Below are 56,050 nucleotides of genomic sequence, written 5' to 3' on the forward strand. Positions count from 1 at the left end.
CGGCGTGGCGCATGCGGTCGATCTGCTCGTTGATCGAGCTTTCCTTCTCGATATAGGTGTCGCTGCGCGGGACGTAGGCTTCCGGCTGGTAGTAGTCGTAGTAGGAGACGAAGTACTCCACCGAGTTTTCCGGGAAGAACGACTTCATCTCCGCATAGAGCTGCGCGGCGAGGGTCTTGTTGGGCGCGAGCACCAGGGAGGGGCGCTGCAGCTCGGCGATGATCTGCGCGGCGGTGAAGGTCTTGCCGGAGCCGGTGACGCCGAGCAGCACCTGGTCGCGCTCGCCCTCGACCAGGCCGCCGGTCAGCTCCTTGATCGCCTGGGGCTGGTCGCCGGCCGGCACGAAGTCGGAATTGATCTTGAACGGCGTGGCGGCGGAGGGGCTGGCGAGCAGGTCCAGTGGCTTGGCCGGTGCGGGGGTCAGGGTGGTATCGGACATGTCTCTTTATATGCGCTCTGCCCGGCCTGAGGCCAGGGGCGAAGCGGGGGCGTTGCTGACACCTGTCTGTCAGGAGAGTCGGGAGACTGGCAGGAGAACCGGGGTGGCGTCTTGACGTTCCGAGGCCGTTTCTCTATATTCAACCAAATGGTTGAATATTCTGATCAAGCCCTGGACCGCACTTTCTCCGCCCTGGCCGACCCGACCCGGCGCGCCATTCTCGGCCGCCTGATGTCCGGCGAGGCGCGGGTGACGGAGATCGCCGAGCCTTTCGAGATGTCGTTGAACGCGGTCTCCAAGCATGTCGCGGTTCTGGAACGGGCCGGGCTGGTGAAGCGTGATGTGCAGGGCCGCGTCCACCAGCTTTCGTTCGAGGGCGCGCCGATCCTGGAGGCGGCGCGCTGGATGGAAGAAACCCGCCGCTTCTGGGAAGCCCGGCTCGATGCCCTGGAAGCCTTTCTGGAGAAGCAGAACCCCGAAGAGAGTTCCCCCCAAGTCAGCAATCCCCGAAGCAATCCCCCCGGAAAAAAGGACTGATGATCATGAGCGACGTACTCGCCAGCGACAGCGTGGCTCCGGCCGCGGCTTTCGGTTCCGCCCCCACGGTGCGGATCACCCGCATCTATGCCGCCTCTCCCCAGGCGGTCTTCGATGCCTGGACCAATCCGGAGCAGCTCAGCCAATGGCTCTGCCCTTACGATCTGACCGTGGCCCAGGTGGACATGGATCTGCGGGTCGGCGGCACTTACAGCGTCCTCATGCAGGGCGAGGAGAAGCACGAGCATCACGGCGTTTTCGAATCCATCGAAGCGCCGTCGCGCCTCGTCATGTCCTGGGCCGGCGGCGGCCTGAAAGGAATCGAGAGCCGGCTGACCATCGCCATTGAGGCGGCGCAAACCCCGGACGGCCGGCAGGCTGCGCGCATGACCCTGATCCACGAGCGCTTCCCCGACGCCGAGACCTCCCAGAACTATGAGGGTGGCTGGAACAGCGCTTTCGACAAGCTGGAAAGGGCGCTGGACGCGTAACGCCTGTTACCCGAGCGCCGACCCGATGATGAAACAGGAGACGAACCCATGAGTGAAGCAGCCCTCAGCAGGCCCGTGGTGCGCCTGACCCGCAAACTGGCGGCCAGCCCTGAGCTGGTCTTCGATGCCTGGACCGACCCGGCGATGGTGAGCCAGTGGCTGATCCCCGGCGAGATGGTGATGGCCGCCATCGAGATCGACTTGAGGGTCGGCGGCCGTTTCGATTTCGTCATGAAGGGCGATGAACCGCATCCCCATGCCGGCGTCTACAAGGTGATCGACCGTCCGAAGAAACTGGCGTTCACCTGGTCGTCCTCGGCGACCAATCACCAGGAAACGCTGGTCACCGTCGAGATCAAACCGCTGGGCCAGGGCTCGGAGCTGACTCTGACCCACGAGGGTTTCGCCGACGATGCCATGGCCGGCCTGCACAACGGCGGCTGGACCGCCTGCTTCGAAAAGCTGGTGCCTTTCGTCGAGGACTGAAACGGCAGCACGAAAATCATCCCCCTCCCGACCTCCCCCCATCAAGGGGGGAGGGGGAACTAACTCGCCGCATAGACACACTCCCTCCCCCTCGATGGGGGTAATTATATACTTGACTGAACAATTCTGAGATCCTATCAGTTTCGCGGAAGGCAATGCGCGTATTCCGCGAAAGCTGGTAGGATGGCGCATGGATTGGTCACATTTTGGTCATTTCGACCGGATAGCGGATGCGGTAGATGCATTCCTTGGGGCTGAGAAGTCCCTTACAGGCACGGCGAAATGGCATGATGGCACTGGCGACGGCGATTGGCGGACATCGTACGTGGTTCTAGCGGAGGGCGAGCATGTGGGGGCCGCGCTTGACCTAACAGCCTACCCTCACATCCCCACGGATCGGGAAGACTGTCGGTTCACGATCACCTTAAACTGTCCGCAACCCATTTGGCGTATAGACTTTGAGCCTCCTGATAAAGGGCACACAAACCCGCTCGACCGGAGCCGGTTTCTGGGCGAAGGACTAGTGTATGGGCCGCACTACCATTCGTGGCCGGATAATCGGCACATTGCCACAAAGGCTATGTTGCCAAAGGAGTTAGGTTGCGCACGCACGCTGCCACCCCAGATTAGGCGATGGGAGCAAGCATTTCGCTGGTTTTGCGGGGAAACAGGCATTACGCTCCCGTCGGGGGCAATGCTTGAACTGCCGAAAAGGAGTAGGCTGGTTTGAGCCAGATCGATTACATCAACGAAGCCTTGCGATCCTTTTTGCGGTGTGTGCAGCAAGAGGGGCGTATCGCCGTGCCTACGCTTTGCCTCTATCCGTCAAACTCGACTGTCACTGTGTATGTGACGGGCGGCGAGCGTGAAGTGGTGGTTTCTGACGGCGGCGGTGCCATGCACGAGATTGCCGCGCACGGGTTGCCTGCAACCAATCAAGCGGGGCGGATTCTTAGCACCCACTGTCGGAGTAACGGCCTCAAGCACGACGGAAAGAGGATCTATTCAGACGCTATCCCTTTAGCCGCAATCAGTAGCGCAATTGCATTGGTCGCCAACGCATCGTCACTGGCCGCGCATGATGCTCTATCTAAAATTCGTGTTCGCCAACGCCGTGATTTGCGCGAGGCTCTAAAGTCGGTGCTTGAGAAGCGCTATTCGAAAGATCAAATCAAACACGAAGTGCCGATCATGGGTGAGAGTGCAAAGCAGTACAAATTTGATACCGTCATTGAGCTTGGTGGAGATCGCAGGCTGATTGTAGATACGGTTGTTCCCGAAGCATCATCTATCAATGCTCGCATTGTCTCTCACATAGATGTTTCTAAAAGGGATGATCCGACCGTCATGCAACGGATTGTCTATGACCAAGGGGAAGAGTGGAGCGGAGCAAACCTTAAATTGCTGCAGATGGCCGCGACGCTCGTGCCGTTTGAAATGGTTGGACCAAATCTTGATAGACTGAGAGTCTCATGACGGAACGGACCGAAAGAGACGCGACAAGAGATCCGAAGTTTGAAAAGGTGGTTCAGCACTTCCTGAAAACACCACCCAAACCCCACAAGCCCAAGAAGGGCAAACCCAAAAAGAAAACCCCGGCCGAATGAGCCGGGGTTTCTGGTTAAGGAGTATAGAATGCGAGAGACAATCATCCACTGGGTTGCAAAAATGCTTCGGCTGACAATACGCATTGATGGCCGGGCATTTGGTAGGTTGCCGCGCTCCACCAGCGTCACCGATTGCACGCATTCCACTTCTTGAGAAGTTCCTTGTCTCCACCAAGAAGATTTCGCCACACGCCGGTTTCGGCTTGTATGACGATCAGGCGATCATTGGCACTAAGCTTCTCATTGACATAGTCGAAGACTTTCTCGGCACTCGCGCTAGGGTCGGTACTCAATTAGGGATTCCCCTACGTCTGCAGTTGTGATTCTTTGATCCAGGTTTCCCAAGGCAGGGAGGATTGGATGGCACGGCTTTACTGGCTTTCGGACGAGGAATGGGCTCGGATCGAGCCTTATCTGCCGCGCGGTCGGCGCGGGGCTCATCGGGTGGATGACCGTCGGGTGATTTCCGGTATCGTCCATATGCTCAAGGTCGGAGCGCGCTGGCGCGACTGTCCGTCGGAATACGGCCCCTACACGACGATCTACAACCGCTTCAATCGCTGGAGCAAGCAAGGGGTTTGGGAGGATATTTTCTACGCCCTGACGGGTAAAAGTGTTGTCGTATCGACCACAGCGGTCGATTCCACCCACATCAAGGCGCACCGCTCGGCGGCGGGGGCAAAAGGGGGGACTTCGAGCACGCAATCGGTCGATCGCGCGGCGGACGGACGACTAAAATTCATGCCATAACCGATGCACTGGGGCGCCCTATTGCCCTCTCGATCACGCCCGGACAGACCCATGATCTGGTCGGCGCGGCCATGCTTCTCGAGCGCATACCAACCCCTAAACGGCTCCTGGCCGATCGCGCCTATGACGCCGCAAAGCTGCGGGACTGGTTGATCGAACGAGGCTGCCAGCCGGTCATCCCTCCAAACCCAACCCGCAAGCATCCTCAATCGTACGACAAAGTCGCCTACCGAGACCGCAACCGCGTGGAGCGGATGTTCTGTCGGCTCAAGGATTTCAGAAGGATAGCAACCCGCTACGACAAGCGCGCCGATATCTTCCTCGCCGCCATCTGTCTGGCCGCATCTATCACTTGGTGGCTCAATTGAGTCTCGACCCTAGAGCAAACAAACCAGACAGTTTCAAGGATGCGCTGACGCAACTTGTATTTCTGCTCCAGGTGCTTATCCATCTGTGCGTGAGTTGGCGTACTCCCGTTCAAGTCATAAGAAATGAAGTATGCGGGCATTTCCAATCCCCCGTTTATGCAAAAGCGGGAAAAGTCTGACTCTAATACAACCAGAGAGTCAATTGAGTTTTATCGTATTTCTCGCCAATCGCGAGCCAACAAGCGAAGCGTCACCTCCTTGAAGGTAAGGCGCTTGGTTGCGTCCTTACCGGCAGTCAATCCGCCGATAGGTGAGGCGCTTCCCCTCGATACCCTTGAGGGCTTTCACGGTGCGTTCCATGTCCTCAACGCCAAGCGCGGTACGTTCGTTATAGCGGAAGTCGAACTCGGCCAGATAGCGCTTGAGGTGCGTAGAGCTAACATGGTGGTAGGTGCCGTTGATGCCGCGCTTAAGCAGGGAGAAATAGCCCTCGACCGTGTTGGTGTGGGCGTCGCCGCGAACATACTCGTTGATGCTGTGATTGACGCTCTCATAGCGAGCGTACTCGGGTCCGATAAGGCGATACTGGCCCGCGTCGTCGCTCATCAGGGTTGAGGCGCGGTCGATCTGCTCAAAGAGGATGGGGCCGAGGCTCTTAGCGTTCACGCTCTTAACGTGATAGGAGCGAACACGCCCGCCGCGTTCGACCAGTGCGAAGGCAGTCTCTTTGCCCATGCTGCCGATGTTCTTCGGGTTGCGCTTGGAGACGTGCTTGTTCTTCTCCTTGCCGCCGATCAGGGTTTCGTCGGCCTCGACAACCTTGTCAGGTCCGCCCTTGGGGCCTTCGTCTTTAGCGGGGCGCATGGCCTCACGGATACGGTGCGCCATGAACCAAGCGGTCTTGTAGGTGACGCCAAGCATGCGGTGTAGCTGATGGGCGCTCATGCCCTTCTTCGACGAGCAAAGCAGATGCGTTGCCATGAGCCACTTGTGCAGTTTCACATGGGAGCGCTCATAGAGCGTGCCGACGCGGACCGTGAACTTCTTGCGGCACTCGCGGCAGTGATACCAGCCCTTGCCCATGGAGCCCTTGGCCGGGAGAGCCTTGACCGTATCGACTTGGCCGCAGAAGGGGCAGAACGGGCCATCCGGCCAGCGCTGCGCCTCAAGGTATTCGCGGGCTGCGTCCTCGTCGTGAAAGATGGGGTTCGAAATGTCGGTCACTGGCTCTCTCCTTCCCTTTATAGGTGGGGAGTCTGCCTTGTTCAGTCAAGTATATAATCACCCTCGATGGGGGAGGGTCGGGGTTGGGGGTGACACCCTCTCCACTGCAAGCTGCCGGCGCGGAGTCGTGCTGTCGCTGGGACAGCATGAGGGCGTCTTTCTGACTGTGGGATTTCCTCATGTTGAGGACGCCTGAAAGGCCGTCTCGAATCACGTGGAAGTCCCTGCCCGCCTCACGGGTGTCATTCAATTCAGTAGGGGCCAGAGGACTCCTCGGCCGTCACAACAACGGTGCGAAGAGCAGCAGGGCGGCACCGATGCCGATGCCGAGCAGGGCCAGCAGGCAAAGGCGTGAAAGCCAGCGGCGCAAACGGCTGCCGCGGTCGAGCGGACCGGGCTTGTGCTGCGTCATCAGGGTGGGGTCGAAGAGCATGGTAACAGGGTGCCTTTCCTAAAGAGTTCCCCCGGAGGCTATGCCTCCTTCCAAAATCCCCTTGGGCGCTGCGCGCCCTTCCAAAATCCCCCTGGGCGCAACGCGCCTTTCCAAAATCCCCCTGGAGGCTGAGCCTCCTTCATCTTCCCCCAACGTACGGTCGTTTCCGGCAATCGGCTCCAAAACCTCCAGCGCCTCCGCCGTGACCGCGTAGCGCAGCGGTCCCCCCGGCGTCACGGCATCGAAGGGATAGCAGGTCACCAGGGTCAGCAGGTGGCGGTCCTCGCCGGACCGGGCGATCACCTCCTGCCGAACATCCAGGATCGCGTGGTCGCGGACTTCATAGTCCTGCCAGGTCCCAGCGCGGTCCTGCAGGCGAAAGCGGTTGCCTTCCTCCAGATAACGCAGGAAGGCGAAATGGGTGTCGCGGTGGCCGCCCAGAATGCTGTGGTTCAGGGCTTCGGTCCCCTCGACCCGGCCGGGGCCGAAGGCGAGGCTGCGGCCCGAGGCGCCGGCGAGAACAAAGAGATCGATTTCCAGATCCGGCACCTGCAGACGGGCGACCGGCCAGGTGTCGGCCCAGGGCCAGGGTTTCGCGCGCTCCGCCCCAGCCAGGGTCGCTGCCCAGGCCCGGTCGAGCAGGTGCTGGGCGAGCCAAGCCTTGCCCTTGATCAGCCCGGCCCCGCCGAGCTGCCAGAGGCCGAGGCCGATCAGCAGCAGGGCGAGGGCGAACAGGGCCCGGTTCGTGGTCAGGACTTTAGACAAATTGCACCCCGCCAGGCGCCCCGCCGGACAGCGTGGCCCTGCGGCTGCGATAGCGGATCAGGGCCAAGAGCCCGAGGCCCAGCAGCAGGTAGGCCAGACCGATGATCAGCATGCGCTCGGCCGGGGTTGCCCCCTGGGGCAGAAGCACGGTCTGGCCATCGGCCTCGATCGCCTGCAGCAGGGGGGCCGGCAGGGCCTGCTGACGCAGCAGGGGGCCTTCGGTCGCCGGCTCGGCTTCACCCGGCTGCTCGCCGAAGACCTTGCCGGCATCCCAGCCCGCCGGCAGGTTGCGTTCGATCTCCTCGCTTTGCAGGGGCTCGTCCCGGGGCCGCGCGATTTCATCGTCGATGGCGACCAGGCTTGTGTAGCGGGTGACCATGTCGTGTTCCAGGGCCAGGGCCAATGCCTCGGCGCGGACGGCGGCGCGGTCGATGCCGCCGCCGGATTGATAGAGCTGGTCTTCGATGTCCACCAGCTTGGCGCGGGCCCAGAGGCTGGCGGTGCCCGCCGCGGGCTGTAGGCCGGAGAGGTCCAGGCGCTGCTGCCAGGGGCCCTCGTTTCCTGTGCCGGTGATCAGCATCTGGCCATTCAGCTCGTCAAGGCGAATGCCGGCGAGACGTGCCGAGAAGGTGACCGGTTCGCCCTTGTAAAGATCGGGCAGCGGGGTGGGATAGGCCTCGACCCGCTTGCCCGCCGCATTGGGCCAGCCGACGCGGATATCGGTCAACGCCGGGTTCTCCAGCTTGGCGAAGAGCGCCTCCATGCGCGCGGTAACCTCCGTCAGATCGCCGATGTGGGTGAAGCTGCCGCGCCCCAGTTCCGCCGACTTGCGCATGAAGTAGCTGTTGGGGGCGGAGCCGATGCCGATGGTGAACAGCCGGCTTTCGCCCAGTCGCTCGGCCAGCAGCCGGAAGAGTTCCGCCTCGTTGCTGACGGCGCCGTCGGTCAGGAAGACGATCTGGCTGATGGTGCCGTCGCCCGCGCCGCCGGTCAGGGCGAGATCCAGGGCCGGGGCCATCTCGGTGCCGCCGTCTGCCTCCAGAGTGCTGACATAGTGAAAGGCCTGGGCCACGTTGCCGACGGAGGCGGTAACCGGACGGCGGTAGAGGGCGTGGGTCTCGCTGTTGAACTGGATGACGTTGAAGCGGTCCTCCGGGTTCAACCGCTTCAGGGCGGTGATCACAGCAGTCTTCGCCTGATCGAGGGATTCGCCGAACATGGAACCGGAGGTGTCGATGATGAAGACCAGTTCGCGGGGAAAGGGGCCGGGCTGCGGCTCCTCGGCGATATCTCGCCCGCCGGCCTTGCTCGGCGGCACCATCATCACCAGCAGATGGGTGTCGTCGCCGACCTGCTCGCCGAAGACGGCGGCCTGCGGCACGGCGCTTGCCACCGGCGCCCACTCCAGAACGAAGTCGCGGTCCGCGGGAACGCTGCCGTCGCGAAGGGTGATTTTCTGCAAGGTCCCGTCTGCGGTTTCGATCACCACGGGATGATAGAGGCTGCGCAGGCTGCGCAGATCCATGCCCGCATCGAGGCTGACGGTGAGGGACAGGGGGTTCAGCTTCTCGGTTGTGGCCACGGGGCCGAAAAGGTCGCGTGTTTCAGCCGGATTTTCCCTGTCGACGGCGGGTTGCAGGGGCTGGTTTGACGGGGCCTCTACGACCGCCGGCGGTGCCGGGCTGTAGCGGGGCGCAACGACCATGGGAAAGCGCAGGGAGAAGACGCCGTTCTCGAAAGCAACGGCGTCCTGGTAGCCGATCTCCACCGTGATCTTCTCGCCCGGGCCGATGTTGGCGACGGAGGTGACGAAAACGTTGGGCCGCTCGCCGCTGACTAGGCTGGCGCGCTGGCCGTTTTCAGCGGCGGCCTTGTAGGCGCGCTCGGCTTCCGCCTTTTCCATGATCTTGCCGGCGACCCGGCGCTCGCCGATGGTCAGGGTCAGGCGGTCGACGGCGGAACGCTCCGGCAGGGGAAAGACATAGATCCCCTCCATCCACTGCTTGGTCGGGTTGTGGAAGACCTGGCGGACGGTCACGCGGTTCACCATGCCGTTGACGGCCATGGAGACATCGCTGCTGAGGGTCGGGGCCTCCAGGCCGCTGCCCTGCTCGGCGGAGCGGAAGAACAGCCCGCTCGGCATCGTTTCGCCGGCCTCGGCACCCTGGGCCGAAGACAGGCGCCCGGCGGCCAGGCTCAGGGCCATCACCAGCGCCGTCATCACCAGGGCGCCGCCGATGATCAAGACGGCCTGCAGGCAGGCTTTCACCATCTGCGGCGGGATCAGGCTGGATGGCCGGTAGGGCAGCATTTCGTGACGCATTCTTCTCGTCCCCCCAAGGACTCTCGGTTCTTTTAAGGACCGGCAACATCGGGCGGGGCCCGGGCGCCGGTCTTCCATGACCGGGATTAGGCACCCGGACCGTGGCGAGAGCCGACCGAGATTGCGGCGATTCCATGGTCGCTTGTGGCCGATTAAGGCGCGGGTTCAGGGACGGGGGAGGGGTTTCGGTGCGGATTCATGCAACCCGGCTTCCACGGATTGCCGGTTGCCAGCGCAACGGGGCGGGGATTAAGTTGCCCGCTGGATCGTTGTCAGGACGATGCCTTTCACCAAGCCGGGAGAAAATCGATGTCCGTGATCGCGGAGCGTTTGTCGCGAATCAAACCCTCGCCCACCATTGCCGTCTCGACCAAGGCGCGTGAACTGAAAGCTGCCGGCCGAGACGTGATCGGCCTGGGCGCCGGCGAGCCGGACTTCGATACCCCCGACAACATCAAGGACGCCGCTATCAAGGCGATCCAGGACGGCGACACCAAGTACACCGCCGTCGACGGTACCCCGGCCCTGAAGGAGGCGATTTCCGCCAAGTTCAAGCGCGAGAACGGCCTGGACTATTCGCCGGCGGAGATCACCGTGGGCACCGGCGGCAAGCAGGTGCTCTACAACGCCTTTCAGGCGACGGTGAACGCCGGCGACGAAGTCATCATCCCGGCGCCTTACTGGGTGTCGTACCCGGATATGGTGCTGCTGGCCGAGGGGGAGCCGGTCTTCGTTTCCTGCGGCGCCAACCAAAACTTCAAGCTGCAGCCGGAGGCCCTGGAAGAGGCGATCACGCCCAAGACCCGCTGGCTGATCCTCAACAGCCCCTCCAACCCCACCGGTGCGGCCTATACCCGCGCGGAGATGAAGGCGCTGACCGACGTGCTGATGCGTCATCCCCATGTCTGGGTGCTGACCGACGACATGTACGAGCACCTGGTCTACGACGATTTCGAATTCGTGACCCCGGCCCAGGTCGAACCCGGCCTGAAGGACCGCACCCTGACCATGAACGGCGTTTCCAAGGCCTACGCCATGACCGGCTGGCGCATCGGCTATGCCGGCGGGCCCGAGGCGCTGATCAAGGCCATGGCCAAGGTGCAGTCGCAGTCGACCTCCAATCCCTCTTCGGTCAGCCAGGCTGCCGCGGTGGAGGCACTCAACGGGCCGCAGGACTTCATCGGCGAGCGCGCCGAGGTGTTCAAGCAGCGCCGCGATCTCGTGGTCGCTATGCTGAACGATTGCCCCGGTCTGCACTGTGCGAAACCGGAGGGGGCCTTTTACGTCTATCCCTCCTGTGCCGGCTGCATCGGCAAGAAGACCCCCGACGGCAAGAAGATCGAGACCGACGAGGACTTCGTGACCTATCTGCTCGAATCCGTCGGTGTGGCCGCGGTGCAGGGCGAGGCCTTCGGCTTGACCCCGCATTTCCGCGTTTCCTACGCCACCTCGACCGAGGCTCTGGAAGAGGCCTGCAAGCGCATCAAGAAGGCCTGCGAAGCTTTGACCGACTGATGCTGACGCCTTGATGCCCTAGCGCGCCATGCCGCTCGACGCGCTGCTCGACAGTCATGACGGTCTCGGCCTGGCGGATCTGATCCGCCGGGGCGAGATCGCGGCGCCCGAACTGCTGGAGGCGGTGATCGCGCGGATCGAGGCGCGCGACCATCAGGTGAACGCCGTGGTGCACCGCCTCTTTGACCAGGCGCGCAAGGATCTGGGCGGGGGTACGCCCGGCGGCCCCTTCGCCGGGCTGCCGTTTCTGCTGAAGGATCTCTATACCTTCCGCCGCGGCATGCCCTGCGGCAACGGCAGCCGCTGGTTTGCCGACTACGTGTCGCCCTTCGACGATGCCATGGTGGCGCGCTGGCGTGCTGCCGGCCTGGTAACCGTCGGCAAGTCCAGCACCTCCGAATTCGGCCTCAACGTTTCCACCGAAACGCTGCAGCACGGCGCCACGCGCAATCCCTGGAACCCGGCATACTCGGCCGGCGGGTCGAGCGGCGGGGCGGCCGCCGCGGTGGCCGCCGGCATGCTGCCCCTGGCTCATGCCAGTGACGGCGGCGGCTCGATCCGCATTCCGGCCTCCTGCTGCGGTCTCTTCGGTCTGAAGCCCAGCCGCGGCCGCAATCTGACCAGCGATGCCTGGGCCGGGCTCACCGCCTTTCATGCCGTCAGCCGCACGGTGCGGGATTCGGCGGCGCTGCTGGATGCCGTCTGCGGACCGCCCGTGGATCACCCCTACAGCCTGCCCAAACCGGAACAGCCCTTTCTGAGCGCGCTCGACGGGAAAGCGCCGCGGCTGCGCATCGCCTGGACGACCAAAACGCCGGATTGGGTACCGCTGCACCCGGAATGCCGGGCGGCGGTGGAGCGGGCGGCGGCGATTGCCGAGGAGCTCGGTCACGAGGTTGTCGAAGCGGGCCCCGCCATCGACTATCAGGCCTTGGGTCAGGCGATGGTCGTCATTGTCGCGGCCAACATGGCCGATGCCCTGGCGCCCGGTAATCTGCTGCGGCCGAAGGGTGCGACCCGGGCCGATGTCGAGGTCATGACCTGGGCCTTCGCCGAACGCGGCGCCAAGATCGCGGCGGTGCAGTACCTGCGCGCGCAGCGCACGATCCGGCTGATCGGCGACCGGCTCCATGCCTTTCTTGCCGACTACGACATCCTGATGACGCCGACCATGGCGCAGCCGCCCATGAAGCTGGGCGCGCTCGACACCAACAGCGATGACTTTGATGGCTTCAACAGCGCCGTCCAGCCTTACGTCGCCTTCACCCAGATGTTCAACATGTCGGGTCAGCCGGCGGCTTCCCTGCCGCTGCATTGGACCGAAGAGGGGCTGCCCATCGGCGTCCAGATCGCGGCTCCGCTGGGCGAGGAGGCGCGGCTGTTTTCCCTCGCCGGTCAGTTCGAGGAAGCTTGTCCGTGGTTTGACAGGAGGCCTCCGGTCTAAGCTGTCCCAAGCCTCCCCTTCTCATTTGGAGAACACGGGCATTTAGGGAACACGGGGCGGCGATGCTGCGGGAGATGTCATGTACAAGCTTTACTGGGCGCCCGATACGGGCGCCTTCGCGCCGGAGGTGGTGCTCGCCCTGGCAGGGGCGCCTGTCGAACTGCTGCCGGTCGATTACCACGGCAAGGAGCAACAGGGCGCAGCCTACCGGAAACTGAACCCCATGGGTCAGATCCCCCTGCTGATCCTGCCGGATGGCACGGTAATGACCGAGTCGGCGGCCATGGTGCTGCATCTTGTCGACGCCTTCCCGGAGGCCGGTCTGGCGCCGCCGCCGGGCAGCCCGGAACGCGCCGTTTTCGACCGCTGGCTGGTCTTCATGGCGGTGAACCTCTACACCGCCGACCTGCGGCTCTACTATGCCGAGCGCTACTCGACCGACCCGGCAGCGGTATCCGGCATCAAGGCGGCGGCGACGCGTGATCTCGACCGGCAGTTCGCGATCATCGAAGAGGCCTTGGCGGCCGGCCCCTTTCTTCAGGGCGCCAAGCGCAGCGCCGCCGATCTCTATCTGCTGATGTTGTCGGACTGGTATCCGGCGGCGCGCGACCTGCCGGCCATCGCGCGGTTGCGGGCGGCGCTGCTGGACGACCCGGTCGTTTTCGAGGTGCGCAGCCGCTACCGCAAAGACTGAAGCGGCTACGCAATTATAATTAAAATGATTATAATTAAAAATGCTTATAAGATGTTGATTTGACTATTCTATTCTCTTTACCTTTTCCTAAGCGACTCTGGGGATTATCGGCAAATCCAATCTGCCGGAACGTATAAGCCGGCGGCTGATAAAACGATCAGAGAGAGAAACGATGCCTGCCTTGGTCGCCGCGAAAAACATCAAGCTGACAACGAAGACGATGGTCTTGACCATCGCGCTTATTATTGTAGCCGCTGCCGCCTGTGCCGCTGCAGCCGTCTTCGCCATTCAGGCGGAGATCCGCAACCAAGTGGTCGAGCGCCAGTCCGCAAGCCTGCGCATTGCCGCTGACATTTTCGCCGACCAGCACCCGCAGTTGCAGGTGACGCGCAAGGGCGCGCTGGTGGAGCGCATCACCATCGACGTGATCCCGGAATTCACCGACCATGCGATGATCGACCGGATTGGCGATCTTACGGGCGAGACCGCCACTGTCTTTGTCTGGGACAACGAATCCCAGGATTTCTGGCGCCGCACCACCAACATCAAGAAAGACGACGGCAGCCGGGCCATCGGGACGCCGCTGGGTCAGAAGGGCGCGGTCTATCCCATTTTGACCAAGGGCCAGACCTTCCGGGGCGAGGCGGTCATTCTCGGCAAGGCCTACTATACGATCTATGAGCCGATCTTTTCGTCGGACGGCAAGGTCATCGGCATCCTCTATGCGGGTGTGTTGAAGAGCAACATCAATGCGGTGCTGGATGCACTCACCACCAAGCTTGCGATCACCTCGGCCGTGACCATCCTGGTGACGGCCCTGATCGCCTTCTTCGCCTTCAGCCGTCTGTTGCGGCCGCTGCCGCGCCTGGCGGGCCTGATGGACCGCCTGGCCCGTGAGGACACCGATGTCGAGGTGGCCTACCAGGGTCAGGGCGACGAGATCGGCGACATGGCGCGTGCCGTTCAGGTCTTTAAGGAAAACGCCCTGGAGAAGCGCCGGCTGGAACAGGAGCGCAAGCAGCAGGAAGAACGTGCGGCCGGGGAAAAGCGCGCAGCGATGAACGAGCTGGCGGGTGAGTTCGAGGCGTCGGTGGCGGGCAAGGTGTCCAGCGTGCTCGATGCCGCCTCTCACATCGACGACTCGACCAAGCAGGTTCGCGAACTGGCCGGCGAGACCAGCGACAAGAGCACCCAGGTGAGCACCGCGGCCGAGGGCGCGAGCGGCAACGTGGACAGCGTGGCGGCGGCGGCGGAGGAGATGTCGGCCTCGATCTCGGAGATCGCGCGGCGGGCCAGCGAGTCGGCGAAGGTTGCCGCCGACGCTGTGCAGCAGGCGGACTCCACCAATGAGACGGTGCAGTCTCTCGATACCGCGGCGCAGAAGATCGGCGACGTGGTGAAGCTGATCAACGAGATCGCCGAACAGACCAACCTGCTGGCGCTCAACGCCACCATCGAGGCGGCGCGCGCCGGCGAGGCCGGCAAGGGCTTCGCCGTGGTGGCCAACGAGGTCAAGGCTTTGGCTTCTCAGACCACCAAGGCCACCGAGGAAATCTCTGAGCAGATCAATGCCATGCAGCAGGCGACGACGGAAGCGGTGTCGGCCATCGCCAGCATCCGCGGCGTGATCGGCCAGGTCAACGAGTCGACCACCGCCATCGCTTCGGCGGTGGAGGAGCAGAATGCGGCGACGCAGGAGATCGGGCGCAACGTCGAATCGGCGGCTACTGACACCTCAAAGGTGTCGAGCACGATCACCGAGGTGCGCGCCGCCTCCGAACAGACGATGTCGGCGGTCCAGCAGGCGGTGGCGGCGATCGAGGGGCTGAACGGCGATGCCAACGACCTGAAGCAGCAGGTCGGCGCTTTCCTGGAGAAGGTCCGCAACAGCGCCTGATCCTGCGGGCACCAAGCCGGCGATATCAAAGTCCTGGCGTGACGGTGGAGGGGCGGTCCATTTGGGCCGCCCCTTCGCTCTTACGGTTCAAGCTTCAGGCCGCGAGGCGCTGGTCGAGGCCGGCGGCGGGCTCCAGGCCGAGCATCAGGTTCATGTTCTGCACCGCCGCGCCGGAAGCGCCCTTGCCGAGGTTGTCGAGCACCGCCACCAGCAAGGCCTGATCCCCGGCGCTGTTGCCGAAGACGTAGAGGCGCATGGCGTTGGTGCCGTTCAGGCCTTCCGGGTCCAGATCCTCGCGGGCCGCGGTTTCCGCCGCACCGGCGACGGAAACGAAGTCCTGGCCGGCATAGTGGGCCGTCAGCCGTTCGCGCAGGGCGTCCGGGGTCGGTTTGCCGGGCAGGGCCCAGAGCTGCAGCGGCACCTGTACCAGCATGCCCTGGTGGTAGTTGCCGACCGCCGGCAGGAACAGCGGTGTCTCGTCGAGACCGCCGTGGACCTGCATCTCCGGCAGGTGCTTGTGGGCAAGACGCAGAGCGTAGGCGCGATAGGCATTGCTCAGCCGGTCCGGCGCCGCCGGGTCCTCATAACGCCGGATCAAGCCCTTGCCGCCGCCGCTGTAGCCGGAGACGGCGTTCACCGTGACCGGGAAGTCGCGGGGCAAAAGCCCGCCGGATACCAGGGGACGCAGCAGGGCGATGGCGCCGGTCGAATAGCAGCCGGGGTTACTGACCCGCTTGGCGGCGGCGACCTTGGCCGTCTGTTCGGCATCCATTTCCGGGAAGCCGTAGACCCAGTCCGGATCGGTGCGGTGCGCCGTGCTGGCGTCGATGACCCGGGTGTCCGGGTTGTCGATCAGGGTGACGGCCTCCCGCGCTGCGGCGTCGGGCAGGCAGAGGATCGCCAGATCGGCGGCGTTCAGGGCGCGGGCCCGGGCGGCGCTGTCCTTGCGTTCTTCATCGGCCAGGCGGATCAGGCGGACGTCGGCGCGCGCCTCAAGGCGCGCCCGGATCTGAAGTCCCGTGGTGCCTGCTTCGCCATCGATGAAGACTTGCGCCGTCATTGTCCTCTTGTCCTTTTCCTCTTTGTCTCTGCGGCTACATCCACTCAGAATCTGCGCAGCCATAAAGGCGCCCGCTCGACCAGGAGCGGCGCCCCGCTGCTTACTTCTTACAGAGACAGCCTAACATCGGCTTTACGCCGTTCCAAGCCGCTGAATCTGCTCACTCTGCATCTTCTCCGGCCTGCTACCCCCTGTTTTTGGTTGCCAGCGGCAGCCGATCTTTGAAACCATAGGGCTTCAAAAGCGGTCGCAAACGACCCACTGCTCAACCACTAGAGCAGATCCGGGTTTGATGGAATCGTGTTAGCGATCCATCCAACCCGGTGAATCTGCTCTAACTAATTGATGGCGATCGGATTCACATATTTTGGCGCAACCACGAAGTGGTTCCGTCAAAATATGACCCGATCTAGAACAGTTCGCCCCAGGCTTGCCATGGGGAAACTCATGGGCCGACCCGCCGGGGGCGACGGGGAGGAAACCATGACGTCCGGATCGGTACCGTCGGCGCGCTGCGCCGCTCTCGTGGGACCCTATACCAGCGGCAAGACCACGCTGCTGGAAGCCATTCTTCATCAGGCCGGCGCCATTCACCGGAAGGGATCGGTGATAGACGGCAACTCCGTCGGCGATTCCTCACCCGAGGCCCGTGCCCGTCAGGTGACGACCGAACCCAATTTCGCACACTGCGAATATCTCGGCGAACGCTGGTCCTTTATCGACTGTCCCGGCTCCATCGAGTTGATGCAGGACAGTCACTCGGCGTTGATGGGCGTCGACATCGCGATCGTCGTGGCGCCGCCGGAACCGGAGCGCAGCCTGACCCTCGCGCCGATATTCAAGTTCCTCGACGACTATCAGATTCCCCATGTTCTTTTCGTCAACAAGATGGACAAGGCGGCGGCGCGTGTCCGCGACATGCTGGAAGCCCTGCAGGCGGTTTCGAGCAGACCCCTGGTGCTGCGCCAGGTGCCGATCCGTGACGGCGAGCAGGTGACCGGGTTCGTCGACTTGGTGAGCGAGCGGGCCTGGCGCTACAACATCAACAAGCAGTCCGAGCTGATTGAAATGCCGGAGCAGGTGAAGGACCGCGAGACCGCGGCCCGCCAGGAGATGCTCGAATCCCTGGCCGATTTCGATGACGGCCTGCTGGAACAGTTGCTGGAAGACAAGGTTCCGCCTTCCGATGATATCTATGAGCAGCTGGGCAAGGACCTGGCCGGCGATCTGATCGTGCCGGTGCTTTTCGGCTCCGCCGAGCTTGGTCAGGGCATTACGAGATTGCTGAAGGCGCTGCGCCACGAAGGCCCGGACCCCGCCGCAACTGCGGCGCGCCTGGGCGTGCCGGCGGGTGAGGGCCTGGCGGCCAGCGTGATCCGCAGCATCCACCAGTCGCATACCGGCAAGATGTCGATTGCCCGCATCTGGCGCGGTGCGATCAAGGACGGCGATACCCTGGGAGACGAACGGGTCTCCGGTCTTTACCGGCTCATGGGCGGCGAGAATCAGAAGGCTGAGCGCGCCGGGGTCGGCGATCTTGTGGCGCTGGGCCGTATGGAGTCCCTGGCGGCCGGCGACCTCTTGACGGAACAGGGCCGCAACCCGGATGCCGGCCTGATCTGGCCGGAGACGCCGCGGCCGGTTTTCGCGCTCGCCGTCTCTCCCCACAACCGCCAGGACGAGGTAAAGCTGACCGCCTCGATCGGCAAACTGGTGGAGGAAGACCCCTCCCTGGTGCTGGAGCACAACGCCGATACCCATCAGATGCTGCTGCGTGGCCAGGGAGACATTCACCTGAAGCTGGCCATCGAGCGGCTGAAAAACCGCTACAACGTGGAAGTCGATGCCGAGCGGCCGCAGACCTCCTACAAAGAGACCATCCGCAAGGCAACCAAGCAGCATTCCCGTTTCAAGCGCCAGACCGGCGGCCACGGCCAGTTCGGCGACGTCCATATCGAAATCCAGCCCCTGCCGCGCGGCGAGGGCTTTCAGTTCGTCGACAAGGTGGTCGGCGGCTCGGTCCCGCGTCAGTACATCGGCGCCGTCGAGCACGGCACCAAGGAGTACCTCGACCGTGGTCCTCTGGGTTTTCCGGTGGTCGATGTGGCCGTCACCCTGGTTGACGGCCAGCATCACTCGGTGGACTCCTCGGATCAGGCCTTCAAGACCGTCGGCCGTATGGCCATGGCCGAGGGCATGCCGAACTGCGCCCCGGTCTTGTTGGAGCCGATCTACGAAGTGACGATCTCCGTGCCCAACGAATTCACCAACAAGGTGCATTCGCTGGTCAGTACCCGGCGCGGACAGATCCTGGGCTTTGAAATGCGGGCGGGCTGGAAGGGCTGGGACGACCTGAAGTGTCACCTGCCGGAAGCGGAGCTGCAGGATCTCATCATCGAACTGCGGTCCCTGACCGTCGGTGTCGGCAGTTTCGACTGGCGTTTCGATCACCTGCAGGAACTGACCGGCCGCCTGGCCGACCAGGTCATCTCCGAACGCCGCGGCGGCGAGGCCTGAGGGCGGGTCTTGCTGTGCGTCAGGGGTGGGTATCAGGGGCGTTTCCAGGTAGGAAACGCCCTCTCTTGATGCCCTGTCACATATCTGGAATAATTCCAGGAATCCTTGTAAATCCTATGAAAATACCTATATTTTCAGAGTGAAAAGACAAAAAACGCCGTTAGGCGGTTTGACGGAGAGAAGGACAGAAAGATGCAGATCAACACCGGTATTCCCGCAGATGACCGTAAAGCCATTGCCGACGGGCTGTCGCACCTTCTGGCCGATACCTACACGCTCTACCTGAAGACCCACAGCTTCCATTGGAATGTCACCGGGCCGATGTTTCAGACGCTGCACACCATGTTCGAGGAAGAGTACACGGAGCTTTGGGCGGCCCTGGACGAGGTTGCCGAGCGTATTCGTGCCCTCGGTGAACCGGCGCCCGGCAGCTACGTCGCCTTTGCCAAGCTCACCTCTATCGAAGAGGAGCCGGGGGTGCCGGAGGCCAAGGACATGATCCGCCAGCTTGTCGCCGGTCATGAGGCGGTGGCAAAGACGGCGCGGTCGATTTTCCCGACCGCTGAAACAGGCAATGATGAGGTGACGGCCGACCTGTTGACCCAGCGGATGACGGTGCATGAAAAGACCGCCTGGATGCTGCGGTCGCTGCTCGACTGACCGCCTCAGTGGATCTAGGCCGGCACCGCAACCGACGCCGTGCCGGCCGATCTTTCAACGGGGTTTTCAGAAGTGGCCGGCGGCGGCAGACAGACGCTGATCTTGGTGCCCTGGCCGGGCTGACTTTCCAGAACAAAACGGCCGCCGTGCATTTCGACGAGAGACTTGGCGATGGGCAGGCCGAGGCCGGCGCCGCCGAATTGGCGTGCGTAGCTGGATTCTACCTGACCGAAGGGCGACAGCACCTTTTTGACGTCATCCGCAGCGATACCGATGCCGGTGTCGGTCACGGTGATCATCAGATGCCCGAACTTGTCCTCGCCGACCCAAAGGCCGACCTGGCCACCTGATTTGGTGAACTTCAAAGCGTTTGACAGCAGATTGAGCAACACCTGTTTGATGCGCCGCTCATCGCCGAATGCGACAGGCAGATCCGGCGCAACATCGATCGACAAAGTGATTCCCTCGGCCAGGGCCTGACCTTCCAGAAGTCTTTTGCAGCTCTCGGCCAGGGCGACGGGATCGAAGACCGAGGTGTTGAGTGTCAGCTCCCCGGCTTCGACCTTTGACATGTCCAATACGTCGTCGACGATGTTCAGCAGCAGGCGCCCGGACGACCAGATGTTGTCGGCATATTCGCGTCGCGTCGCCTCGTCGTTGGTGCCGGGCATCTGCACTTTTAGGATTTCCGAGAAGCCAAGGATTGCGTTCAAGGGCGTGCGCAGTTCATGGCTCATAGTCGCCAGAAACTCCGACTTCATGCGGTTTGACTCCTCGGCCCGCGCTGCGGTTCGCGCCAATTCCAGGGTCTTGCGGTATTGCCGCTCGGTGCGTTTCTCGCTGCGCCAGACCGCAAAGATCAGCAACAGGTAGAGCGAGAGAAAGGTGCTGCCGACAGTGGCCTGCAACAACACCTGACGCCGGTGGGTGACCGCGAGCAGGTCGGTCACATCATGGTAGACCTCGAAAACACCCTCGATGGCGCCGGAGGCGCTGGTGATCGGCAGATAGCTCTCCATGATATCGCGGTGCGACAGCTCTCTCTCGAAGGCATTCAGGCTGTCACGATGGATCAGATTGTTCACGGGCCGGCCGATGCGCGCCGCCGTGAAGTCCTGGTTGCCGCGTTTGTCCGCCCCGATGTGTTGCGGGTTGGTGGAGAAAACCGTCAGGCCGTCCAGGTCGTAGATTTTGATCTTGACGATGGAGAGGTCACGCATATGCGTGAGCACTTTCCGGCGGATCGCCTGGGTCTCGGGATGTTGGCGGATCGCGTCGGGGGTCAGGATATGGGCCGTGGTCAGGAAGCCGGCATGGGCGTCCCAGATGGTGTTTGAAAAGACCCGCGCTACCGCTTCGTTGCTCCGCGCTGCGAACTCGTAGAGATCGTTGGCTGCGATCTCCTTGTAGAGATTGATCAGCAAAACGCTCGCCGCAATGACGATCAGCCCGGCGAAAAGGGCAAAGCGCTTGGTCAGGGGCAGGGACTGTTCGGCCATCTTCGGAGGAGCTTCGATCAAACCAATTGAATGCCTTTGCGGGCGGCGGCCGCTACTTGCGGATTCCATAGCAGAAAGGCTCTTTCGAATTGATTAACCTTCTTCCTATATTGCGTTGCGATCATACTCTTCCTGGCAGAATCGCTGGGGTTGTGGCGCATCCGGCGGGCTCGCATTTAGTTGACTTGTTCAACCAGGGTCCGCGGGCTACCTCCTTTAAAGGGACCACCGGCCGTTGAAGTGAGGATCTATGCTCGTTCGGATCAAACGCGGATGGGAGCTGCCTGAATCCCAGGCAACGCCCGAGGATGTCTTTCTCAAGCGTCGGAGCCTGCTGAAGGCCGCCGCGGCAGGACCGCTGCTGCTGGGCGCCGGCGGCCTGCTGGCGGCCTGTGACGAGGGGCCGAACCAGGTGGCTGAGGCCTCGGAAAACGCTGAGGCTGCCGACCCCTCGGCGGGCCTCTACCCGGTGGAGCGCAACGCCCGCTACACCCTCGACCGGCCGCTGACCGACGAGAAACTCGCCACGACCTACAACAATTATTACGAATTCGGCTCCTCCAAGAATATCTGGCAGAAGGCGCAGGCATTGCCGCTGCGCCCCTGGACGGTGGCCATCGACGGCATGGTCGAGGCGCCGATGGAAATCGGCATCGACGACCTGCTCGCCAAGATGCCGCTGGAAGAGCGGCTCTACCGCCATCGCTGTGTCGAAGCCTGGTCCATGGCAGTGCCCTACAGTGGCTTTCCGATGAAGGCGCTGGTCGACCTCGCCCGGCCGCTGTCCTCGGCCAAATATGTGAAGATGGTGACCTTCGAGGATCGCGACGTCGCCTCCGGCCAGAACGCCGCCTGGTATCCCTGGCCCTATATCGAAGGGCTGACCCTGGCGGAAGCCGTCCACGAGCTGAGCTTCATCGCCACCGGCCTCTACGGCAAGCCGATCCCCAAGCAGAATGGCGCGCCGCTGCGCCTGGCCGTGCCCTGGAAGTATGGTTTCAAGCACATCAAGGGCATCGTCCGCTTCGAGTTCACCGACCAGCGCCCGGTTTCCTTCTGGGAGGAGATCCAGGGCGGCGAGTACGGTTTCTGGGCCAATGTGAACCCGGAGGTGCCCCATCCGCGCTGGAGCCAGGCAACCGAACGGGTTCTGGGCAGCGACGAGCGGGTGCCGACCCTGCTCTACAACGGCTATGGCGAGTTCGTCGCCGACCTCTACAAGGACCTGGACCCGGTCCAGGACCGCCTGTTCATCTGAGGCAGTCTGAAGCTGCCATAACGCAGCCGAAAAGGTGGGGCGCGACCGGTTTGCGCCCCCTTTTTTGTGGAATCACTCCCGAAAAGAAAAAAGCCGGGCCTCTAGGGCCCGGCAAGTTGAACAGGGAGGCTTCACGTCTGGGAGACGTAGGACCTTGAAGTGCAAGGCGGGAACCCTGCGGTAAGGCCCTTCTCCGAGCGGGGGGCGCTCGGAACTGAGTGCCGGCGGGGGGCCGGAAACTCGGAGGATGCTGCGTCGCAACATCCGATGATTTAAAAATAGGGATTTGAGGTTATTTTACTACATACATATGGACAGTGGTGATATGCGGGTGCTGCATAGCTAGACAACCATTTGAAATTATTGAAATAAATGATGAATTTTTTGCGTCGGTGCAGGGCGATTTCGCTGCGCTGCAACGTCTCGGGAAAGGTTCTAAAACTTAGACTCTGCAACTTTGCGTAGCAGAAAATCCCGGAACACGGAGATCCGCTTAGACCGCTTCATCTCCTCCGCGTAGACGAAGTAGGCGTCGAACTGCGGTCCGGTCAGCTCCGGCAGAATTTCCACAAGATCGGCGTTGTTGTAGCTCATGTATTCCGGCAGGGCGCCGATGCCGGCCCCTGATTGGACCGCCTTCATGACGCCGTAGACGTTATTCACCGTCATCGTCGGGCGGCGCAGCTGGCCTTCCTTGAAGCCGACCCGCAGCAGCCAGTTCACATCGGGCACCGGCGGTCGTACGTCCTCGCCGTAGACCACGATACGGTGATTGTCCAACTCCTCGGCGGTTTGGGGCACGCCGTGCTTCTTGATGTAGGTGGCCGCCGCATAGATATGCATATGCACGGTCATCAGGTGCCGCTGGATCAAGTCGGCCTGGCGCGGCGGCGAGAAGCGGATCGCCAGATCGGCCTCCCGCATGGAGAGGTCGACCTCCCGGTCGAGCAGCAGCAGGTGGCACTCGATCTCCGGGTAGACCTCGATGAACTCGTGCATGCGCGGCGCCAGCCACTGCGAGCCGAAGGCGACGGTGGTGGTGATCTTCAACGGTCCCTTGGGGCGGTCCTTGCTTTCGGTGAGCTGCGCCTCGGTCATGGCCAGCTTGCCGAAGACCTCGTGGGCCGTGCGGTACAGCAGTTCGCCCTGCTCGGTGAGGATCAGGCCGCGGGCATGGCGATGGAAAAGCGGCACCTTCAGACTGTCTTCGAGAGCCGAGATCTGGCGGCTCACCGCCGACTGGCTGAGGTTCAGCAACTCGCCGGCATGGGTAAAGCTGCCCGCCTCCGCCACCGCGTGGAAGATGCGCAGCTTGTCCCAATCCATGATGGTGGCGCCCAGGCCCCGCTTTTGGGGCAGGCCAACATCGTCCAGCACGAGAGCCTCCAAAGCCTGATGGTTGCGTGTCGTCGCGACGCGCGAACCGGAATGTATGGACAGAGTCGGGAGCCGGTCTACTCCGGAAATCCCCGAATCAGTATAGTTCAGCCGCGCCTGGGATGCTATTCCGCCGCTTCGCTGGCGGAATCTTCCAATTCCGCCAGATACTTCTCGGCCTCCAGCGCGGCCATGCAGCCCATGCCGGCCGCCGTCACCGCCTGGCGGAAAACCTTGTCGACGCAGTCGCCGGCCACGAAAACGCCGGGCACCGAGGTGCCGGTGGCGCCGGATTCGGCCAGCAGATAGCCTTCCGAATCCATCGCCAGCTTGTCTTTGAAGACCGCCGTCGCCGGATCGTGCCCGATGGCGATGAAGGCCCCTTCGCAGGGGATCTCGCTCAGCGCGCCCGACTGGGTATCGCGCAGGCGCACCGCTTCGACACCGTCCATCGGGCCGTCGCCGCCAAGGATGTCGTCGATCACGGCGTTCCAGCGCACCTCGATTTTCGGGTGGCGGAACAGCCGGTCCTGGCCGATCTTCTCGGCCCTCAAGGCGTCGCGGCGATGGATGAGAGTAACCTTGGAGCAGATGTTGGCGAGGTAGAGCGCCTCTTCCACGGCGGTGTTGCCGCCGCCGACCACGACGACCTCTTTATCGCGGTAGAAGAATCCGTCACAGGTGGCGCAGGCGGAAACGCCGCGGCCGTTGAATTTCTGCTCGCCGGGGATGCCCAGCCAGCGCGCCTGGGCACCGGTCGCGATGATGACCGCATCGGCGGTGTAGCTGGTGCCGCTGTCGCCCTTCAGGACAAAGGGCCGGCGGGTGAAGTCGACCTCGGTGACGATGTCGGAGACCAGCTCGGTGCCGACATGCTCAGCCTGCTTTTGCATCTGCTCCATCAGCCAGGGGCCCTGGATTACGTCGGCAAAGCCCGGATAGTTCTCCACATCGGTGGTGATGGTCATTTGGCCGCCCGGCTGCAGCCCGTGCACCAGCAACGGTTTCAGGTTGGCCCGCGCGGTGTAGATGGCGGCGGTCAGCCCGGCGGCGCCGGAGCCGATGATAAGGACCTTGCTGTGCCGGTTCCGGCTGTCTGAGGCTTGCGCCATGTCGGAGACTCCTGACTTATACAGTCTTCAGAAAATAGAGAGCCCGCCGGGGGGCTGCAAGAAGCGGCGGCGCAAGAGCTGTGGATGAAGGCGGATTCTTGACCGCCGTGCCCCGCGCCCGCATGGTGCGCGCCGCCACGATGATATTGAGTGGCTTGGGAACTGGTGTTTTTGGGAACCGGCAGGATGAGTTTCACGATCAGGCAAGCTGAGGCCCGCGACCGGGAGGCCTTGATCGCGCTGTTTCAGGCGCTCAATAGTCATGAAAACGCGATAACCGGCGACCGCCGCACCGACCGCAGCGGCGCCGAGGAGACCCTGGCCGAGTCGCAGGGTCAGGTGGAGCGCAGCGATGGCGTCTTCCTGGTGGCTGAAAGCGCCGGCAGGGTGGTCGGCCTCATGACCCTGACCTTCGAGGAGGGCCCGGTCTATCTGCAGGCCGAGGCCCGGCCCTACGCCCATATCGGCGACCTCGTGGTGGTGGAATCGGAGCGCCAGAAGGGTATCGGCCGCGCCCTGATGACGGCGGCTGAAGAACACGCGGCAAGCCGCGGATACCGGGAGGTGACAATCGGTGTGCTGGTCGGCAACACCTCGGCCGAAGCCGCCTACGCCCGGCAGGGATTCCAGCCCCTGGGCCTCAATCTGGTAAAGGCCATCGGGCCCGATTAGCAGTTCAAGTTGTCTGTGGTTGGTTACGGCGCGGCGGAATTCTGCTGCCGTGTCCGAGAGGAGATTTGCGTTGGTTATTCCTTTCGTTGTCGTCTGTTCCGTTCTCAGCGCGCTTGCCGGGGGCCTTGTGGTGCGTTTCGCCCGCCGGGGCCTGGCCGCCTCATTGCTGTTCGCGGCCCTTTCCGGTCTGGTCTTGTCGACCCTTTTGCTGTGGTGGCGCCAGGGCGGCCTCTGGTTTCTCTAGAGCTTTTTCGACTTGCGTCGAAGCGGTTCCGGCCCGCCTATTCCTGCGCATCGGGATTGAGGCGGCTGGCCACCGGCGTCGCCGCGTGGCCGACAGGTAAGGCGGTGCCGGTCTCGGTCGCCGGTTTTCCGCCGGTCGCCAGGCGCAGGAGTGCCAGCAGGGCGGTGGCCGCCTGCAGGGTCGCCAGACAGAAGAACAGTGCCGGCGCCCCCAGGTGGGTGATCGAGAGGCCGCCGACCAGCGGCCCGAGGAAAATCCCCACGTTCATCACCAGCACCAGCGCACCGGAGGCCGCAACCATCTGCGCCGGTGTAGGCGGTCGTTGCAGTGGGTGACACCCAGGGAGTAAAGCGGGAGCATGAAAGCGCCGACCAGTCCGACGGCGGCAAACAGCCATCCGCCCGCTGTAATGCCGGCGTCGGATAGCTGGCTGATGAAGGCAACGGCAAGGCTGGCAAGAAAGGCCAGGATCGCGGCGCCCGCGATCACTAGCCGGCGGTCGATGCGGTCGGACAGCGCCCCCAGCGGAAACTGCGCCAGCATACCGCCGAGGGTGCCGGCGGCGACCAGCAGGCCGATTCTGTCACCGGACAGACCGAGCGCCACGCCGAACAGGCCGAGGCCGACGTAAAAGGCTCCCTGGGAGAGGCCGTTCAGAAAGCCGACGGAAAGGCCCAGAGGCGAGATCCGAAACAGTTCACGCACGCCGAGGCGTGCCGGCTCTTCGAAGGTCTGGTTCTGCCGCGCCGAGAGCAGCATCGGCACCAGCGAGAGAGAAATCAGAACCGAGACAATGACGAACAGCAGAATTCCCCGGCTGTCCGGCAGGTAGAGCAGGAGTTGACCGAGGGCGGCCCCGCCGGTCTGGGTTATGAAGTATACGGACAGCAGGGCGGCACGGGTCTGGTTGTTGGCGCGGCCGTTCAACCAGCTTTCCGCCACCACGTAGAGGCCCGGAAAACAGAACCCGGCCAAGGCCCGCATGGCGGCCCAACTGAAGGGGTCGGCGGTCACCATATGGACCAGGGCGGAAATCGAACAGAGAGAGGCAAGGGCGCCGAAACTGCGGATGTGGCCGACAGCGGCGACGATCTTGGGCGCGACGATACAGCCGAAAATCGCTGCCAGGGGGTAGGCCGCCTGCATGAAGGTGATCTCGGTCTGGGTGAAGCCCAGATCGGTGGCGCGCAGGGTCACCAGGGTCACCATTAGGCCGTTGCTGATCATCAACAACAGCATGCCGAGGAACAGCGGCCAGGATTCCATGATGGCGCGGTACAGCACCGGCGGCTCCATTCGCGGGGAACAGAAGAAAGACCTCTCTGCTCCCCTAACGGAGTTCCGGTTCCCTGCCAAGCCTAGTGTGTCTGGGGCTCGGTGTGCGCCGGTTTAGCCGTCCTCTTCCCGGAAGCGGGTGGTGGGATCTTCGATTTCCCTGATGATCGCTTCGAAGCGGGCGATGATTTCGCGCGCCCTGGCGACGTCCACCGTCATGGTATCCGGGCCGTCGGCGCTGTCGCCGCTGATGCTCGACTCAAGATCGCGGATGGTTTCCGCCATTTGCTTTTTCAAGCGCAGCAGGTAGGCAAACTGGCGAAAGCTCCAAACCGTTTCGCCGCCGCCAGTGACCAGGGGGCCATGGGGCATGATCGGCATCTCTCCTTTGCCCGGTCTCGTCGGGTCGCTCTGTGCAAGCGCTTGCAAACATGTGCAACGAAAAGCCGGCTCTGCCACGCGCGGTTCTTTTTGTTTTTTGATGGGAGTCGCGGCCGCTTGCGAGACGCGATCCTTTGCCCCAGCGCTGCGGAGCGCGACAATGCCCGGAGGTTGAGGTGAGGGCGATATAGCAGGCGGGCCGTGAAGCTTCATTGCCCCCCGGCGCCAGCCGGAGGAATGCCTGGCGGGCGGCGTTAAGTGCCTTTGGAGGGTGTGTTCTGCGGTGGCAGGCGGCTCTCGCGTAGCCCAGCTTCACGCACTGCGCTCGGTTTCTTGCCGTACCAGCGGATGGCTGCGCGGCTGTAGGCGCTGGGCGCCGAGAAGCCCAGGCGGTAGCTGATCTCCGAAAGCGGCATGTCGGTTTCGCGTAGCAGCCGGTCGGAGAACTCGCGCCGCGTTTCGTCCAGCAACTGCTGATAGCTGGTGCCGTGCTCGGCGAGGCGGCGCTGCAGGCTGCGCTCGCTGATCGCCAACCGGCGTGCGATCAGGCCGATCGGTACCGGACCGCGATCCATGACGCCAAGGACTTCCTCTTTTATTTTCAAGATGATGCTGGGCTGGTGCTGGCGCTCGCGCATCTTGGCCTCGCACTGCCGCGAGACGAGATCGAAGAGACGTTCGTCGGCGTTGCGGTTCGCCGCGCTCAGTTCGTCCGTTCTGACCACGACCGCATTGATCGGCGCGTTGAAGACGACGGTCTGCGAGATCAGTTTGCGGTATAGCGCCGTTGAAGCCGGTTCCCGCCGCTCCATGTAGGCTTCGAGAACCTGGCGGCCCGGCCCCAGAAAGTGGTTCAGGTGGCGCACGTTGGAGGCCATGGAGAAGTCGACGTATTGCTCGCGCTGGACGATCAGCGGGGAGTAGCTCCACTCCAGTCTGGCATGACGCCGGTCGGCCTCGAAACCGAGATAGGCGAGATCGATCCTGAGCCCCGCGAACTTAACGAAGAATTCCATCGAGTGGCGCAGGGTCGGCGCGTGCATAAGCCCATATTCAAAGGCGCCGACGCCGCCGTGCACATAGGCCTGGGAGTAACGGAGCCCGAAGGCCGGATCGCCGGAGATGGTCGCCAGGACCTCGAAAAGACGGCAGAAGCGGTTCAGGCTGACGGTACTGTCGAGATCGCGGAACTTGCCAGGGTCGATGTCGAGAGCCTGGGCGATCGGCAGGATGTCGACCCCCATGCTCTCCGCGAAGTCCGGCAGTTCCCGGCCAAGCCCACCCGAGATTCGGTATTGATCGGCCAGTACCGGCCTAGGCTGTTCGCTTACCATGGGACTGTAATGATAAAGACTTGGCGCCAGATGTTAAGTATCGAGACTCTGGTGTCCGGCGGTGCCCTGTATGCTGCCGCCTGCAAGCGCTTGCTGGGGACCGTTTTTCAATGACGACCGCTACAGATAAGGTTGACCGAGGGGCCGGTGGCAATGCCGATATCCTGCCCCCGGACGCGCCCGCACCGCTCCACGAACTGCTGGGCCGTTGGCAGGCGATCACGGCGGAACGGCTGCCAACGGATACGGATTTTCCCTTTGACGAACTGGTCGGTACCTATCCCGGCCTTGGGCTGGTCGAGCCCGCGGTCTCGCCTGAGGGACGTCTCGATTACTGCTACCGCCGGGTTGGCCCGTCCCATCAGCAGCATACCGGCTGGGCCTTCGAAGGCCGGCTTTTCTCCGATCTGATCCCGGCCCGCGCCGCTGAACGCGTGATTCAGACCTACATCGAGATCTTTGCCACCGGCGAGCCGCACTACGCCGAGTCCATCAATCTGGTCCATGGTTCCGAACCGCGGACCTATGTGCGCCTCCTGCTGCCGCTCTTCGACGGCGAGGAAAGGGTGGTGCGCCTGCTCGGCTGCTGGATCTGGCGCGGGGAAGGGGCAGGTTAAAACAGGGTGGCACTCTGTGCATCGCCGCTTCAGGCGGCGTAAGAACGAACCATCACTGTTCCGGTAGCTGCGTTCAGGGTTTCCGCTAAGCTGAGCGAGATCCGTGCGGTTGCTCCCCCTCACCCCGACCCTCTCCCACCAGGGGAGAGGGGGAAATCACAAGGAGGCTTTTAAAGACCCTCTCCCACCCAATGCTATAGGTTGGGGGAGAGGGAAAAGCAAAAAAGCCCGTGGGTTGTTACCCTCTCCCCTGGTGGGAGAGGGAGGGGCCCGCGCAGCGGGAGGGTGAGGGGGCTTTGCGCCGCGTCTCCTCTTTTTACAGAAAATGGCAGAGGACTTGCCGTTTGCGAGAGTCACCCTCACCCCGGCCCTCTCCCATCGAGGGAGAGGGGGAACGACAAGGGGTGGTGTTGAATCCCCTCTCTTATCGTGGGAGGGGACCTAGCCGCCGCAGGCGAAAACCTTCTGCCGTTCCAGCGCCGCCCTGCGATGCGGGTAGACGGCGCGATAGTCCGGGTCTTCGTGCAGGGCGAGCAGGGAATCCTTGTCGGGGTAACTGCCCACGACCACCAGGTCCCAGTCTTCTTCCGCACCCATGAAGGCCGCCTCGAAGGGGGCCAGCAGGAGGAAACGGCCGCCGGCCTTTTCGACGGCTGGACCGCTGACGGCGGCGTAGCGGTCGAAGGCTTCCTTTCCGCTGACTTTCGTGGCGGTAGCTTCCGCGTAGGCCGCTTCTGCGCGCAACTTGAAGAAATTGACGATGGTGACCGGCGTCTCTGCCGGGCGCTCCAGCAGGACGCGCCACTGCGCCCGGGTCGGGGCGCCGCCGTCGCTGCCCTCGCCATACCAGGCGACAAGGCGGTCGAGCCGTTCGCCACTGCTTTGGGTTGCTTCGCTGTCACTGTTGCAGGTCATAGCGCTCTCCTGTAATTTGACGCGCGTAAAATATTGGATTTTTTACACGTGTCAAATTCAAAAAGGGCGGCGCAAAGCCGGGCCGAGATTCTGGATGCCGCCTGGGACCTGATTGCGGCGCGGGGCGCCGAGGTATCGCTGTCGGAAATCGCTGCTGCCGTCGGCATGACCCGGCAGTCGATCTACGTCCACTTCGGCTCGCGCGGCGGCCTGCTGGTCGCCCTGGTGCGCCGCTCCGACGAGCGCGAGGACATCTTCGCGAAGTTCGACCGGGCGCTTGCGCTTGCCGATCCGGCGGAGCGGCTCGACCGCTACCTCAAGGCCTGGCTGGTCTTCGTGCCCAAGATCTATCCCGTCGCCAGCGACCTGATCCGGCTGCGCGCCACCGATGAAGATGCGGCGGCGGCCTGGGAAGACCGCATGCAGGATCTCTGGGGCTGCTTCCGCGAACTGGCCGCCAGCCTCGCCAAGGAGGGCGCCCTGGCAAAGGGCTGGACGGTGCCCCGCGCTGCCGACCATCTCTGGGCCGCCTGCTCGGTCCAGGCCTGGGGCCTGCTGGTCAAGGAACGCGGCTGGAGCCCGGCGGCGGCATCGAAGACCATCCGCGCCAATGCGGCGCGGGTGTTGCTGGCTTAGCGGCTGCAGCCCGGTTTCCTAAAACCCGAACATGTGGTCGAAGGAGAAGGCTTTCTCGCCGTTGGTAAGGCCGTGGTAGCCGAAGAGGCGGCAAGTGACGTCGCGGATGATGACGTAGCCCTCCGGCCCGGCGGCCGCTATGTCGGCCTCCGAGAAGTAATCCGATGGACGCCAGAGCAGGGAGCCGCCGCAGGCGATCCGTACCTCGTGCTCGGCGATCAGGCTTCCGTTCGCATCGTGCAACATCAGGTTGGTGCGGCTCTTCTCGTGCCAGGGGGCCGAGGCCGGGTAGATGAGGTGGCAGAGCGGCGCGTAGGGGGCCGGCCCGAAGGAAAGGAAGAGGCGGGTCGAGAGCCCCGGCGGACGCCCGGCGTAGGACTGCGGCTCGCCCTTGTAGGTCATCACCGTGTTGAAGACATGGGCGCCGAAAGAGGTCTCGGCGATATGGCCGGAGGCCTTGTCCTCGTAGCGGAACAGGCCGTGCAGCCAGCCGTCGGCCTCGCCGCCCTCGGCGAAGTCGTAGACCAGCTCCATGTGACCCCAGTCTTCCTCTCCTAGGGCAAGACCTTCGCCGTTCAACAACTCACCCACGTCGACGGAGGTGGCGTGGTCGCGCGGCAGCTTGCCGAGGCGCTTCACGCCGATCTCGCGGCCTTCGGGGTCGTAGGCCAGCAGGGCGACCGGCAGGTTCTGCTGGCAGGTCGACATCGGCGTCGGCAGGGCAATGGAGCGGAAGCGGGCGCGCGGCAGGATCGGCGCCGGCAGCACGAAGCCCTTGCCCAGCAGGTTCGCCAGTTCGGGAATGCGGGGGTCGGGCTTCAGGTCGACCCGCTCGACATTGGCATGGGCGATGCGCCGGCGCGGCGGATTGGTGGCGCCGTTGGCGATCACCTCATAGCGCGGGCGCACGAAGTACTTGCCGGCCTGCACCTCGATCTGCTGCGGCCACTTCGCCTCGGGCAGCAGCGCCGCCGTATCGATGGCGCGGGTGCCGAAGGGCGGGATGTCGTCGTCGAGCCAGGCGATGGCGTCGTTGCCCATCAGGTTCAGGCCGACGCTGCCTGCGGGCACTGTCGCCGGGTGGCTGTTCTGGACCCAGAGCAGTACCTGCTCGCCGTCTTTGGGGGCGGGCAGGCCGCCGTAGAGATCGGCGGGCCAGGAGTTGGCGTCATGGGTGCAGGACAGCACTTCGTCGTCGTCGCCGTAGGTGTCCAGCGCATACTTCACGATGTCATGGCCGGCGATGCCGCAGACATGCAGGAAGAGGCTGCCGGTGAAACTGTCGAGGCCGAAGCGTTCGCGCACCTCTTTGGAATCGATCACCACGCTGGCGTTGGCGCCGGGCAGGGCGTCCTGCCACTCGGCCAGGGGCTCGCCCGCCTCGTTCATCAGGCAGCACCAGGCGCTCGGCGCCTTGGCGCCATAGGCCGACCAGTAGTTGGCTGTGGCGAGACGCGTGTGGTGGCCCTCGCCCTCGCGGAAGAACACCAGATTAGTGGCGAAGTTCAGGCTGTCGAGATAGTTGCGCCGGTTGGTCAGCATGCTGTCCGGCAGCCGGAGCGCATCCAGAGTGACGACCTCCGCCCCGGCGGGCAGCAGGTGGCGGATATGGTCGGCCAGGCGTTCGGCATCGAAGGCGGTGATGAAGACCTTGGTCGCCGGGGCGGCCGCCAGGTCGGTCACCGGCTGGGCCTGCCGGCCGAGGATGTCGCTGCCGATCTCCTCCAGGTCCTGAACGTAGACGGCGGCGATGTCGAGGTCGCCCAGGTCGTAGATCTCCGCAAAGGCCTTGGCGAAACCCAGGGGATCGTAGATCGCCACCGGCGCGGCTTTCAGATCGGCCAGCAGATCCGCCGCCTTGCGCGCCGCCAGAGGGTGGCCGATGGCCTTGAAAAAGGCGTTGCCGCCCTTTGCGTTGCTGAAGGTTTCGATGTTGAGCGCCATGGCGAGAGAGTACTTTCTTGTCGGCCCGCATTAAAGAGGGTGGGTTTGGATGACCGGCGGGGCCTCAGCCCCCGAAGCGCAGCACCCTTTTGGTCCAGGCGGAAAAACTGTGGCGCTTCAGCTCGCGCTTCAGCACCCCGGCATCGGTCAGCCAGTTGAGTTGGATGGAGCGCCGCTGGCCGACGAAGGGCTTGTGGCCGTGATAGGCCTCGGCGCTGCAGCGAAAGGCGACCAGGGTGCCGGCCTGGGGCGGCACCTCGGCGGCATAGTCTTCCAGGTTGTCGGGTCCGTTCAGCATCCGCAGGCGTCCGCCGTCCGATTCCCAGCGGCTGTTCAGGTAGACCAGCGCGGTGACCAGCTTGCTCTCGGAATCGGTGTGGATCTGCCCGTCCTTGGCGCGGGACTGGCCGCGCAGGGTCACCATGGTGGGGCGCCCGGAAAGGTCGATGGCGAACTTCTCGGCAAAGGCCGCCGTCACCTCAGGGCCCTGCAGCATATCCAGCAGGGCGGAAAAGCGCGGTCCGCATTTCAGGCTCTGCGCCGGGAAACTGCCACCCTTGGTAATCTCCGGGAAGTCCCGCTCGACCGCCGGCAGCGCCTCGGCGCGCAGGAAGCCGGGGACGATCAGGAAATCGAAGGGGTCACGCTGCAGCGGCGTTTCGCTGAAGCGCGTCAGATCGAGCGGCGAGGGATCGGTCGGTTCTGCAGCGGGGCTGGGCACCTGAAGCTTCCAAGACGGCGTTTTTCCGGACGGCGGCGGTTGGCCTTAGATATAGGCAGATGCCGCAAAGATCAATTGAGCCCGGTCAAAAGAGTTGGGTCAAATGCGCCGGGTCAAGTGAAGCCGCTTCCGCCGCCGCGGATCGGGAATTCGGTTACGGCCGGGGCGGGCGTCCGTGACGGTCGGTCAGGCGCTGGCGGATCTCGGCGGCGATGCGCCGGGTTTCGTTGAGCGGCGTATAGTCCCAACGCTCCAGGGTGCCGGTAAAGGGCCGGGTGATGCCGGCGGCCTGCAGCGAGCCGTGAAAACGGCTGAACTTGGCCGATCCCCCCTCCAGATCGACGACATGCACCGGTTTGCCGGTGCTCGCCGCCTCCGAGACCATGTTCACGGAGTCGCCGGTCACCACCAGATGGTCGGCGAGGCCGAGGATGCCGAAATAGGGGTTTTCGCCTGCGCCGTCCCAGATTTCGGCCGGCAGCCCGGCGAGGCCGCGACGCAGGATCGCTTCGTTGCCCTTGCCGGTCCGCCGGGAGGGCGTGATCATCAGCCCGCAGCCTTCTTCGCGGGCCAAACGGGAAAGTTGCTCGGTCAGGCGGGTCATGATCGCTGCGGTCATCTTGAAGACCTTGTTGTCGCCGCCGATCAGCACGCCGATGCGCGGTCTCGGCAGCGCGCCGTAGCGCCCGGCAAAGGCGGTTGCGGCCTCCGACAGGCGTTTGGGCGTCACCCGGCCGAGGGCGCCGCGGGTGGAGAGAACGTTGGGGCCGTTCAGCAGGTCGTGTTCCGGGGTCACCACCAGGTCGACGCAGGCCGGATCGATGGCCGGGTTCTGCACCTGGACCGTAAAGCTCTGCCCGCCGGAGATGTTCCGCATGTCGCGGCTCAGCGGCACCGTCTGCCGCCCGCTGGCGATCCAGAGATCGGGCCAGGGCGGGGCCAGGCGGTCGCCTTTGGCCCCCAGCGTGCCCAGCGGGTTGCGGATCAGGCCCGGCGGCATCCAGCGCCAGGGTTTGGTTACCGAGACGCGCTTCACCTGGGGGGTGAGGCCGATGGCCTCGGCGAGGCCGAGACACTGAATTTCCATGCCGGCCTTGCCGTCGGTCACCACCCAGCAGGTCAGGCCCCCGAGGGCGTTTGATGGGGCGTTTGATGGGGCGTTTGACCGGGCGTCTGTCGGCGCGGCGGCAGAGGCATCCGGCGCGGGCGACTCGCGCTGTTCCTGTCCGTTCATGGCGGCGGACTATGAGGGCGCCTTGCGGTGCGTGCAAGCCCTGCGCGTTGGGCTGCGTCAAAGCAGCCGGGCGATCTCTGCGGATCGCGGTTTCGGCCCGGGAAAGTGAGTTTTGCACAGCCGATCGTACTTGCGCAGGACCCGGCGGTCGGTAATATTGTTGCGCAACGCCCCCTTGCGAGGGGCGCGATCTTTTAACGGGGAAGACTGCCTCCAGGGTTGGGGCCGCTATGCTTGGGTGAGGTGTTTATGCGTCGGGTCAAGTTGGACCGAATCGATCTGCAAATTCTGCAGGACCTGCAAGAAGACGGACGCATCACGAATGTGGAACTGGCCCGGCGGGCCGGCATCTCCGCGCCGCCCTGCCTGCGCCGGGTCCGCGCCCTGGAAGAGGCCGGCTTCATCCGCGGCTATCATGCCGATCTGCAGGCCGAGGTTCTGGGCTTCGAAGTCACCTTCTTCGCGCTGATCGGCCTCGACAGCCAGTCCGAAGCGGTCCTGAACGCCTTCGAGAGCCTGGTCGGCGGCTGGCCGGAGGTGCGCGAGTGCCACATGGCCCGCGGCCCCGATGATTTTGTCCTGCGCCTGGTGGCCCGCAACACTGCCCATGAGAACGAGCTGACCCAGCGTCTCACCTCCGCCCCCCATGTGGTGACGGTGAAGACCATCCAGGTTATCCGCACCGCCAAGTCGACCCCCGGCGTGCCCATCGATGTCGATCAGGGCCTGGAGCCGGCGGCGGACTGAACGGCAATCAGTCTGTGGCGGTTCCAGAAGCGCAAATCCTCTACAGCCCGTCGCCGGATGACGATCTGCAATTGGTCGCGATCGATGTCGGCAACTATGCCGCTGTCGTGAAGCTGAAGGTCGCGGAAAGCCAAGAGAGCTTTGTTGCCAATAATGCGGTTTCGATCGTTCAGGGGCACTATCACCCGGGCGCTTGGTTCCGCGCCGCCTATCTGAACGGCGAAGCCATCGGTTTCGTCATGCTGTTCGATCCCCGGGGTGTCGACCCCGTTGGCGATGATCCGGGCGAGACCGGCTGGGAGGACGGCCTTGTCATCTGGCGCTTGATGATCGGCCGCGAGCATCAGGGCCAGGGTCTCGGACGCCGTTTGATGGAAAAAGTGATAGCGCTGGCCAGGACGAACGGTTTCGAGCGCCTCTACCTTACCTTCGTCGACGCCGAAGGCGGACCCGAACCATTTTATCTGCAGTGCGGTTTCGCGCGGACCGGCCGCGTCATCGACGGCGAAGTCGAGGCCGTACTGGAACTCGCATGAGATGCGGGATCAGACGTACTGAACTTTCAGGATTTCGTAGGCCTTGGAGCCGGCGGGGGTCATCACTTCGATGGAGTCGCCGACCTCCTTGCCGATCAGGGCACGGGCCAGCGGCGCGGTGATGGCGAGACGACCGGCTTTCACATCCGCTTCGGTTTCGCCGACGAGCTGATAGGCGGTCTCCGCCTCGGTATCTTCGTCCACCAGGGTGACCGTGGCGCCGAACTTCACGGTGTCGCCGTCCAGGGTGCTGACGTCGATGACCTCGGCCCGGGCGATCTTGTCTTCCAGTTCGCCGACCCGGCCTTCGATGAAGCTCTGGCGTTCGCGCGCCGCATGGTATTCGGCGTTCTCCGACAAGTCCCCATGCTCGCGCGCCTCGGCGATCGCACGAATCACCTCCGGCCGCGCCGTGGTCTTCAAGTAACGCAGTTCTTCTTCAAGGTCCGAATAGCCCTTGGCAGTCATGGGTACTTTGTCGCTCATGGAGCAAGCCTGATGTTTCTTAATAACAGTGAGAACAAGTGTGCCTGATTTGGCGGGGCTGTAAACCCTACAACACTAGGATGAAGACTTAAAATAAGATTGCAGCGGGGCGACTGCAAGGTCGCCGGAACGCATTGCTTCGATGGCCCGAACGGCGGCCCTGGCACCGGCGGAGGTGGTGCTGTAGGGGATCGAATTGGTTAACGCCGTGCGCCGCAGTTCGAAAGAGTCGGCGATGGCCTTGGCATCCTCGGTGGTGTTGAAGACAAGCTGAACGTCGCCGGACTTCATGGCATCGACGATGTGCGGACGCCCCTCCCGCACCTTCTTTACCGTCTCGACGGTAAGACCCTGATCAGCAAGGTATTTTGCCGTGCCGCCGGTGGCGATGATGCGGAAACCCAGATCGGCGATGGCGCGGGCGACCGGCGCGAAGACCGGCTTGTCGTCGTCTTTCACCGAGATGAAAACGGAGCCGCCGGGCGGCAGGGTGACCCCGGCGCCGAGCTGTGCCTTCAGGAAGGCGCGGGCGAAGTCGCTGTCCAGACCCATCACCTCGCCGGTCGAGCGCATCTCCGGGCCCAGCATGACATCCACGCCGGGGAAGCGGGCGAAGGGGAAGACCGCTTCCTTGACCGCGACATGATCGTTTTTGCCTTTTTTGAGATCGAAATCCGCCAGCTTCTCGCCGGCCATCACCCGCGCAGCGATCTTGGCGACCGGCAGGCCGGTGGCCTTGGCGACGAAGGGCACGGTGCGGCTGGCGCGGGGATTCACCTCCAGGATGAAAATATCCTCGTCCTGCACCGCGAACTGCACGTTCATCAGGCCGACCACCCCCAAGGCGCGGGCCAGTTGTTCGGCCTGGCGGCCGATCTCTTCCACCAGCGCCGGGGCCAGGGTGTGCGGCGGCAGCGAGCAGGCGGAATCGCCGGAGTGGATGCCGGCCTCTTCGATGTGCTCCATCACTCCGGCGATGAAGACCGTCTCGCCGTCGGCCACCGCATCGACATCGACCTCGATGGCGTCGCGCAGATAGCTGTCGATCAGCACCGGGTTGCTGCCGGAGACCTTCACCGCGGTGGCGATGTAGCGCTCCAGTTGCGCTTCCTCGTGAACGATCTCCATGGCGCGCCCGCCCAGCACATAGGACGGCCGGATCAGCACCGGATAGCCGATGCGCTCGGCCACGGCGAGGGCCTCCTCGCGGGATGTCGCAGTGCCGTTGGGCGGCTGGCGCAGCCCCAGATCCTGAAGCAGCTTCTGGAAGCGCTTGCGGTCCTCGGCCAGATCGATGGCATCGGGCGAGGTGCCGAGGATCGGAATGCCGGCGGCCTCCAAGGCATGCGACAGCTTCAACGGCGTCTGCCCGCCGAGTTGCACGATGACGCCTTTCAGATTGCCGCGCGACTGCTCCTTGCGGGCGATGCCGATCACATCCTCACCGGTCAGCGGTTCGAAGTAGAGGCGGTCCGAGGTGTCGTAGTCGGTAGAGACGGTTTCGGGATTGCAGTTCACCATGATGGTTTCATAGCCGGCCTCGCTGAGCGCATAGGCGGCATGAACGCAGCAGTAGTCGAACTCGATCCCCTGGCCGATGCGGTTCGGCCCGCCGCCCAGGATCATCACCTTGTCGCGCTCGCTGGGCTCGGCTTCGCAATCGGGCGGGCGGTAGCCCTCCGGCCCCTCGTGGCCCTCCTCGTAGGAGGCGTACATGTAAGGCGTGATGGAAGGAAACTCGCCGGCGCAGGTGTCGATGCGCTTGTAGACGGCATCCAGCGACAGGCCGCGGCGCTGATCGGCGACGGCGGTCTCGGCCATGCCGGTCAACTCGGCGAGACGCGCATCGGCAAAACCGAGCTTCTTCAAAGCCAGCCAGCCGGCGCGGTCCTGCGGCAGGCCGTCCCGGCGCAGAGCGTCCTCGGCCTCGACGATCTCCTTCACCTGGCGCAGGAACCAGGGGTCGTAGTGGGTGGTCTCCAGGATCTCCACCAGGGTCAGACCGTGGCGGAAGGCCTGGGCGATGGTCAGCAGCCGGTCCGGACGCGGCGCCGCGAGCGCCGTGCGGATGGCATCGCGGTCGACCCGGCCCTGGCTGTCCTGCGCGCCCGCGATCTCCACCTCGTTGAGACCGGTCAAACCGGTTTCCATGGAGCGCAGCGCCTTTTGCAGTGATTCGGCAAAGTTGCGGCCGATGGCCATGGCCTCGCCCACCGACTTCATGGAGGTGGTGAGATGCGGTTCGGCGCCGGGAAACTTCTCGAAGGTGAAGCGCGGCATCTTGGTGACGACATAGTCGATGGTCGGCTCGAAGGAGGCCGGGGTCACCTTGGTGATGTCGTTGTCCAGTTCGTCCAGCGTGTAGCCGACCGCCAGTTTGGCGGCGATCTTGGCGATGGGAAAGCCGGTCGCCTTGGACGCCAAAGCTGAAGAGCGCGAGACCCGGGGGTTCATCTCGATGATGACCAGCGCGCCGTCTTCCGGGTTGACGGCAAACTGCACGTTGGAGCCGCCGGTATCGACGCCGATTTCCCGCAGCACCGCGATCGAGGCGTCGCGCAGGATCTGGTATTCCTTGTCGGTCAGTGTCAGGGCCGGGGCGACGGTCACCGAATCGCCGGTGTGGATGCCCATGGGGTCGACGTTCTCAATGGAACAGATGATGATGCAGTTGTCGACGCAGTCGCGGACAACCTCCATCTCGTATTCCTTCCAGCCCAGCACCGACTGTTCGATCAGCACTTCGTCGGTGGGCGAGGCGCGCAGGCCGCCGCGCACGATCTCCTCGAACTCGTCGGGGTTATAGGCGATGCCGCCGCCGGTGCCGCCCAGGGTGAAGGAGGGGCGGATGATCGCCGGCAGGCCGACCTGTTCCAGCGCCTCCAGCGCTTCTTCGAAGGTAGTGGCGAGTTTCGAGCGCGGCGACTGCAGGCCGATCTTGTCCATCGCCTCGCGGAAGCGCAGGCGGTCTTCGGCCTTGTCGATAACGTCGCCCTTGGCGCCGATCATCTCGACGCCGAACTTCTCCAGGGTGCCGTCACGCTCCAGCGCCAGGCCGGTGTTGAGTGCAGTCTGCCCGCCCATGGTCGGCAGCAGGGCATCGGGGCGCTCGCGTTCGATCACCTTGGCGACCATCGCCGGGTTGATCGGCTCCACATAGGTGGCGTCGGCCAGGTCCGGGTCGGTCATGATGGTCGCCGGGTTGGAGTTCACCAGGATCACCCGGTAGCCCTCCTCCTTCAGCGCCTTGCAGGCCTGGGCCCCGGAATAGTCGAACTCGCAGGCCTGGCCGATAACGATCGGCCCGGCCCCGATGATGAGGATCGATTTGATATCAGTGCGCTTGGGCATTCTGCAGCTTGGCGGCTTTCTCTGCGTCGATCAGGTCGACGAAACGCTGGAAGAGGTAGTGGCTGTCTTTCGGGCCGGGCGAGGCCTCGGGATGATACTGCACGGAGAAGATCGGGCGGCCGACAACGCGCAGTCCCTCGTTGGAGCGGTCGAAGAGCGAGACATGACTCTCCTCGACGCCCGCCGGCAGGCTGTCGGCCAGCACCCGGAATCCGTGGTTCTGGCTGGTGATCTCGACCCGGCCGGTCTCCAGGTCCTTCACCGGATGGTTGGCGCCGCGGTGGCCCAGATGCATCTTCTCGGTCCTGGCGCCCAGCGCCAGGGAGAGGATCTGGTGGCCGAGGCAGATGCCGAAGATCGGCAGGCCGGTTCCCATCAGCGCCTGAACCGTCGGCACGGCATAGACGCCAGTCGCCGCCGGATCGCCCGGGCCGTTGGACAGGAAGATGCCGTCGGGATTATGGCCCATGATTTCTTCGAAGCTGGCCGAGGCCGGTACCACGGTGACGTCGCAGCCCAGGGTCGCGAGACAGCGCAGGATGTTGCGCTTGGCGCCGTAGTCGATGGCGACCACCCGGTGCCGGGGCTGCTCCAGGGTGCCGTAACCCTGACCCAGGGCCCAGGTCGTCTCCGACCAGCGATAGGTCTGGCGGCAGGAGACTTCGGCGGCGAGGTCCATGCCCTCCAGGCCCGGCCAGCCGGCGGCCTCGGCCTGCACGGCTGCAACATCGGCGAGGGTCTCGCCCGGCGCGGCATGGACGATGCAGCCCTTGGGCGCGCCCAGATCGCGGATGCGCCGGGTGATGGCGCGGGTGTCGACGCCGCTGAGGCCGATCAGGTTATGGGACTTCAGCCAGGCATCCAGATGCTGGGCGGCGCGCCAGTTCGAGGGTTCGGTCACCGCGGCGCGCAGCACCAGACCGCGCACCGCCGGGGTGGTGGTCTCAATGTCCTCGGCATTGGCGCCGACGTTGCCGATGTGGGGAAAGGTGAAGGTGATGATCTGCCCGGCGTAGGAGGGATCGGTGGCGATCTCCTGATAGCCGGTCATCGAGGTGTTGAAGCAGACCTCGCCCACCGAACGGCCGGTCGCGCCGAGCCCCTTGCCGTGGAAACGCGTGCCGTCCGCCAAAACCAGCGCGGCTTCGCCGAAAGCGGGTTGGGGCGCAGCAAAGGGCGGCCCGTCCTGTTCGGACGGGTTGGAACTGGATTGAACAGCCTTCATGAAGCGGATCCTCGAACGCAGGCGGCCTGATGTTTAAGGGATCGCCGCGGCTTGGTCAAGCCTTAGCAAAAGTCCAAAATTCATATTTTTCAATGAGTTATGGCTCAACTCCGGTTTTGCCAAATTCGATCAATTGAGCTAACCTCCCGCGCCTTGCGAGGTAGAGGGAAGACCATCCATGTTGCGCACCCGTTTGAGTGACGCCCTGAAAGACTCGATGAAGGCCAAGGAGGAGTGTGCAACCTCCACCCTGCGCCTCATTCTGGCGGCGCTGAAAGACCGCGACATCGCCGAGCGCAGCAAGGGCAACGGCGACGGGGTCGGTGACGAAGCGATCCTGGAAATGCTTCAGAAGATGGTGCGCCAGCGCCATGATTCCATTGAGATGTACACCAAGGGCGGCCGCGAGGAACTGGCCAAGCGCGAGGCCGAGGAAATCGAGGTCATCGAGCGCTTCCTGCCCAAGCAGATGGATGAAATGGACATGCGCGCCGCCATCGAGGGCGTGATCACCGAGCTTGAGGCCGGCAGCGTGAAGGACATGGGCCGGGTCATGGGCACCCTGAAGGAACGCTTCCCCGGCCGCATGGACTTCGGCAAGGCCAGCGGCATCGTGAAGGAAGCGCTGGTCTGAGTTTGCCGCCTTCCGGTTTGCAACTGCGCCCGGCCCGCGAAGAAGACCGCGCCGCCTGCGCCGAGATCTACCGCGACGCCCGGCAGGCCGCCTTTCACTGGGAAACCCGCCGTTACGATCTGGAAGAGTTCGCCGGCTCGACCTATGGCGAGACGCTGTGGGTCGCCGAAGGCGCAAACGGCGAGATCCTTGCCTTCGCTTCGGTCTGGCGGGCGCCGGACTACTGGTTTCTGCACAACCTCTTCGTCGCGACCGAATCCCAGAAACAGGGCATCGGCCGGGCGCTTCTGGTCCATGTGCTGGCCGAGATCGGCCGCCCGGTGGAATTGAAGACCGATGTGCCCAACCGCGTTGCCAGGCGCCTCTACGAGGGCTTCGGCTTTGCGGTGGTCGAGGAGAGCCAGAGCCTGCCGGTGCCCTGGTTCAGAATGCGCCTGGAATGACGCGCGCGTCCTTGATTTGGGGGCAAAGCTGACACCAAGGGGAAAGGTCCACAGGCTTTCCACAGGCTTTGCACCCATTCAGTCCCAATTCTTTGAAAGAGCGGCTGTTTTCTCCTTTGTGAGCCGCGGCCCGATCTCTGATAGTCTTGCGGACTCGGCCGATGGGGTCCTGGCGGCCAAAGCGGGACTCCGGACGGCTTTTTGAACTGATTAGCGGCACCCATGGCTTTCCCGCCCGAATTTCTCGACGAACTGCGCAACCGCGTGACCCTTTCGGAGGTGGTGGGCCGCAAGGTGAAGCTGGTGAAGCGCGGGCGCGAGCACAGCGGCCTCTGCCCCTTTCACAACGAGAAGACACCCTCCTTCACCGTCAGCGACGAAAAGGGCTTCTATCACTGCTTTGGCTGCGGCGCCCACGGCAGCGCCTTTGATTTCCTCATAAATTCAGAGGGTTTGAGCTTTCCCGAGGCGGTGGAACGCCTCGCCGGGCAGGCCGGGATGACCGTGCCCCAGGACAGCCCGCAGGATCGGGCCCGGGCGGAAAAACGCGCGAGCCTGATCGACGTGCTGGAGGCCGCGACCGCCTGGTTTGAGGAGCAACTGGCCAGCCAGGCGGGGCGGGAGGCGCGCGACTACCTGGAACGGCGCGGTCTGGCGCCCCAGACCGTGGCGGCTTTCCGCCTGGGTTTTGCCCCGCGCGAACGCGGCGCCCTCGCCAAGGCCCTGCGGGCCCGGGGGATCACCGTGGATCAGCTTCTGGAAGCCGGGCTGGTCAAACGGATCGAGGGCGAAGCGCCCGGCGGCGACGATCAACTGCGCGATTACTTCTTTCACCGGGTGATCTTCCCGATCACCGACCGGCGCGGCCGGGTCATCGCCTTCGGCGGGCGGGCGCTGGGGGATTCCAAGGCCAAGTACCTGAATTCCCCGGAAACCGCGCTGTTTCACAAGGGACGGGAGCTTTACAACCTCGATCGTGCCCGCAAGGCGGCCCACGACAGCGGCGAACTGCTGGTCACCGAGGGTTACATGGATGTGATTGCCCTGGCCGAGGGCGGCTTTCCGGCGGCGGTGGCGCCGCTGGGCACCGCGGTTACCGAGGACCAGATCGCCGCGCTCTGGCGCCTGGTGCCGGAGCCGACGCTCTGTTTCGACGGCGATGCGGCGGGGCAGCGGGCGGCCTTTCGCGCCGCCGAGCGGGCCATGCCCCTGCTGAAACCCGGCAAGAGCCTGCGCTTTGCGATGCTGCCGGCCGGTGAAGACCCGGACAGCCTGCTGCGCAGCAGCGGCGCCGCCGCCGTCCGTGCGGTTCTGGAATCGGCCCGCCCCCTGGCCGATATGGTCTGGCGCAAGGCGGCAGAAGGCAACGCGGCGGATACCCCGGAGCGCCGGGCGGCGATCCGTAGCGCCGTGCGCGAGCAGGTGAGCGCCATAAAAGACCCAGAGTTGCGGGATGACTACCGCCAGGAGATGGACCGGCGCTTTGCCGAGGCTTACGGTTTCAGCGGCCAGCAGCGCGGTGGCGGCGGATATGCTGCCCGCGGCGGCTGGCGTTCCGGGCGGAACGGGCCGGGCAGAGGCCAGACAGGCGGCTGGCGCCCGGGGAATTGGGGTGGGGGAAATTGGGGCCCCCCGATCGCCCCGGCCAAGCAGCGGGGACCGGCGGATCTGCTGAAACCGCAGCGCACCGAGCAACTGCTCCTTGCCACGCTGATCAATCACAACAAATTATTAACCGAGTTCGTTGAGGATCTGGTTGGGATCGACTTTCTCAGCGATGGGCTGAACGCCTTACGACAGGCGCTCATAGACTGCTTTGCCGGTGATCCGGAGCTTGACAGCGAAGGTGTGAAATGCCACCTCTCCAGTCAGGGGTATTCCGGGATTTTGGCTTCTTTGCTGGCCCCGGAGGTATACGTTCACGGCAGGTTTGCCCGTCCCGACGCTTCTACGGAGGTGGCGCGGCAATCTGTGTTGCACATTTTGGGGGTGCTGCGTGAGCGTCAGGCGGCTCCCCAGCTTGCGGAGGAAACCCTGGCGCTGGCGACGGACATGACGGCGGATCAGTTGAAACGGGTCCAGGCTCGGCAGAAGCTGCGGTCCCAGGAAGAGGGTCGAAAAGTGGACTTGGACCACTTCGAGACCATGCTTCAAAGGGCGGCGGACAAAACGGACAGTTAAAAACGACGGCGCGGTGGGACGGGCTTGAAAGAAGCCGACCCTGCCGAAGCGCCTTGTGCAAAAAGTTTTGAGGTAATGGGCTGAATGGCGACTAAGGCGAACGAGAACGCTGAAACGGCGGAATCGCGCGAGGAATCTTCCGACGGCCCGCTGATGGACTCGATGTCCGCAGCGGTCAAGAAGATGATCGCAAAGGCAAAGGAACGCGGCTACGTCACTTATGACGAACTGAATGCCGTACTGCCGCCGGACCAGATGTCTTCCGAGCAGATCGAAGACACCATGTCCCTGCTTTCCGAGATGGGCATCACCGTCATCGAGAGCGAAGAGCAGGAAGAAGCGGCGCCGGAAGCCGATGCCAAGGAAGGCAGCGCCTCCGCCTCGGGCAATCTGAACGACGACGATATCGGCCGCACCGACGACCCGGTGCGCATGTACCTGCGCGAAATGGGCTCGGTCGAGCTGCTGTCGCGCGAGGGCGAAATCGCTATCGCCAAGCGCATCGAGGCCGGCCGTGAGAAGATGATCGGCGGCATCTGCGAGAGCCCGCTGACCATCCGCGCCCTGCTGGTCTGGCGTGAGGCCCTGATTGAGGGCCGCATTCTGCTGCGCGACATTATCGATCTGGACGCCACCTATGGCGGCGGCCCGACCGAGGATGCCATGAACCAGGCGGTGGCCGAGGTCGCCGAGATGACCGAGGAAGAAGAAGACGAGGCCAAGAACAAGGCCGAAAAAGAAAAGAAAGAGGCCGAAGCCGAGAAGGGCGAGGGTGCGGCAAAGGCCGGCACCAACGGCGCCGCACCGGCGAAAGAGGCTGATGGCGAGACGAGCGGTGAGGCCAACGGCGAAGCCAAGACCGAAGGCGAAGACGACGACGACGACGAGGAAGACAACTCGATCTCCCTGGCGGCCATGGAGGCGGTGCTGCTGCCCCAGGTGCTCGACGTCTTCGACGACATCTCCAAGACCTGGAAGAAGATCGCCAAGGTTCAGGAACGCCGTCTGACCGCCTTCCAGAAGGGCGAGAAGACGACGCCGCAGACCGAAAAGCGCTACGAGAAGCTGACCCACGAATTGGTCGAGCTGATGGAGGGCGTGCACTTCAACAACGCGCGCCTGGAACAGCTCGTCGATCAGCTCTACGGCCTGAACCGCCGCCTGCTCGGTTTCGAGGGCAAAATGCTGCGCATGGCCGAGCGTTGCGGCGTGAAGCGCCAGGATTTCCTCGACCACTACTTCGGCCGTGAGCTCGACCCGCGCTGGGTCAGCCGCGTGAAGCGCCTGACCGGCAAGGGCTGGTCCAAGTTCGCCGAGCGATATGGCGACGAGGTGAAGTCGATCCGCAAAGAGGTCGCGGCCATCGCCGACGACAGCGAACTGCCGATCGCCGAGTTCCGCCGCATCGTGAAGACCGTGCAGACCGGTGAGAAGGAGGCCAGCAAGGCCAAGACCGAGATGGTCGAGGCCAACCTGCGTCTGGTGATCTCCATCGCCAAGAAATACACCAACCGCGGCCTGCAGTTCCTCGACCTCATTCAGGAAGGCAACATCGGCCTGATGAAGGCGGTCGACAAGTTCGAATACCGCCGCGGCTACAAGTTCTCGACCTACGCCACCTGGTGGATCCGCCAGGCGATCACCCGTTCGATCGCCGACCAGGCGCGCACCATCCGTATCCCGGTGCACATGATCGAGACCATCAACAAGCTGGTCCGCACCAGCCGCCAGATGCTGCACGAGATCGGCCGCGAGCCGACCCCGGAAGAGCTGGCCGAGCGGCTGGTCATGCCGCTGGAGAAGGTCCGCAAGGTTCTGAAAATCGCCAAGGAGCCGATCTCTCTGGAAACGCCCATCGGCGACGAGGAAGACAGCCATCTGGGTGACTTCATCGAAGACAAGAACGCGGTCATCCCCCTGGATGCGGCGATCCAGTCCAACCTGCGGGAGACCACGACCCGGGTGTTGGCCAGCCTGACACCGCGCGAGGAGCGGGTGCTGCGCATGCGCTTCGGCATCGGCATGAACACCGACCACACTCTTGAAGAGGTGGGCCAGCAGTTCTCGGTCACCCGCGAACGTATCCGCCAGATCGAAGCCAAGGCGCTGAGGAAGCTGAAGCACCCCAGCCGCAGCCGCAAGCTGCGCTCCTTCCTGGACACTTAGATTCCAGCACAGCCAATGTGAAAATGGGCCGTCCTTGGGGCGGCCCTTTTTCGTTGCGCCACCGCGGCGGTTTGTCTACCGCTTCCGGGTATGCCGCCTTAGCCTGAGCGCATGCATGGACGACCCTTCGAAGTCCTGCGAGAGAGAGCATGAACCCAGAAAACCTGAACCTTCCGATCCTGACCGAGCGCCTTAAACTTCGACACTTCGTTCCCAGCGACTTCTCAGACTACAGCGCCTACCACTCTCTTCCGGCGGTCTACCGTTATCTCTACGAAGCACCGCCGGAGGGCCGCGCAATGGAAGAGAAGTTCTCGAAGGTTCTAAGCGCGGCCTTCGAAGATGACGGCGACATCTTCCGCTTGGCAGTTGTGCGCAAAGACGATGACTTGCTTGTCGGCGAGGTTCTTCTGAAGCTTGCGAGCAAGGCCGCGCTGCAGGGAGAAGTCGGGTACATCTTCAATCCGGATTTTGCCGGCAAGGGTTATGCGACCGAGGCGGTCTCCGCGATGATCGATATCGGCTTTTCCATTTTCGCCTTCCACCGAATCTTTGCGCGGCTCGATGCGGCGAACAAGGGTTCAGTCGGCGTCGTCGAGCGCCTGGGCCTGCGCCGCGAAGCGCACCTCATCCAAAACGACCGCTTTGATGGCGTCTGGGGAGATGAATACATCTACGCCGTCCTGGCGAGCGAATGGGCGGCGCGGGTTGATCAGACCGCCTGACAACCGGGCTACCGATGAAGCACATCCGCGTAGCCTTTTTCGTTGCTTCGCCGCAGGGGCACGTTAGCCTTCTTACCTATGGAATTCGTTTTTCTCGGCACCGGTTGTCCGGCGGTCTCGACGGAGCGCTACGGCCCCGCGCAGCTTGTCCTGAGTGAAGGGACGGCGGTGCTGGTCGACTGCGGTTCCGGCGTGACGCAGCGCCTTGTCGCCGCCGGCACCATGGGGCGCGATCTCGACGCGCTGCTGCTGACCCACCTGCATTCCGATCATCTGGTCGATCTCTACCAGCTCATCGTCTCCTCCTGGCACCAGGGGCGCGACCGGCCGCTGCCGATCTACGGGCCGCCGGGTACGAAGCGCTACGTCGAGGGGTTGATGGCGCTTTGGGAACCGGAGCTGAGCCAGCGCATTGCCCATGAAAAGCGTCCTTCGACGGCGGCCCTGGAAACTGCGGTGACGGAGATCGCCGCCGAAGAGGTTCTGAGCATCGGCGCAGTCCGGGTGATAGTGGTGCCGGTCGATCATCAGCCGGTCCGCCATGCTTTCGGTTTCGTCTTCGAAGGCGGCGGCAAGAAACTGGCCATCTCCGGCGATACGCGGCGTTGTCCGGCGCTGATCGAAGCCGCTAAGGGGGCCGATCTGCTGGTGCATGAGGTCTTCGTGCACCGGGAGATGCCGGTGGTCGAAGGGCTGCGCTCCGCCGAGACCGTCGCCAACGTCGCCGGCTATCACACGCTTTCCAGCGAGGTCGGCAAGATCGCGGCGGAAGCCGAAGTGGCCTGTCTCGCGCTCACCCACTTCGTACCGCCGGCCTGCGACCGCCAGAGCTTGCTCGATGAAGTGGCGGCTGACTTTTCGGGGCCGCTGGTGCTGGGCGAGGACCTCATGCGCATCGACATCAGCCGGGGCAGCGTCAGCCACGCCGGCGCGGTCCTCGGTCTGGGCGCAGCTATAAAGCGAAGCCATTGATTTGTCACGCCGGACTCACGACTTTAAGATGAGCAACACACTATCGGATCACCCGACATGAGCGCGCAGGTAAAACCCTGGGATCAGCTGGACGGCGACGTCCTGGCCAAGGCGATGGTTATCCAGAACTGGCTTATCGGCGAAGCGCGGTTTCTGGAGGACCCGGACGACGCGGTGCAGGGCTTTGTCCAGCATCTGCTCGATGCCGGGGTTCCGCTCGACCGTTTCACCAGCGCCATACCGACGCTTCACGCCGTGCGCAGCGGCCTGGGCCGCCATTGGGTGCGCGGCAAGGGTATCGAGGTTCTGGAGTTCCCCTGGGACAGCGACGAGGTTTACGAGGTCAGCCCCTATGCCGAGGCCCATCGTACCCGCGACTGGGTTGTTTTCCGTCTTGCCGAAATCGACGACTCCGCCTTCGGCATCGTTCCCGATCTACGGGCTGAGGGTTACAGTCACTATGTCTGCATGCCGGTTTTCTTCCGCGACGGCACCGAGGGCGGCCTCACCTTCGCCACGCGCCATCCAGATGGCTTCAGCGCCGGGGACCTCGCCATTCTGCGCGCTATCGAAAACGCGGTGGCACTGATTCTCGATGTCAACCGGGTCTGGATCCTCCTGCACGAGACTCTGCGCATGTATGTCGGTGAGGAGCCTCAGGCCCGGATTCTCTCGGGCCAGGTGCGGCGTGGCGATGTCGTGCCCATGCGCGCGGCCATTGTCTTTGCCGACATGCGCGGTTTTACCGGCCTGTCTTCGGCCCTGGATGTCGATGAAACCGTGGTGCTGTTGAACCGCTACTTCGACTGTGTGGTGCCGCCCATCGAAGAGGCTGGTGGAGAGGTTTTGAAGTACATCGGCGACGGCGTGCTGGCGATCTTCGGCGCCGGTGACGACGCGGCGGCGGCCTGTGCCAAGGCCCTGGCGGCGGCGCAGGACATCGCCCGCCGGGTCACGGAGGACCAGGCTGATCTTCCGCCGGGGCAGCGTTTCGATATCAAGCTGGCGCTCCATTTCGGCGATGTCGCTTACGGCAATATCGGCTCCGGTGCGCGGCTGGACTATACGGTGGTGGGGCGCGGCGTCAACCTGGCCAGCCGCCTGGCCGATCTCTCCGGCCGGCTCGACCAACGCCTGCTGGTGTCGTCGGACTTCGCAAAGTTGTTGCCGGAGCAGCCTTTCGAGAACTGCGGCCGCCACAGCCTGCGCGGTATTGCCGAACCCCAGGATGTTTTCCGATCCGCCTAGAGTTCGTGTTCACGAACTCCAGGCTTTGTGAAGTCTTTCGGCACCGGCCCGCTCCCCCTCCCGGCCACCCAATGAGATTATCCTAGTGGGTGACCGGGAGGGGGAGCGGGCTGGAACCGCCTCGACGCAAGTCGAGATGATTCAAAGCGTTTCCGCCAGCACCTCGACGCGAACCTGGGCAAGGCCGCTGCTGATGAAGCCGAGCTTCCCGGCCGCCGCGCGGGACAGGTCGATGACGCGTCCTTTGATGAAAGGACCGCGGTCGTTGACCGTGACGATCACCGAACGCTTGCTGTCCAGATGTGTCACCCGCAAGCGCGTGCCGAACGGCAGATCAGGATGGGCGGCGGTCAGGGCGTTCATATCGAAACGGCTGCCGCTGGCGGTCAGGCGGCCGTGAAAGCGTCTGCCGTACCAGGAGGCGGTGCCGGTAAAGCTGGCGCGCACCTGCTCGCGTTCCGGCGTTCCGGCGCCTTCAGGGTCGGCCGCCTCTGGAAGAGCGGAGGGGGGCAGGGCGGCGAGCGAACCGCCGTCAGCCGGTTGGGGAGGGGAGGCCGGTGTTACCGTGTCCGTCGCGGCCCGGCCGCCGCTGTTCATCGGGGCGGCCTCGCCGTTGCCCTTCGGCGGCGCGGTCGCACAGCCGGCGAGCAGGCCCAGCGTCGCCAGGCAGGCGAAAGCCAGGCGCAGGGCCTGCCCTGAGGCGAAGTGGCGCGCAGTGTTCATCCTGGGATGCGAAGAAGCGTTCCGACAGCCGTTCGGCTGTGCCCCGGCGTCCTACTCCCAGAAGGGCTTGCCGAGGTCGATGGTGTCTTCGTCGGTCACCGCGCCGGTCAGGCCGCCCGCGGCTGCGCCGATCACCGCGCCCTGAACGATGGTCAGCCCGGTTACCGCGCCGACAACAGCGCCGGCACCGGCACCGATTCCGGCGCCGCTCAAGGTCCGGTCGCCAGTGGAAGAGCCGCAGGCCGAAAGGGCAATTGCGGCGGTCATCATCACAACAGATAAACGAATCATTTGGGTTCCTCTTTCTGAAACGCCTTTTGCGAAGTCCAGATTGCCCCTCATTGGCCCCTGGATGATCATATAGGCGGTGCGAACTTGGGCTTGCTATGTCAAAACTGTGCTCTTACAACGTTGGCGGGGATGATTTATTCCAGTTCCGGGTAGTATTCTCTATCTAATGAGAGAACTACTGGTCGTGTCGGTTTCCTGATCCGTGGATCTTGAAGGTGTTGGCGCCGCGGGAAGCCGGATCGGAAGTGCTTGAGTAATAATAAGAAGAGCTGATTTGGCAGCTCAGGCTGGTAGGGAGATTTAAGGCCCTTGCGACCACTTCGAACGAACCGCCTTGCGGCATCTTTCCTCCGCGGCATTGCCATTCCTTCACTGTCACCGCGCGGCAGCACCCCAGGATGATTCAGCGTTTCCTCGCTTTTGGCGCTCTGGCGCTGCTGAGCGCCTGTGCGCTGCCCCAGGCACAGACGGTTGCCGAGCCTGCGCCCCGCGCCGCCGATGATCAGGGCTATGTGAGTCTGGCTGCCGGGCCCGAGGTGGCCGGAGGCACGCAGCTGGCGACCCTGCCCGCCGGCGAGGCCCCAGACATCCGCCCCCCCGACGCCCGGGGCCGCGGCCTGCAGAGCAGCTTTGCGGCGCTGCCACGCCTGCCTCTGCCGACCCGCCCGCGCCCGGCCATTATCTCCGCCGGACGGCATCTGGAATGCGTGCCTTACACCCGCAAGCTTTCCGCCCTGCAGATCCGCGGCAATGCCTGGACCTGGTGGGGCAAGGCCAAGGACCGGTATCGCCGCGGCGCCATCCCGCAGGCCGGCGCGGTGATGGTGCTGAGCAAGACCCGCCGCCTGCGCTACGGGCATCTGGCCTATGTGGCCGAGGTGATGAACGAGCGGGAGGTTCTGGTGCATCAGGCCAACTGGCTGAACCGGGGCCGCATTCACCGCTATACCCCGGTGCGCGACGTCTCGGAGAACAATGACTGGTCGGTGGTGCAGGTCTGGTACACACCCGGCCAGCGCTACGGCAGCGGCCGTTACCCGATCCAGGGCTTCATCTATCCCAACGAGCACAACCTGGATATCCGGCAAGCCTCGAATTAGGGGGCCTCTCAATGGGGCGTTTTCGCTTTTTGCGGCAAATGGCTTGATCTATGGACGCCCGGCGGCACAATGGCGCCGGGCCCGTAGTTCAGCGGTTAGAACCCACCGCTCATAACGGTGTTGTCGCAGGTTCGAATCCTGCCGGGCCCACCAATCCCATAACGTTGCTGTGTTGACGGTGCGTGCCTTCAGGCCGGCGTGCCAGGGCATCTAACTCAATACCAGTGGACGTCACCGGGCTCACGTTCAGATGGCCTTGTAGGCGTGGTCGGTTTTTCCCCTGTGGCTGTCAATTGAGACGCTCGGCCACTGCCTTCCGGCCCCGCTGCCATTTACTAATCCAGTTTGTTTGGGCGTATCTTGAGACAGGTGTTTATCGGATGAAGCAAGACCAGCCCGGCCCCTGCGCAGGCAGCATAAGAAGCTCTTTACCGTCTCTCAAAGCTGTGTCGGGTTCGGCGCGTCACCGTAGACGTCCTTCGGATCAAAGGATTTCCGTGACTCCGTGAACACGAGCCGAGCAGGTCCACCAGGAAGGTCGCCGAGCTCTATTGACCGATAGAAGCAGGATCGGTAGCCGACATGACAACTGGCACCCGAACCAGCGACTCGCACGCGCAGCCAGACGGCGTCCTGGTCGTCGTCGATACGCATCTCGACAACCTCTTGGACGAGGCCGCTGGTTGAGCCCTTGCGCCAGAGGCGCTGACGGCTCCGGCTCCAGTAATGCGCTTCACCGGTCGCGATCGTTTTCTGTAGAGCTTCGCCATCCATGTAGCCGAGCATCAGCACTTCGCCCGTGTTGACGTCGGTCGTGATGCAGGGGATCAGTCCGTCGCCATCGAACTTGGGTGCCAGGGAGAGGCCTTCTTCGACCTGTTCGACCGTCGTACGGGCGGCGAAGGCGGCGGTCGTCGGACCAGACTTGTCAGGAGCCATTGGAGCCACTCCTCGGGCTTCCGATCATCGCGAGAAACTCCCGGCGGGTCTCTGGGTCGTTGCGAAAGGAGCCAAGCAACCGGCTGGTCACCATGCTGACACCCGGCTTGCGGATACCGCGCGTAGTCATGCATTGGTGCGCCGCCTCAATGACGACGCCGACACCGTGCGGACTTAGCACCTCCTGGATGGTGTCCGCGATCTGAGAGGTTAGCGCCTCTTGGATCTGCAGCCGCTTGGCGAACACTTCGACCAGGCGCGCCAGCTTGGAAATCCCGACGACGCGGCCGGTCGGCAGATAACCGATATGCACCTTGCCCAGGATCGGAACGATGTGATGCTCGCAGTGCGATTCGAGGCGGATGTCACGCAAGACGACCATCTCGTCGTAGGCGGCAGTCTCTTCGAACATCGTCTCGAGCAGTGCGACCGGGTCTTTGTTGTATCCGGCGAAGAATTCCTCATAGGCCCGCACCACGCGCTCGGGCGTCCCTAAGAGGCCTTCGCGGTCGGGGTCGTCGCCTGCCCATTCGATCAGCGTCCGCACCGCCGCTTCTGCCTCTGCTTGGCTGGGTCGTTGGCCCTGGCCCACGGTAGTGCGTACTGATCCTGTAGGCCGGCTACCGACCACTGCTGTTTCCATGTCGAATCATCTCCTGCGGCCACGCCAGGCGGTTGGAGGCGAATGGCTATTGCAACGAAAGTTGAGAACGTTATAACATTACATTTCTGTAAGGCAAGAAAAGATAAGGCCATGGCGTTACTGACAGTCCAGCCCCAGCCCTGCACCGATTCCAACTGCCGGGGGCAGCACGCGCCTGCTGAACGGGTAGCGTTGGCAGAGTCTCTCTGTGGCGCCCGCGGCGCGCGGCTAACCCCGCTCAGGCGGCTGATCCTGGAGCTGCTTTGGGAGAGCGGCCGCCCGACGGGCGCGTATGACCTGATCGAAGCGCTGAAGCTGAGAGACTCTCGCCCGGTCGGGCCGCCTACCGTCTACCGGGCGCTTGAGTTCCTGATGGACCAAGGGCTCGTCTCAAAGATCGAAAGCCGCAACGCTTACGTCCCCTGCGCGCATCCCGAACGTCAGCAGGATTGTCTGTTCTTCATCTGCAGCAACTGCGGGGCATCGGCCGAGTTGGAAGACCAGCGGCTTGAGCGCCTTATCTGTGAGGATGCGGCCCTTATCGGATTCCGCGCGAAACGGCGCGTGATCGAAGTCGAGGGCACCTGCACGCGTTGTATCGCGGCCGGCGCTGCCTGAACAGGAAGAGGAAGCGTAGCATGGAAAGCTGGGATTCGACCGCGCCCCAACAACGTCTGCCCGTCTCTCTGCTGACCGGCTTCCTGGGCAGCGGCAAAACGACGGTGCTGAACCATCTCGTGCAGCAGCCCGAACTGGCGAAAACCATCGTCATCATCAACGAGTTCGGCGAGATCGGCCTCGATCACGAACTCGTGGAGCGGTCGAGCGAAGGTATGCTGTTGCTGCAGAGCGGATGCCTCTGCTGCACAATCCGCGGCGATTTGATCGACACGATGCGCAGCCTGTTCCTGCGCCGCGTCAAAGGAGAGGTCCCGGAATTCGACCGAGTGGTCATCGAGACGACAGGCCTCGCCGATCCGGCGCCCATCCTGCACACCCTTATGACCGACCCGCTGATTGCCGCCCGCTATCGTCTCGATGGTGTTATCACAACGATCGATGCAGCCAATGGGCAGCGAACGCTCGACCGGCAGGCCGAGTCCGTGAAACAGGCGGCGGTGGCTGATCGGCTGTTACTGACCAAGACCGATCTTGTCGAACCCGATGCCGTCTCGGCGTTGACTCAGCGCTTGAGTGCGCTGAACCCGGGCGCGCCGATCATCCACACGATCAACGGCACGGTCGATCCCGCAAAGCTGCTGGACGCCGGACTGTACAATCCGAAAACCAAGAGTCTTGATGTTCGGCGCTGGCTGAACGCTGAGGCCTTCAGCGCCAAAGATCACCATCACCATGAGCCACATCACGATCACGGGCATAGTGTCCATCATGGTACTGACAGTCACGACCATCATCACGACGTAAATCGACACGACGACCACATCAGGGCCGTATGCCTGACACTGGACGATCCGATCCCCGGCGATGCTTTTGACCGCTGGCTTGAAGCGCTCTTGCTGCTCAAGGGGCCGGATATCCTTCGCGTAAAAGGAATCGTCAACATCCAAGGTCTGAAAGGCCCATTTGTATTTCATGGCGTGCAGCACATTTTTCACCCACCGGTTATGCTCAAGAAATGGCCGGGTAAGGACAGGCGTACCCGCATCGTTTTTATCACGCGCGATCTCGATGAGGCGGTATTACGGAACACGCTGAAGACCTTCACGACCGAGCCGGAAAATGTGGGTTAGACAGCGCAGCTGTTCGGTCCAGGCGATCTTGTCGGTCTTCGTCGACGAGACTGGTCTCGTCGAGCACTTTCCGCAGCATCGAGCAAACAGTCTCTCGCTCCTGGGCGCACACGCTGTGGCGCACGTCTCGAACAGCTTAGCCGAGCAAGGTGCATGATGGATCTCGACCTTTACAACAAGCAGATCCTGCAGCTTGCCGCGTCGATATCCCGGATCGGCAGGCTTGCAGCTCCCGACGCTTCAGCAACCGCGCATAGTCGGCTTTGCGGCAGTCGGATTACTGTCGACCTCAAGTTCAAGGATGATGTCATCACCGACTATGCCCAAGAGCTTAGGACCTGTGTCATCGGAGAGGCGGTCGCCTCCGTCGTTGCACGGGTCGTCGTTGGCTTGACTGTCGACGAGGTGAACGAGGGCGCAGAGGTTATGCGCGCTGTCCTCCAGGACAAGACGTTTCCACCACCAGGGTCCTGGGCCGCGCTCGAACCGTTCCTGCCGGTGGCCGACTTCCGAAGCCGCCACAGCTCGGCAATGCTGCCGTTCGAGGCGCTGCAGCATGCGATTGCGGAGGTGAGCCCGAAGCGCTTGACCTGTTGAGGCACGACCCAGCGCCGTGTTCCAGCCCGCCAGTTCGTTGAAGAGATGATTCCAACTCTCTCCGGTAGAGCCCACCAATACTAATCTTAGAACAGCTGTACTGCGCCGCCACGGTTTCGCCGGGCAGCCAGGGCTTGCCGGGCACGGCTTCCAGCAAGGCCTTGGTGTAGTCGCCCTGCGGAACGGCGAAGACCGCGGCAGTGGGGCCTTCTTCCACCACCTCGCCGTAGCGCATAACCGCCAGGCGGTTGCAGACTTGGGTGGCGACCAGAGACTCCGGCTCCTGCCGGTCAGAGTGGCCGGACTGTGCCTTAGCCAGCAGCGTCGCCCGGAAAGGGCGGCGCCAGCCCGCAATCGGCGGCCAGCGTGTTCAGGTCGCGGCGAAGACCCGGATTGAGCGTGATCCCCTCGCGGCGACGTGTTTCGGCAGCGGCGGTTTTGCCGTCACCCGGCAAGCGCACCGGACCGTGACCGGGCAGGGGGGGCGAAGCGCGCATCTCGGCAAAGGCCCGCGCCGCGGCTTCGGCAAAGTCGTTGTCCATGCCAAAGGCGGCCGGATCGAGCGCCATGACGCACTGCCCGGTATTGGTGGGCGACGCCGTGTCGGAAGTGAAGTCGACCACGTCGGACCCGAAGGCCGCGCCGTTCAGAACCCCGCCCATCAGGCCGATGGCGACCGACAGGCCGAACCCTTTGGGTCCGCCGATGGGCAGCAGATAGCCCTCGGACTTACGGGCCGGGTCGGTCAGGGGTTGGCCGTCGCGCCTGACCATCCAGCCCTCGGGCATCGGCTGCCCTTGCTGCAGGAGGGTTTTGATCTTGCCCATCGCAGCCACGGTCGTGGCCATGTCGAAAACGAAGGG

54 protein-coding genes and 1 tRNA gene (2 of these 55 running past the window's edge) are annotated in these 56,050 nt (G+C 63.6%); 30 read left to right on the forward strand and 25 right to left on the reverse strand.

The annotated features are described in order from the left end of the window. Window positions 1-439 carry the 5' end (the start) of an excinuclease ABC subunit UvrB gene (gene uvrB / locus ACP146_RS02805; RefSeq protein ID WP_422365248.1) on the reverse strand. It extends 1,736 nt beyond the left edge of the window, so only the first 439 of its 2,175 coding nucleotides appear in the window; the start codon lies at window positions 437-439; its stop codon lies beyond the left edge, outside the window. A gap of 147 nt (window positions 440-586) precedes the next feature. Between uvrB and ACP146_RS02810 the strand changes: the two genes are divergently transcribed. The 5 genes from ACP146_RS02810 to ACP146_RS02830 all read left to right on the forward strand — a co-directional run bounded on the left by ACP146_RS02810 (window position 587) and on the right by ACP146_RS02830 (window position 4,678). Further along, entirely contained in the window at window positions 587-976 is a 390-nt protein-coding gene (locus ACP146_RS02810) for an ArsR/SmtB family transcription factor (protein WP_422365249.1), read from the forward strand. A gap of 5 nt (window positions 977-981) precedes the next feature. After that, window positions 982-1,467, forward strand: coding sequence for an SRPBCC family protein (locus ACP146_RS02815; protein WP_422365250.1), 486 nt, complete (start codon window positions 982-984; stop codon window positions 1,465-1,467). 48 nt (window positions 1,468-1,515) lie between these two features. Then, window positions 1,516-1,953, forward strand: coding sequence for an SRPBCC family protein (locus ACP146_RS02820; protein WP_422365251.1), 438 nt, complete (start codon window positions 1,516-1,518; stop codon window positions 1,951-1,953). A gap of 726 nt (window positions 1,954-2,679) precedes the next feature. Then, entirely contained in the window at window positions 2,680-3,429 is a 750-nt protein-coding gene (locus ACP146_RS02825) for a hypothetical protein (protein ID WP_422365252.1), read from the forward strand. A gap of 491 nt (window positions 3,430-3,920) precedes the next feature. Then, window positions 3,921-4,678 (forward strand): IS5 family transposase gene (locus ACP146_RS02830; protein WP_422364888.1). Its coding sequence is split into 2 segments (ribosomal slippage): window positions 3,921-4,244 and window positions 4,247-4,678, totalling 756 coding nucleotides; the frame shifts between segments, so codons are not numbered across the junction. A 285-nt stretch (window positions 4,679-4,963) separates the two neighbouring features. On the opposite strand, the gene ACP146_RS02835 is transcribed toward ACP146_RS02830, so the two are convergent. The 4 genes from ACP146_RS02835 to ACP146_RS02850 all read right to left on the reverse strand — a co-directional run bounded on the left by ACP146_RS02835 (window position 4,964) and on the right by ACP146_RS02850 (window position 9,423). Continuing rightward, a complete protein-coding gene (locus ACP146_RS02835) occupies window positions 4,964-5,902 on the reverse strand; it encodes an IS1595 family transposase (RefSeq protein WP_422365253.1) in 939 nt (312 codons plus the stop codon). Between the two features lie 280 nt (window positions 5,903-6,182). Further along, entirely contained in the window at window positions 6,183-6,335 is a 153-nt protein-coding gene (locus tag ACP146_RS02840; protein WP_422365254.1) for a hypothetical protein, read from the reverse strand. Window positions 6,336-6,353: 18 nt separating this feature from the next. Further along, a complete protein-coding gene (locus ACP146_RS02845; RefSeq protein ID WP_422365255.1) occupies window positions 6,354-7,100 on the reverse strand; it encodes a class GN sortase in 747 nt (248 codons plus the stop codon). Further along, window positions 7,093-9,423: a marine proteobacterial sortase target protein gene (locus ACP146_RS02850; protein ID WP_422365256.1), complete on the reverse strand. Its 2,331-nt coding sequence runs from the start codon at window positions 9,421-9,423 to the stop codon at window positions 7,093-7,095. Before ACP146_RS02850 ends, ACP146_RS02845 begins: the two co-directional genes overlap by 8 nt. Window positions 9,424-9,732: 309 nt before the next feature. Between ACP146_RS02850 and ACP146_RS02855 the strand changes: the two genes are divergently transcribed. The 4 genes from ACP146_RS02855 (at window position 9,733) to ACP146_RS02870 (ending at window position 14,973) form a co-directional block, all read left to right on the forward strand. After that, window positions 9,733-10,938, forward strand: coding sequence for an aspartate transaminase (locus ACP146_RS02855; protein WP_422365257.1), 1,206 nt, complete (start codon window positions 9,733-9,735; stop codon window positions 10,936-10,938). Between the two features lie 28 nt (window positions 10,939-10,966). Further along, on the forward strand, window positions 10,967-12,382 hold the full coding sequence (locus ACP146_RS02860) for an amidase (RefSeq protein WP_422365258.1): 1,416 nt from the start codon (window positions 10,967-10,969) through the stop codon (window positions 12,380-12,382). A gap of 79 nt (window positions 12,383-12,461) precedes the next feature. Continuing rightward, a complete protein-coding gene (locus ACP146_RS02865) occupies window positions 12,462-13,076 on the forward strand; it encodes a glutathione S-transferase family protein (protein ID WP_422365259.1) in 615 nt (204 codons plus the stop codon). Window positions 13,077-13,248: 172 nt separating this feature from the next. Continuing rightward, window positions 13,249-14,973, forward strand: a complete 1,725-nt coding sequence (locus ACP146_RS02870; protein ID WP_422365260.1) for a methyl-accepting chemotaxis protein — start codon at window positions 13,249-13,251, stop codon at window positions 14,971-14,973. Between the two features lie 94 nt (window positions 14,974-15,067). On the opposite strand, the gene argC is transcribed toward ACP146_RS02870, so the two are convergent. Beyond that, window positions 15,068-16,033 carry an N-acetyl-gamma-glutamyl-phosphate reductase gene (gene argC, locus ACP146_RS02875; protein ID WP_422365261.1) on the reverse strand — a complete coding sequence of 322 codons (966 nt, stop codon included), beginning with the start codon at window positions 16,031-16,033 and terminating at the stop codon, window positions 15,068-15,070. 483 nt (window positions 16,034-16,516) lie between these two features. Here argC and ACP146_RS02880 point away from each other — a divergent pair, with 483 nt between their 5' ends. After that, window positions 16,517-18,550 (forward strand): elongation factor G, encoded by a 2,034-nt coding sequence (locus tag ACP146_RS02880; protein ID WP_422365262.1) that lies wholly within the window; start codon window positions 16,517-16,519, stop codon window positions 18,548-18,550. 192 nt (window positions 18,551-18,742) lie between these two features. Then, a complete protein-coding gene (locus ACP146_RS02885) occupies window positions 18,743-19,210 on the forward strand; it encodes a Dps family protein (protein WP_422365263.1) in 468 nt (155 codons plus the stop codon). A gap of 14 nt (window positions 19,211-19,224) precedes the next feature. Here ACP146_RS02885 and ACP146_RS02890 read toward each other — a convergent pair whose 3' ends face one another. Then, window positions 19,225-20,709, reverse strand: coding sequence for a sensor histidine kinase (locus tag ACP146_RS02890; protein WP_422365264.1), 1,485 nt, complete (start codon window positions 20,707-20,709; stop codon window positions 19,225-19,227). A 250-nt stretch (window positions 20,710-20,959) separates the two neighbouring features. On the opposite strand from ACP146_RS02890, the gene msrP reads away from it, so the two are divergent. Continuing rightward, window positions 20,960-21,967, forward strand: coding sequence for a protein-methionine-sulfoxide reductase catalytic subunit MsrP (gene msrP, locus ACP146_RS02895; protein WP_422365265.1), 1,008 nt, complete (start codon window positions 20,960-20,962; stop codon window positions 21,965-21,967). A gap of 435 nt (window positions 21,968-22,402) precedes the next feature. On the opposite strand, the gene ACP146_RS02900 is transcribed toward msrP, so the two are convergent. Both ACP146_RS02900 and trxB read right to left on the reverse strand, forming a co-directional pair. Then, window positions 22,403-23,293, reverse strand: a complete 891-nt coding sequence (locus ACP146_RS02900; protein ID WP_422369612.1) for a LysR family transcriptional regulator — start codon at window positions 23,291-23,293, stop codon at window positions 22,403-22,405. 176 nt (window positions 23,294-23,469) lie between these two features. Further along, entirely contained in the window at window positions 23,470-24,456 is a 987-nt protein-coding gene (gene trxB, locus ACP146_RS02905; RefSeq protein ID WP_422365266.1) for a thioredoxin-disulfide reductase, read from the reverse strand. A gap of 186 nt (window positions 24,457-24,642) precedes the next feature. Here trxB and ACP146_RS02910 point away from each other — a divergent pair, with 186 nt between their 5' ends. Together ACP146_RS02910 and ACP146_RS02915 are read left to right on the forward strand one after the other, a co-directional pair. After that, on the forward strand, window positions 24,643-25,128 hold the full coding sequence (locus ACP146_RS02910) for a GNAT family N-acetyltransferase (protein ID WP_422365267.1): 486 nt from the start codon (window positions 24,643-24,645) through the stop codon (window positions 25,126-25,128). Window positions 25,129-25,198: 70 nt separating this feature from the next. Beyond that, window positions 25,199-25,372 (forward strand): hypothetical protein, encoded by a 174-nt coding sequence (locus ACP146_RS02915; RefSeq protein ID WP_422365268.1) that lies wholly within the window; start codon window positions 25,199-25,201, stop codon window positions 25,370-25,372. Between the two features lie 37 nt (window positions 25,373-25,409). On the opposite strand, the gene ACP146_RS02920 is transcribed toward ACP146_RS02915, so the two are convergent. From ACP146_RS02920 to ACP146_RS02935, 4 genes are all read right to left on the reverse strand, one after another. Further along, window positions 25,410-25,673 (reverse strand): hypothetical protein, encoded by a 264-nt coding sequence (locus ACP146_RS02920; RefSeq protein ID WP_422365269.1) that lies wholly within the window; start codon window positions 25,671-25,673, stop codon window positions 25,410-25,412. Then, a complete protein-coding gene (locus tag ACP146_RS02925) occupies window positions 25,640-26,656 on the reverse strand; it encodes an MFS transporter (protein ID WP_422365270.1) in 1,017 nt (338 codons plus the stop codon). The genes ACP146_RS02920 and ACP146_RS02925 overlap by 34 nt, the downstream gene beginning before the upstream one ends. Before the next feature lie 105 nt (window positions 26,657-26,761). Next, window positions 26,762-27,019, reverse strand: a complete 258-nt coding sequence (locus ACP146_RS02930; protein WP_422365271.1) for a hypothetical protein — start codon at window positions 27,017-27,019, stop codon at window positions 26,762-26,764. A gap of 263 nt (window positions 27,020-27,282) precedes the next feature. Next, window positions 27,283-28,362: an AraC family transcriptional regulator ligand-binding domain-containing protein gene (locus ACP146_RS02935; protein WP_422365272.1), complete on the reverse strand. Its 1,080-nt coding sequence runs from the start codon at window positions 28,360-28,362 to the stop codon at window positions 27,283-27,285. A 110-nt stretch (window positions 28,363-28,472) separates the two neighbouring features. Between ACP146_RS02935 and ACP146_RS02940 the strand changes: the two genes are divergently transcribed. Beyond that, on the forward strand, window positions 28,473-28,979 hold the full coding sequence (locus ACP146_RS02940; protein WP_422365273.1) for a hypothetical protein: 507 nt from the start codon (window positions 28,473-28,475) through the stop codon (window positions 28,977-28,979). 441 nt (window positions 28,980-29,420) lie between these two features. Here ACP146_RS02940 and ACP146_RS02945 read toward each other — a convergent pair whose 3' ends face one another. Beyond that, window positions 29,421-29,894, reverse strand: a complete 474-nt coding sequence (locus tag ACP146_RS02945; RefSeq protein ID WP_422365274.1) for a DUF1330 domain-containing protein — start codon at window positions 29,892-29,894, stop codon at window positions 29,421-29,423. Window positions 29,895-29,942: 48 nt separating this feature from the next. Between ACP146_RS02945 and ACP146_RS02950 the strand changes: the two genes are divergently transcribed. Then, window positions 29,943-30,530 (forward strand): TetR/AcrR family transcriptional regulator, encoded by a 588-nt coding sequence (locus ACP146_RS02950; protein WP_422365275.1) that lies wholly within the window; start codon window positions 29,943-29,945, stop codon window positions 30,528-30,530. A gap of 18 nt (window positions 30,531-30,548) precedes the next feature. Here ACP146_RS02950 and ACP146_RS02955 read toward each other — a convergent pair whose 3' ends face one another. From ACP146_RS02955 to ACP146_RS02965, 3 genes are all read right to left on the reverse strand, one after another. After that, window positions 30,549-32,474: a hypothetical protein gene (locus ACP146_RS02955; RefSeq protein WP_422365276.1), complete on the reverse strand. Its 1,926-nt coding sequence runs from the start codon at window positions 32,472-32,474 to the stop codon at window positions 30,549-30,551. Between the two features lie 64 nt (window positions 32,475-32,538). After that, window positions 32,539-33,195 carry a 2OG-Fe(II) oxygenase gene (locus ACP146_RS02960; RefSeq protein ID WP_422365277.1) on the reverse strand — a complete coding sequence of 219 codons (657 nt, stop codon included), beginning with the start codon at window positions 33,193-33,195 and terminating at the stop codon, window positions 32,539-32,541. A gap of 154 nt (window positions 33,196-33,349) precedes the next feature. Continuing rightward, window positions 33,350-34,429: a mitochondrial fission ELM1 family protein gene (locus ACP146_RS02965; RefSeq protein WP_422365278.1), complete on the reverse strand. Its 1,080-nt coding sequence runs from the start codon at window positions 34,427-34,429 to the stop codon at window positions 33,350-33,352. A gap of 249 nt (window positions 34,430-34,678) precedes the next feature. Between ACP146_RS02965 and ACP146_RS02970 the strand changes: the two genes are divergently transcribed. After that, on the forward strand, window positions 34,679-35,176 hold the full coding sequence (locus ACP146_RS02970) for an Lrp/AsnC family transcriptional regulator (RefSeq protein ID WP_422365279.1): 498 nt from the start codon (window positions 34,679-34,681) through the stop codon (window positions 35,174-35,176). 14 nt (window positions 35,177-35,190) lie between these two features. Continuing rightward, the gene (locus ACP146_RS02975; protein ID WP_422365280.1) at window positions 35,191-35,712 is read left to right on the forward strand and encodes a GNAT family N-acetyltransferase; all 522 of its coding nucleotides are present in this window, start codon (window positions 35,191-35,193) and stop codon (window positions 35,710-35,712) included. Window positions 35,713-35,721: 9 nt separating this feature from the next. Here ACP146_RS02975 and greA read toward each other — a convergent pair whose 3' ends face one another. From greA to carA, 3 genes are all read right to left on the reverse strand, one after another. Next, window positions 35,722-36,198, reverse strand: a complete 477-nt coding sequence (gene greA / locus ACP146_RS02980; protein WP_422365281.1) for a transcription elongation factor GreA — start codon at window positions 36,196-36,198, stop codon at window positions 35,722-35,724. A gap of 75 nt (window positions 36,199-36,273) precedes the next feature. Further along, a complete protein-coding gene (gene carB / locus ACP146_RS02985; protein WP_422365282.1) occupies window positions 36,274-39,549 on the reverse strand; it encodes a carbamoyl-phosphate synthase large subunit in 3,276 nt (1,091 codons plus the stop codon). Beyond that, complete coding sequence (gene carA / locus ACP146_RS02990) at window positions 39,533-40,774, reverse strand: glutamine-hydrolyzing carbamoyl-phosphate synthase small subunit (RefSeq protein ID WP_422365283.1); 1,242 nt, start codon at window positions 40,772-40,774, stop codon at window positions 39,533-39,535. The genes carB and carA overlap by 17 nt, the downstream gene beginning before the upstream one ends. A 178-nt stretch (window positions 40,775-40,952) precedes the next feature. Here carA and ACP146_RS02995 point away from each other — a divergent pair, with 178 nt between their 5' ends. The 7 genes from ACP146_RS02995 (at window position 40,953) to ACP146_RS03025 (ending at window position 49,143) form a co-directional block, all read left to right on the forward strand. Next, on the forward strand, window positions 40,953-41,408 hold the full coding sequence (locus ACP146_RS02995) for a GatB/YqeY domain-containing protein (protein WP_422365284.1): 456 nt from the start codon (window positions 40,953-40,955) through the stop codon (window positions 41,406-41,408). Between the two features lie 2 nt (window positions 41,409-41,410). Next, complete coding sequence (locus tag ACP146_RS03000; RefSeq protein ID WP_422365285.1) at window positions 41,411-41,851, forward strand: GNAT family N-acetyltransferase; 441 nt, start codon at window positions 41,411-41,413, stop codon at window positions 41,849-41,851. Between the two features lie 222 nt (window positions 41,852-42,073). Further along, window positions 42,074-44,032: a DNA primase gene (gene dnaG / locus ACP146_RS03005; RefSeq protein ID WP_422365286.1), complete on the forward strand. Its 1,959-nt coding sequence runs from the start codon at window positions 42,074-42,076 to the stop codon at window positions 44,030-44,032. A gap of 84 nt (window positions 44,033-44,116) precedes the next feature. Further along, window positions 44,117-46,198, forward strand: coding sequence for an RNA polymerase sigma factor RpoD (gene rpoD / locus ACP146_RS03010; protein WP_422365287.1), 2,082 nt, complete (start codon window positions 44,117-44,119; stop codon window positions 46,196-46,198). 149 nt (window positions 46,199-46,347) lie between these two features. Next, window positions 46,348-46,923 carry a GNAT family N-acetyltransferase gene (locus ACP146_RS03015; protein WP_422365288.1) on the forward strand — a complete coding sequence of 192 codons (576 nt, stop codon included), beginning with the start codon at window positions 46,348-46,350 and terminating at the stop codon, window positions 46,921-46,923. Window positions 46,924-47,001: 78 nt separating this feature from the next. Next, the gene (locus ACP146_RS03020; RefSeq protein ID WP_422365289.1) at window positions 47,002-47,895 is read left to right on the forward strand and encodes an MBL fold metallo-hydrolase; all 894 of its coding nucleotides are present in this window, start codon (window positions 47,002-47,004) and stop codon (window positions 47,893-47,895) included. A gap of 57 nt (window positions 47,896-47,952) precedes the next feature. Then, on the forward strand, window positions 47,953-49,143 hold the full coding sequence (locus tag ACP146_RS03025; RefSeq protein WP_422365290.1) for an adenylate/guanylate cyclase domain-containing protein: 1,191 nt from the start codon (window positions 47,953-47,955) through the stop codon (window positions 49,141-49,143). A gap of 141 nt (window positions 49,144-49,284) precedes the next feature. Here the strand turns inward: ACP146_RS03025 and ACP146_RS03030 are convergent, their stop codons facing one another. After that, entirely contained in the window at window positions 49,285-49,866 is a 582-nt protein-coding gene (locus ACP146_RS03030; protein WP_422365291.1) for a septal ring lytic transglycosylase RlpA family protein, read from the reverse strand. A gap of 51 nt (window positions 49,867-49,917) precedes the next feature. Beyond that, window positions 49,918-50,157: a YMGG-like glycine zipper-containing protein gene (locus ACP146_RS03035; protein ID WP_422365292.1), complete on the reverse strand. Its 240-nt coding sequence runs from the start codon at window positions 50,155-50,157 to the stop codon at window positions 49,918-49,920. Between the two features lie 398 nt (window positions 50,158-50,555). Here ACP146_RS03035 and ACP146_RS03040 point away from each other — a divergent pair, with 398 nt between their 5' ends. Both ACP146_RS03040 and ACP146_RS03045 read left to right on the forward strand, forming a co-directional pair. After that, a complete protein-coding gene (locus ACP146_RS03040) occupies window positions 50,556-51,257 on the forward strand; it encodes a CHAP domain-containing protein (protein ID WP_422365293.1) in 702 nt (233 codons plus the stop codon). A 77-nt stretch (window positions 51,258-51,334) separates the two neighbouring features. Further along, window positions 51,335-51,410: transfer RNA gene (locus ACP146_RS03045), tRNA-Ile, on the forward strand. A gap of 285 nt (window positions 51,411-51,695) precedes the next feature. Here ACP146_RS03045 and hisI read toward each other — a convergent pair. Both hisI and folE read right to left on the reverse strand, forming a co-directional pair. Beyond that, window positions 51,696-52,196 carry a phosphoribosyl-AMP cyclohydrolase gene (hisI, locus tag ACP146_RS03050; protein WP_422365294.1) on the reverse strand — a complete coding sequence of 167 codons (501 nt, stop codon included), beginning with the start codon at window positions 52,194-52,196 and terminating at the stop codon, window positions 51,696-51,698. Continuing rightward, window positions 52,186-52,839, reverse strand: coding sequence for a GTP cyclohydrolase I FolE (gene folE, locus ACP146_RS03055; protein WP_422365295.1), 654 nt, complete (start codon window positions 52,837-52,839; stop codon window positions 52,186-52,188). The genes hisI and folE overlap by 11 nt, the downstream gene beginning before the upstream one ends. Before the next feature lie 111 nt (window positions 52,840-52,950). Between folE and ACP146_RS03060 the strand changes: the two genes are divergently transcribed. The 3 genes from ACP146_RS03060 to ACP146_RS03070 all read left to right on the forward strand — a co-directional run bounded on the left by ACP146_RS03060 (window position 52,951) and on the right by ACP146_RS03070 (window position 55,187). Next, window positions 52,951-53,457 carry a Fur family transcriptional regulator gene (locus ACP146_RS03060; RefSeq protein WP_422365296.1) on the forward strand — a complete coding sequence of 169 codons (507 nt, stop codon included), beginning with the start codon at window positions 52,951-52,953 and terminating at the stop codon, window positions 53,455-53,457. A gap of 20 nt (window positions 53,458-53,477) precedes the next feature. Beyond that, window positions 53,478-54,590, forward strand: a complete 1,113-nt coding sequence (locus ACP146_RS03065; protein ID WP_422365297.1) for a CobW family GTP-binding protein — start codon at window positions 53,478-53,480, stop codon at window positions 54,588-54,590. Window positions 54,591-54,743: 153 nt separating this feature from the next. Continuing rightward, entirely contained in the window at window positions 54,744-55,187 is a 444-nt protein-coding gene (locus ACP146_RS03070; RefSeq protein WP_422365298.1) for an iron-sulfur cluster assembly scaffold protein, read from the forward strand. Between the two features lie 311 nt (window positions 55,188-55,498). On the opposite strand, the gene ACP146_RS03075 is transcribed toward ACP146_RS03070, so the two are convergent. Further along, window positions 55,499-56,050, reverse strand: the 3' portion of a protein-coding gene (locus ACP146_RS03075; RefSeq protein ID WP_422365299.1) for an Ldh family oxidoreductase. The gene runs 522 nt beyond the window's last position; only the last 552 of its 1,074 coding nucleotides appear in the window; its start codon lies off the right edge, out of view; the stop codon is at window positions 55,499-55,501.

Source organism: Pelagibius sp., assembly GCF_965249265.1.
In the GTDB taxonomy this organism is placed as follows: Bacteria; Pseudomonadota; Alphaproteobacteria; order Kiloniellales; family Kiloniellaceae; genus Pelagibius.

Excerpts from the sequence above, each read along its gene's own strand:
- ACP146_RS02810 (WP_422365249.1), top strand. The coding sequence starts at position 587 with ATGGTTGAATATTCTGATCAAGCCCTGGACCGCACTTTCTCCGCCCTG.
- ACP146_RS02815 (WP_422365250.1), top strand. The coding sequence starts at position 982 with ATGAGCGACGTACTCGCCAGCGACAGCGTGGCTCCGGCCGCGGCTTTC.
- ACP146_RS02820 (WP_422365251.1), top strand. The coding sequence starts at position 1,516 with ATGAGTGAAGCAGCCCTCAGCAGGCCCGTGGTGCGCCTGACCCGCAAA.
- ACP146_RS02840 (WP_422365254.1), bottom strand. The coding sequence starts at position 6,335 with ATGCTCTTCGACCCCACCCTGATGACGCAGCACAAGCCCGGTCCGCTC.
- ACP146_RS02850 (WP_422365256.1), bottom strand. The coding sequence starts at position 9,423 with ATGCGTCACGAAATGCTGCCCTACCGGCCATCCAGCCTGATCCCGCCG.
- ACP146_RS02855 (WP_422365257.1), top strand. The coding sequence starts at position 9,733 with ATGTCCGTGATCGCGGAGCGTTTGTCGCGAATCAAACCCTCGCCCACC.
- ACP146_RS02860 (WP_422365258.1), top strand. The coding sequence starts at position 10,967 with ATGCCGCTCGACGCGCTGCTCGACAGTCATGACGGTCTCGGCCTGGCG.
- ACP146_RS02865 (WP_422365259.1), top strand. The coding sequence starts at position 12,462 with ATGTACAAGCTTTACTGGGCGCCCGATACGGGCGCCTTCGCGCCGGAG.
- ACP146_RS02870 (WP_422365260.1), top strand. The coding sequence starts at position 13,249 with ATGCCTGCCTTGGTCGCCGCGAAAAACATCAAGCTGACAACGAAGACG.
- argC (WP_422365261.1), bottom strand. The coding sequence starts at position 16,033 with ATGACGGCGCAAGTCTTCATCGATGGCGAAGCAGGCACCACGGGACTT.
- ACP146_RS02880 (WP_422365262.1), top strand. The coding sequence starts at position 16,517 with ATGACGTCCGGATCGGTACCGTCGGCGCGCTGCGCCGCTCTCGTGGGA.
- ACP146_RS02885 (WP_422365263.1), top strand. The coding sequence starts at position 18,743 with ATGCAGATCAACACCGGTATTCCCGCAGATGACCGTAAAGCCATTGCC.
- ACP146_RS02890 (WP_422365264.1), bottom strand. The coding sequence starts at position 20,709 with ATGGCCGAACAGTCCCTGCCCCTGACCAAGCGCTTTGCCCTTTTCGCC.
- msrP (WP_422365265.1), top strand. The coding sequence starts at position 20,960 with ATGCTCGTTCGGATCAAACGCGGATGGGAGCTGCCTGAATCCCAGGCA.
- ACP146_RS02900 (WP_422369612.1), bottom strand. The coding sequence starts at position 23,293 with ATGGATTGGGACAAGCTGCGCATCTTCCACGCGGTGGCGGAGGCGGGC.
- trxB (WP_422365266.1), bottom strand. The coding sequence starts at position 24,456 with ATGGCGCAAGCCTCAGACAGCCGGAACCGGCACAGCAAGGTCCTTATC.
- ACP146_RS02910 (WP_422365267.1), top strand. The coding sequence starts at position 24,643 with ATGAGTTTCACGATCAGGCAAGCTGAGGCCCGCGACCGGGAGGCCTTG.
- ACP146_RS02920 (WP_422365269.1), bottom strand. The coding sequence starts at position 25,673 with ATGGTTGCGGCCTCCGGTGCGCTGGTGCTGGTGATGAACGTGGGGATT.
- ACP146_RS02930 (WP_422365271.1), bottom strand. The coding sequence starts at position 27,019 with ATGCCCCATGGCCCCCTGGTCACTGGCGGCGGCGAAACGGTTTGGAGC.
- ACP146_RS02935 (WP_422365272.1), bottom strand. The coding sequence starts at position 28,362 with ATGGTAAGCGAACAGCCTAGGCCGGTACTGGCCGATCAATACCGAATC.
- ACP146_RS02940 (WP_422365273.1), top strand. The coding sequence starts at position 28,473 with ATGACGACCGCTACAGATAAGGTTGACCGAGGGGCCGGTGGCAATGCC.
- ACP146_RS02945 (WP_422365274.1), bottom strand. The coding sequence starts at position 29,894 with ATGACCTGCAACAGTGACAGCGAAGCAACCCAAAGCAGTGGCGAACGG.
- ACP146_RS02955 (WP_422365276.1), bottom strand. The coding sequence starts at position 32,474 with ATGGCGCTCAACATCGAAACCTTCAGCAACGCAAAGGGCGGCAACGCC.
- ACP146_RS02965 (WP_422365278.1), bottom strand. The coding sequence starts at position 34,429 with ATGAACGGACAGGAACAGCGCGAGTCGCCCGCGCCGGATGCCTCTGCC.
- ACP146_RS02970 (WP_422365279.1), top strand. The coding sequence starts at position 34,679 with ATGCGTCGGGTCAAGTTGGACCGAATCGATCTGCAAATTCTGCAGGAC.
- greA (WP_422365281.1), bottom strand. The coding sequence starts at position 36,198 with ATGAGCGACAAAGTACCCATGACTGCCAAGGGCTATTCGGACCTTGAA.
- carB (WP_422365282.1), bottom strand. The coding sequence starts at position 39,549 with ATGCCCAAGCGCACTGATATCAAATCGATCCTCATCATCGGGGCCGGG.
- carA (WP_422365283.1), bottom strand. The coding sequence starts at position 40,774 with ATGAAGGCTGTTCAATCCAGTTCCAACCCGTCCGAACAGGACGGGCCG.
- ACP146_RS02995 (WP_422365284.1), top strand. The coding sequence starts at position 40,953 with ATGTTGCGCACCCGTTTGAGTGACGCCCTGAAAGACTCGATGAAGGCC.
- dnaG (WP_422365286.1), top strand. The coding sequence starts at position 42,074 with ATGGCTTTCCCGCCCGAATTTCTCGACGAACTGCGCAACCGCGTGACC.
- rpoD (WP_422365287.1), top strand. The coding sequence starts at position 44,117 with ATGGCGACTAAGGCGAACGAGAACGCTGAAACGGCGGAATCGCGCGAG.
- ACP146_RS03015 (WP_422365288.1), top strand. The coding sequence starts at position 46,348 with ATGAACCCAGAAAACCTGAACCTTCCGATCCTGACCGAGCGCCTTAAA.
- ACP146_RS03020 (WP_422365289.1), top strand. The coding sequence starts at position 47,002 with ATGGAATTCGTTTTTCTCGGCACCGGTTGTCCGGCGGTCTCGACGGAG.
- ACP146_RS03025 (WP_422365290.1), top strand. The coding sequence starts at position 47,953 with ATGAGCGCGCAGGTAAAACCCTGGGATCAGCTGGACGGCGACGTCCTG.
- ACP146_RS03030 (WP_422365291.1), bottom strand. The coding sequence starts at position 49,866 with ATGAACACTGCGCGCCACTTCGCCTCAGGGCAGGCCCTGCGCCTGGCT.
- ACP146_RS03035 (WP_422365292.1), bottom strand. The coding sequence starts at position 50,157 with ATGATTCGTTTATCTGTTGTGATGATGACCGCCGCAATTGCCCTTTCG.
- ACP146_RS03040 (WP_422365293.1), top strand. The coding sequence starts at position 50,556 with ATGATTCAGCGTTTCCTCGCTTTTGGCGCTCTGGCGCTGCTGAGCGCC.
- hisI (WP_422365294.1), bottom strand. The coding sequence starts at position 52,196 with ATGGCTCCTGACAAGTCTGGTCCGACGACCGCCGCCTTCGCCGCCCGT.
- folE (WP_422365295.1), bottom strand. The coding sequence starts at position 52,839 with ATGGAAACAGCAGTGGTCGGTAGCCGGCCTACAGGATCAGTACGCACT.
- ACP146_RS03060 (WP_422365296.1), top strand. The coding sequence starts at position 52,951 with ATGGCGTTACTGACAGTCCAGCCCCAGCCCTGCACCGATTCCAACTGC.
- ACP146_RS03065 (WP_422365297.1), top strand. The coding sequence starts at position 53,478 with ATGGAAAGCTGGGATTCGACCGCGCCCCAACAACGTCTGCCCGTCTCT.
- ACP146_RS03070 (WP_422365298.1), top strand. The coding sequence starts at position 54,744 with ATGATGGATCTCGACCTTTACAACAAGCAGATCCTGCAGCTTGCCGCG.